The sequence below is a fragment of the Streptomyces sp. NPDC091281 genome (genome assembly GCF_044757425.1).
Classification (GTDB): Bacteria; Actinomycetota; Actinomycetes; order Streptomycetales; family Streptomycetaceae; genus Streptomyces.
This window is the reverse complement of sequence record NZ_JBIVUY010000002.1, coordinates 834842-891001: the sequence shown is the minus strand read 5'-3', so window position 1 is coordinate 891001 and position 56160 is coordinate 834842. Positions and strand designations below refer to the sequence as shown.

General features: G+C 72.3%; 53 protein-coding genes and 1 riboswitch (2 of these 54 only partly in view). Of the genes, 12 read left to right on the top strand and 41 right to left on the bottom strand.

Annotated elements, in window-relative coordinates; translation table 11 throughout:
• The 15 genes from ACIQPQ_RS08460 to ACIQPQ_RS08390 form a co-directional block, all read right to left on the bottom strand.
• Positions 1 to 2708, bottom strand: partial view of an AAA family ATPase gene (locus ACIQPQ_RS08460; RefSeq protein ID WP_401301298.1) — the 5' portion only. The gene continues 466 nt to the left of window position 1, outside the view; only the first 2708 of its 3174 coding nucleotides appear in the window; it begins with the start codon at positions 2706 to 2708; its stop codon lies off the left edge, out of view.
• 119 nt (positions 2709 to 2827) lie between these two features.
• Positions 2828 to 3028, bottom strand: a complete 201-nt coding sequence (locus tag ACIQPQ_RS08455; RefSeq protein ID WP_401301295.1) for a hypothetical protein — start codon at positions 3026 to 3028, stop codon at positions 2828 to 2830.
• A gap of 243 nt (positions 3029 to 3271) precedes the next feature.
• On the bottom strand, positions 3272 to 3982 hold the full coding sequence (locus tag ACIQPQ_RS08450; RefSeq protein ID WP_401301292.1) for a hypothetical protein: 711 nt from the start codon (positions 3980 to 3982) through the stop codon (positions 3272 to 3274).
• A 34-nt stretch (positions 3983 to 4016) separates the two neighbouring features.
• Positions 4017 to 4601, bottom strand: coding sequence for a GNAT family N-acetyltransferase (locus ACIQPQ_RS08445; RefSeq protein ID WP_401301290.1), 585 nt, complete (start codon positions 4599 to 4601; stop codon positions 4017 to 4019).
• On the bottom strand, positions 4579 to 6849 hold the full coding sequence (locus ACIQPQ_RS08440) for an MMPL family transporter (protein WP_401301288.1): 2271 nt from the start codon (positions 6847 to 6849) through the stop codon (positions 4579 to 4581). Before ACIQPQ_RS08440 ends, ACIQPQ_RS08445 begins: the two co-directional genes overlap by 23 nt.
• Positions 6850 to 7069: 220 nt before the next feature.
• A complete protein-coding gene (locus tag ACIQPQ_RS08435) occupies positions 7070 to 7492 on the bottom strand; it encodes a hypothetical protein (RefSeq protein WP_401301285.1) in 423 nt (140 codons plus the stop codon).
• A gap of 111 nt (positions 7493 to 7603) precedes the next feature.
• Positions 7604 to 9118, bottom strand: a complete 1515-nt coding sequence (gatB, locus tag ACIQPQ_RS08430; protein WP_383778263.1) for an Asp-tRNA(Asn)/Glu-tRNA(Gln) amidotransferase subunit GatB — start codon at positions 9116 to 9118, stop codon at positions 7604 to 7606.
• A gap of 15 nt (positions 9119 to 9133) precedes the next feature.
• Positions 9134 to 9373, bottom strand: coding sequence for a hypothetical protein (locus tag ACIQPQ_RS08425; RefSeq protein WP_383778262.1), 240 nt, complete (start codon positions 9371 to 9373; stop codon positions 9134 to 9136).
• On the bottom strand, positions 9370 to 10863 hold the full coding sequence (gene gatA, locus ACIQPQ_RS08420; RefSeq protein ID WP_401301280.1) for an Asp-tRNA(Asn)/Glu-tRNA(Gln) amidotransferase subunit GatA: 1494 nt from the start codon (positions 10861 to 10863) through the stop codon (positions 9370 to 9372). The genes ACIQPQ_RS08425 and gatA overlap by 4 nt, the downstream gene beginning before the upstream one ends.
• A 2-nt stretch (positions 10864 to 10865) precedes the next feature.
• Positions 10866 to 11162, bottom strand: coding sequence for an Asp-tRNA(Asn)/Glu-tRNA(Gln) amidotransferase subunit GatC (gatC, locus tag ACIQPQ_RS08415; protein WP_018531282.1), 297 nt, complete (start codon positions 11160 to 11162; stop codon positions 10866 to 10868).
• A gap of 441 nt (positions 11163 to 11603) precedes the next feature.
• Complete coding sequence (locus ACIQPQ_RS08410; RefSeq protein WP_401301277.1) at positions 11604 to 13883, bottom strand: EAL domain-containing protein; 2280 nt, start codon at positions 13881 to 13883, stop codon at positions 11604 to 11606.
• Positions 13884 to 14175: 292 nt separating this feature from the next.
• Positions 14176 to 16368, bottom strand: a complete 2193-nt coding sequence (ligA, locus tag ACIQPQ_RS08405) for an NAD-dependent DNA ligase LigA (RefSeq protein WP_383778259.1) — start codon at positions 16366 to 16368, stop codon at positions 14176 to 14178.
• A gap of 15 nt (positions 16369 to 16383) precedes the next feature.
• Positions 16384 to 17388: a methionine synthase gene (locus ACIQPQ_RS08400; RefSeq protein WP_401301274.1), complete on the bottom strand. Its 1005-nt coding sequence runs from the start codon at positions 17386 to 17388 to the stop codon at positions 16384 to 16386.
• 49 nt (positions 17389 to 17437) lie between these two features.
• Positions 17438 to 18136, bottom strand: a complete 699-nt coding sequence (locus tag ACIQPQ_RS08395) for an SDR family oxidoreductase (protein ID WP_401301271.1) — start codon at positions 18134 to 18136, stop codon at positions 17438 to 17440.
• 18 nt (positions 18137 to 18154) lie between these two features.
• Positions 18155 to 18694, bottom strand: a complete 540-nt coding sequence (locus ACIQPQ_RS08390) for a TIGR00730 family Rossman fold protein (protein ID WP_401301268.1) — start codon at positions 18692 to 18694, stop codon at positions 18155 to 18157.
• Positions 18695 to 18744: 50 nt separating this feature from the next.
• On the opposite strand from ACIQPQ_RS08390, the gene ACIQPQ_RS08385 reads away from it, so the two are divergent.
• Positions 18745 to 19068, top strand: coding sequence for a DUF427 domain-containing protein (locus ACIQPQ_RS08385; RefSeq protein ID WP_401301265.1), 324 nt, complete (start codon positions 18745 to 18747; stop codon positions 19066 to 19068).
• A 92-nt stretch (positions 19069 to 19160) separates the two neighbouring features.
• Complete coding sequence (locus ACIQPQ_RS08380) at positions 19161 to 19943, top strand: alpha/beta fold hydrolase (RefSeq protein ID WP_383778253.1); 783 nt, start codon at positions 19161 to 19163, stop codon at positions 19941 to 19943.
• Between the two features lie 24 nt (positions 19944 to 19967).
• On the opposite strand, the gene mnmA is transcribed toward ACIQPQ_RS08380, so the two are convergent.
• Positions 19968 to 21098, bottom strand: a complete 1131-nt coding sequence (mnmA, locus tag ACIQPQ_RS08375; RefSeq protein WP_401301262.1) for a tRNA 2-thiouridine(34) synthase MnmA — start codon at positions 21096 to 21098, stop codon at positions 19968 to 19970.
• 311 nt (positions 21099 to 21409) lie between these two features.
• On the opposite strand from mnmA, the gene ACIQPQ_RS08370 reads away from it, so the two are divergent.
• Positions 21410 to 22036 carry an N-acetylmuramoyl-L-alanine amidase gene (locus ACIQPQ_RS08370; RefSeq protein ID WP_401301580.1) on the top strand — a complete coding sequence of 209 codons (627 nt, stop codon included), beginning with the start codon at positions 21410 to 21412 and terminating at the stop codon, positions 22034 to 22036.
• Between the two features lie 41 nt (positions 22037 to 22077).
• Here the strand turns inward: ACIQPQ_RS08370 and ACIQPQ_RS08365 are convergent, their stop codons facing one another.
• From ACIQPQ_RS08365 to ACIQPQ_RS08355, 3 genes are all read right to left on the bottom strand, one after another.
• On the bottom strand, positions 22078 to 23247 hold the full coding sequence (locus tag ACIQPQ_RS08365) for a cysteine desulfurase family protein (protein WP_401301259.1): 1170 nt from the start codon (positions 23245 to 23247) through the stop codon (positions 22078 to 22080).
• 172 nt (positions 23248 to 23419) lie between these two features.
• Complete coding sequence (locus tag ACIQPQ_RS08360) at positions 23420 to 23686, bottom strand: DUF4190 domain-containing protein (protein WP_383778249.1); 267 nt, start codon at positions 23684 to 23686, stop codon at positions 23420 to 23422.
• 41 nt (positions 23687 to 23727) lie between these two features.
• Positions 23728 to 23898, bottom strand: coding sequence for a hypothetical protein (locus ACIQPQ_RS08355; protein WP_383778247.1), 171 nt, complete (start codon positions 23896 to 23898; stop codon positions 23728 to 23730).
• 176 nt (positions 23899 to 24074) lie between these two features.
• Here ACIQPQ_RS08355 and ACIQPQ_RS08350 point away from each other — a divergent pair, with 176 nt between their 5' ends.
• Positions 24075 to 24797, top strand: a complete 723-nt coding sequence (locus tag ACIQPQ_RS08350) for a TetR family transcriptional regulator (protein ID WP_401301255.1) — start codon at positions 24075 to 24077, stop codon at positions 24795 to 24797.
• A gap of 98 nt (positions 24798 to 24895) precedes the next feature.
• Here the strand turns inward: ACIQPQ_RS08350 and ACIQPQ_RS08345 are convergent, their stop codons facing one another.
• The 10 genes from ACIQPQ_RS08345 to ACIQPQ_RS08300 all read right to left on the bottom strand — a co-directional run bounded on the left by ACIQPQ_RS08345 (position 24896) and on the right by ACIQPQ_RS08300 (position 35813).
• A complete protein-coding gene (locus ACIQPQ_RS08345) occupies positions 24896 to 25756 on the bottom strand; it encodes a thioesterase family protein (protein ID WP_383778244.1) in 861 nt (286 codons plus the stop codon).
• A gap of 25 nt (positions 25757 to 25781) precedes the next feature.
• Entirely contained in the window at positions 25782 to 26459 is a 678-nt protein-coding gene (locus ACIQPQ_RS08340; protein ID WP_401301252.1) for a trimeric intracellular cation channel family protein, read from the bottom strand.
• A gap of 65 nt (positions 26460 to 26524) precedes the next feature.
• Positions 26525 to 27796, bottom strand: coding sequence for an ABC transporter ATP-binding protein (locus tag ACIQPQ_RS08335; RefSeq protein ID WP_401301249.1), 1272 nt, complete (start codon positions 27794 to 27796; stop codon positions 26525 to 26527).
• Positions 27793 to 28890: an ABC transporter ATP-binding protein gene (locus ACIQPQ_RS08330; RefSeq protein WP_401301246.1), complete on the bottom strand. Its 1098-nt coding sequence runs from the start codon at positions 28888 to 28890 to the stop codon at positions 27793 to 27795. The genes ACIQPQ_RS08335 and ACIQPQ_RS08330 overlap by 4 nt, the downstream gene beginning before the upstream one ends.
• Positions 28887 to 29885, bottom strand: a complete 999-nt coding sequence (locus ACIQPQ_RS08325) for an ABC transporter permease (protein ID WP_401301243.1) — start codon at positions 29883 to 29885, stop codon at positions 28887 to 28889. The genes ACIQPQ_RS08330 and ACIQPQ_RS08325 overlap by 4 nt, the downstream gene beginning before the upstream one ends.
• Before the next feature lie 110 nt (positions 29886 to 29995).
• Positions 29996 to 31798 (bottom strand): ABC transporter substrate-binding protein, encoded by a 1803-nt coding sequence (locus tag ACIQPQ_RS08320; RefSeq protein ID WP_401301240.1) that lies wholly within the window; start codon positions 31796 to 31798, stop codon positions 29996 to 29998.
• Positions 31799 to 31863: 65 nt separating this feature from the next.
• A complete protein-coding gene (locus ACIQPQ_RS08315; RefSeq protein WP_383778234.1) occupies positions 31864 to 32871 on the bottom strand; it encodes an ABC transporter permease in 1008 nt (335 codons plus the stop codon).
• A 403-nt stretch (positions 32872 to 33274) separates the two neighbouring features.
• Entirely contained in the window at positions 33275 to 34072 is a 798-nt protein-coding gene (locus ACIQPQ_RS08310; RefSeq protein ID WP_401301237.1) for an enhanced serine sensitivity protein SseB C-terminal domain-containing protein, read from the bottom strand.
• A 101-nt stretch (positions 34073 to 34173) separates the two neighbouring features.
• Positions 34174 to 34968, bottom strand: coding sequence for an enhanced serine sensitivity protein SseB (locus tag ACIQPQ_RS08305; protein WP_401301234.1), 795 nt, complete (start codon positions 34966 to 34968; stop codon positions 34174 to 34176).
• Positions 34969 to 35144: 176 nt separating this feature from the next.
• Positions 35145 to 35813, bottom strand: a complete 669-nt coding sequence (locus ACIQPQ_RS08300) for an AAA family ATPase (RefSeq protein WP_401301232.1) — start codon at positions 35811 to 35813, stop codon at positions 35145 to 35147.
• Positions 35814 to 35990: 177 nt separating this feature from the next.
• A riboswitch (glycine riboswitch) is annotated at positions 35991 to 36112 on the top strand.
• Positions 36113 to 36341: 229 nt separating this feature from the next.
• Here ACIQPQ_RS08300 and gcvT point away from each other — a divergent pair.
• The 5 genes from gcvT (at position 36342) to ACIQPQ_RS08275 (ending at position 41666) form a co-directional block, all read left to right on the top strand.
• Positions 36342 to 37460, top strand: coding sequence for a glycine cleavage system aminomethyltransferase GcvT (gene gcvT, locus ACIQPQ_RS08295; RefSeq protein WP_401301229.1), 1119 nt, complete (start codon positions 36342 to 36344; stop codon positions 37458 to 37460).
• 133 nt (positions 37461 to 37593) lie between these two features.
• Entirely contained in the window at positions 37594 to 37971 is a 378-nt protein-coding gene (gene gcvH / locus ACIQPQ_RS08290; RefSeq protein WP_383778226.1) for a glycine cleavage system protein GcvH, read from the top strand.
• Between the two features lie 14 nt (positions 37972 to 37985).
• A complete protein-coding gene (gene glyA, locus ACIQPQ_RS08285; protein ID WP_401301224.1) occupies positions 37986 to 39248 on the top strand; it encodes a serine hydroxymethyltransferase in 1263 nt (420 codons plus the stop codon).
• A 126-nt stretch (positions 39249 to 39374) separates the two neighbouring features.
• Positions 39375 to 40742 (top strand): L-serine ammonia-lyase, encoded by a 1368-nt coding sequence (locus ACIQPQ_RS08280; RefSeq protein ID WP_401301222.1) that lies wholly within the window; start codon positions 39375 to 39377, stop codon positions 40740 to 40742.
• A 129-nt stretch (positions 40743 to 40871) separates the two neighbouring features.
• Positions 40872 to 41666, top strand: a complete 795-nt coding sequence (locus ACIQPQ_RS08275) for a BTAD domain-containing putative transcriptional regulator (protein ID WP_401301220.1) — start codon at positions 40872 to 40874, stop codon at positions 41664 to 41666.
• Here the strand turns inward: ACIQPQ_RS08275 and ACIQPQ_RS08270 are convergent.
• From ACIQPQ_RS08270 to ACIQPQ_RS08230, 9 genes are all read right to left on the bottom strand, one after another.
• Positions 41661 to 45035: a BTAD domain-containing putative transcriptional regulator gene (locus ACIQPQ_RS08270; protein ID WP_401301218.1), complete on the bottom strand. Its 3375-nt coding sequence runs from the start codon at positions 45033 to 45035 to the stop codon at positions 41661 to 41663. The genes ACIQPQ_RS08275 and ACIQPQ_RS08270 overlap by 6 nt on opposite strands.
• 65 nt (positions 45036 to 45100) lie before the next feature.
• Positions 45101 to 46285: a hypothetical protein gene (locus ACIQPQ_RS08265; RefSeq protein WP_401301215.1), complete on the bottom strand. Its 1185-nt coding sequence runs from the start codon at positions 46283 to 46285 to the stop codon at positions 45101 to 45103.
• Positions 46286 to 46330: 45 nt separating this feature from the next.
• Positions 46331 to 47404 (bottom strand): HesA/MoeB/ThiF family protein, encoded by a 1074-nt coding sequence (locus ACIQPQ_RS08260; protein WP_401301213.1) that lies wholly within the window; start codon positions 47402 to 47404, stop codon positions 46331 to 46333.
• Positions 47405 to 47669: 265 nt separating this feature from the next.
• Entirely contained in the window at positions 47670 to 47810 is a 141-nt protein-coding gene (locus tag ACIQPQ_RS08255; protein WP_401301210.1) for a hypothetical protein, read from the bottom strand.
• Positions 47811 to 47884: 74 nt separating this feature from the next.
• The gene (locus ACIQPQ_RS08250; protein ID WP_401301207.1) at positions 47885 to 48343 is read right to left on the bottom strand and encodes a S26 family signal peptidase; all 459 of its coding nucleotides are present in this window, start codon (positions 48341 to 48343) and stop codon (positions 47885 to 47887) included.
• Positions 48340 to 50166: an ABC transporter ATP-binding protein gene (locus ACIQPQ_RS08245; RefSeq protein WP_401301204.1), complete on the bottom strand. Its 1827-nt coding sequence runs from the start codon at positions 50164 to 50166 to the stop codon at positions 48340 to 48342. The genes ACIQPQ_RS08250 and ACIQPQ_RS08245 overlap by 4 nt, the downstream gene beginning before the upstream one ends.
• An 80-nt stretch (positions 50167 to 50246) precedes the next feature.
• Positions 50247 to 50822: a TlpA family protein disulfide reductase gene (locus ACIQPQ_RS08240; RefSeq protein WP_401301201.1), complete on the bottom strand. Its 576-nt coding sequence runs from the start codon at positions 50820 to 50822 to the stop codon at positions 50247 to 50249.
• Between the two features lie 13 nt (positions 50823 to 50835).
• Positions 50836 to 51363, bottom strand: coding sequence for a MauE/DoxX family redox-associated membrane protein (locus ACIQPQ_RS08235; RefSeq protein WP_401301198.1), 528 nt, complete (start codon positions 51361 to 51363; stop codon positions 50836 to 50838).
• 63 nt (positions 51364 to 51426) lie between these two features.
• Positions 51427 to 51597, bottom strand: a complete 171-nt coding sequence (locus tag ACIQPQ_RS08230; RefSeq protein ID WP_401301196.1) for a hypothetical protein — start codon at positions 51595 to 51597, stop codon at positions 51427 to 51429.
• Positions 51598 to 52036: 439 nt separating this feature from the next.
• On the opposite strand from ACIQPQ_RS08230, the gene ACIQPQ_RS08225 reads away from it, so the two are divergent.
• On the top strand, positions 52037 to 52594 hold the full coding sequence (locus tag ACIQPQ_RS08225) for a GH25 family lysozyme (protein ID WP_401301193.1): 558 nt from the start codon (positions 52037 to 52039) through the stop codon (positions 52592 to 52594).
• A gap of 80 nt (positions 52595 to 52674) precedes the next feature.
• On the opposite strand, the gene ACIQPQ_RS08220 is transcribed toward ACIQPQ_RS08225, so the two are convergent.
• A complete protein-coding gene (locus ACIQPQ_RS08220) occupies positions 52675 to 53337 on the bottom strand; it encodes an NADPH-dependent F420 reductase (RefSeq protein ID WP_401301190.1) in 663 nt (220 codons plus the stop codon).
• A 136-nt stretch (positions 53338 to 53473) separates the two neighbouring features.
• Positions 53474 to 54193 carry a FadR/GntR family transcriptional regulator gene (locus ACIQPQ_RS08215; RefSeq protein WP_401301187.1) on the bottom strand — a complete coding sequence of 240 codons (720 nt, stop codon included), beginning with the start codon at positions 54191 to 54193 and terminating at the stop codon, positions 53474 to 53476.
• A 77-nt stretch (positions 54194 to 54270) separates the two neighbouring features.
• Between ACIQPQ_RS08215 and ACIQPQ_RS08210 the strand changes: the two genes are divergently transcribed.
• Entirely contained in the window at positions 54271 to 55065 is a 795-nt protein-coding gene (locus tag ACIQPQ_RS08210; protein WP_401301184.1) for an ABC transporter ATP-binding protein, read from the top strand.
• A gap of 88 nt (positions 55066 to 55153) precedes the next feature.
• On the opposite strand, the gene ACIQPQ_RS08205 is transcribed toward ACIQPQ_RS08210, so the two are convergent.
• Positions 55154 to 55366, bottom strand: coding sequence for an EF-hand domain-containing protein (locus ACIQPQ_RS08205; protein ID WP_383778216.1), 213 nt, complete (start codon positions 55364 to 55366; stop codon positions 55154 to 55156).
• A gap of 190 nt (positions 55367 to 55556) precedes the next feature.
• Here ACIQPQ_RS08205 and ACIQPQ_RS08200 point away from each other — a divergent pair, with 190 nt between their 5' ends.
• Positions 55557 to 56160, top strand: the 5' portion of a protein-coding gene (locus tag ACIQPQ_RS08200; RefSeq protein WP_401301180.1) for a GNAT family N-acetyltransferase. The gene runs 32 nt beyond the window's last position; only the first 604 of its 636 coding nucleotides appear in the window; it begins with the start codon at positions 55557 to 55559; its stop codon lies off the right edge, out of view.

Sequence of the window (56160 nt, the reverse complement as noted above, 5' to 3'; positions counted from 1 at the left end):
CGGGTGCGGGCGAGGTCGTAGGGGCGTTCCAGGGTCTCGAAGGCGGTGACGACCGCGCACCAGTCGTCGGGGCGGGCGCGGTCCTCGGCGCGCAGGAGTTCGGCGCGCAGCCAGTGCGCGTGGGCCTGCCAGACGGGGACGACCGCGGCGATCCGCCGGGCCGCGCCGCGGAGCCGGTCGAGGTGGGCGGTGCGGCCCTCGTCGGCGGCGGGCAGGGCGCGGGCGTCGCCCTCGACGGCGGCGGCGGTGATCAGCAGGGGCCAGGCGTAACGCTGGGCGCCGGGCGGGAAGCCCCGGTCGAGGACCCGCAGGAGGTGGTCGCGGGCCTCGGTGACGCGGCCCTCCCCCGCGGCGAGCGCGAGGGCCTGCCGGGCCAGCGGCAGATCGTGCTGGGGCGCGTGGTCCTGGGAGCCGAAGTGGGCGCGGGCCGCGGCGAGTCGGTCGGCGGCCTCGGGCAGATCGCCCCGGACGAGGGCGAGTTCGGCGCGGAGCGAGGCGTACACGCCCCGGATCGCGGCGCCTTGGGCGATGCGGTCCCCGGCGGCGCTCGCGCGGGCGGCCTCGTCCCAGCGGCCGAGGGTGAGCAGGGACTCGGTGAGGTTGCTCCGGACCCAGGACTCCGTCTCGGCGAGGCCGCGCCGTTCGGCGTAGGCGATGCCCTCCTCCAGGAGGGGCAGGGCGTCGCGGGAGCGGCCCACCGCCTCCAGTTCGGAGGGCAGGTTGACGTAGGCGTTGAGCGCGACGGACGGGATGTCCTCGGTGAGCGCCCGGGACTTGACCTCGCGCAGTTCGGCGAGTCCGGCCTCGATGTGACCGGCGTCGACCATGAGGACGCCGAGGATCTGGCGGGCGTTCAGCTCGATCTCGGGGGCGCCGACCATACGGGCGTACTCGACGGCGCGCTCGGCGGCGGCGTACGCCTCGGGGCCGGGCGCGTGGACCATGCACCAGTTGGCGACATGGGTGAGCACGTCGGCGTGCACCTCGCTGGGCGGCAGGCCGCGCACCAGGTCCTGCGCGGTGGCCAGTTCCTCCCGGCCGCTCCCCCGGCCGAGGGAGCGCACGAGACGGGAGCGCTGCACCCAGAACCAGGCGGCGCGCAGCGGGTCGGGCTCGTCGGCGAGGAGCCGCAGGGCCCGCCGGGTGATCTTCAGGGCGCGTTCGCGTTCCCCGGAGAGCCGTCCGGCGACCGCCGCCTCCGCCATCAGGTCGAGGTAGCGCAGCGGGGCACCGGGGCAGTGGTCGCGGCCGTCGGGCGAGGCACCCGGTCCGGCGGCCGGGGCGGACCTTTCGGCGGACGGGGCGGAGGGCCCGGCGGTCGGGGCGGAGGGCACGGTGGCCGGGACGGGTGGGTAGACCTCGGCGCGGTCGACGGGCCGCAGGTGCGCGCGGACGGTCTCGGGGGCGGTGTCCCACAGTTCCATCGCGCGTTCCAGGAGCCGCAGTTGCTCGCTGTAGGCGTGGCGGGAGCGGGCGGCGACGGAGGCGTCGAGGACGGCGGGGAGGGCTTTGGCGGGGTCGTGGGCGTGGTACCAGTAGCTGGCCAGGCGCATGACGCGTTCACCGGCGGGGACGAGCGCCGGATCGGCCTCCAGGGCCTCGGCGTAGCGGCGGCTGAGGCGGGAGCGTTCGCCGGGCAGCAGGTCGTCGGCGACGGCCTCGCGGACCAGGGAGTGGCGGAAGCGGTAGCCGTCGCCGAGGGGCGTGGCGAGCAGCAGGTTGGCGTTGACGGCGGCGCGCAGCGCCTCGATGAGGTCGTCCTCGCCGAGCCGGGCCACGGCGGCGAGGAGCCGGTACTCGACGGTGGAGCCGCCCTCGGCGACGATCCGGGCGACGCGCTGGGCGCTCTCGGGCAGCGCCTCGACCCGGACGAGCAGCAGGTCGCGCAGGGTGTTGGTGAGGCCGGTGCAGCAGCCCTCGTGGGCGGCGACGGCGAGTTCCTCGACGAAGAAGGCGTTGCCGTCGGAGCGTTCGAAGATGTCGTCGACCTGGGCGGGGTCGGGTTCGGCGGCGAGGATGCCGGCGATCTGGCGGCCGACCTCCTCGCGGGTGAAGCAGGAGAGGTCGATCCGGCGGACGGTGCGCAGCCGGTCGAGTTCGGCCAGCAGGGGGCGCAGCGGATGGCGGCGGTGGATGTCGTCGGAGCGGTAGGTGGCGAGGACGACCAGGCGGCCGGTGCGCAGGGTGCGCAGCAGGTAGGACAGGAGGTGGCGGGTGGAGGCGTCGGCCCAGTGCAGGTCCTCCAGGGCGAGGACGACGGTGCGGTCGGCGGCGACGCGTTCCAGGAGGCGGGCGGTGAGTTCGAAGAGGCGGGCCATGCTCTCCTCGTCGTGCCGTCCGGCGGCGGTCTCCCCCATCTCGGGCAGCAGCCGGGCGAGTTCGTCCTCCTGTCCGGCCGCGGCGGCGGCGAGTGCGTCGGGCAGGGCCCGGCGCAGGGCGCGCAGCGCGGTGGAGAACGGGGCGAAGGGCAGGCCGTCGGCGCCGATCTCGACGCAGCCGCCGAGGGCGACGACGGCGCCCCGGCGGTCGGCGGCGGCGGCGAACTCCTCGACCAGGCGGGTCTTGCCGACCCCGGCCTCGCCGCCGATCAGCAGGGCCTGCGGTTCCCCGGCGGCGGCGCGGGCCAGCGCGGCGGCGAGGACGCCGAGTTCGGTGCCGCGGCCGACGAACACGGGGCTGACGGACCTGGTCTCCATTGGGGCGAGCATCGCACGCGGGTACGGCGACGGCCCAGCCGATATCGCGGCCGGGCCGTGGGCCGCCGGGGCGGCGGCGGGCCGGGCGGGGCGGCCGTGCGGTCGCGGGCCGCCCGGCCCGGCGGGGGTGTTCACGCGGTCCGCGCGGACCGGTGCCTGCGGAGGAGGCGGGTATGGGACCCGCTCTCCGGGGCGGTGGCGCGGTCCGCGCGGGCGGCGGCCTCGCGGCGGGCCTCGCGCCGCAGCCGGACGGCCTCACGGGCGAGGCGCTCCTCGTCGGCGCGCCGGATCAGGTCGGCGGAACGGGCCTGCTGGATCTCGTACTCGTACATGCGGTGCCCCCTGTCGATGGCCCTGCGGCCGGTGGCCGGTGTCCGGTCCGGAGGTGCTCCGTGCCGTTCACCGCGATGTCTCCACCTTCGTCCGGCAGGGGGGTCCGCCACATCGGGAGACTGCCGCATCTTCGGGGCCCTCAGGGGGCCTCAGACGCGGCGGAGGGGCCTCAGGCGGTCCGTAAGTCCCCTTACGGACCGCCTGAGGCCCCTCCTGACCTGCGATGAGGCGGGCTGCGGCGGCTAAGGCGCCGAGGGCAGCCCGATCAGGGCGTCGGTGTACTTGAGGACGGCCAGCAGCAGTCCGATGACGCCGAGGACGACACCGGCCCAGGAGACCGACTTGATCCAGGGGGCCTGCGGGCGGGCGGGGTTGCCGAAGGCGGGGCGGGCGAGGACGACGACGCCGGTGACGAGGGCGGCCAGCGCGAACAGGCCGGCCCACAGGGCGGTGGTCTGCCAGGCGTCGCCGTAGACGGCCTGGATCTGCTGGGCGACGCTCGCCGAGGACGAGGTCTCCAGCTGGCCGACCAGGGTCTCGCGGGCGGCGGCGACGGTGCCGATCCAGCCGCCGGTCAGCGACACCAGGCCGAGCGCGGCGGAGACCACGGCGGCGGCGCCCTGGCCGACACCCGTCGGGCCCTCGGCGACGGTGCCGTCCTCGTCGGGCAGGCCCTCGGCGCCGTCGTCGTCGGCGGTGGCGCTGTCGTCGGTGCCGTCCGCCGCCTCCGGGGCGCCGTCGGTGACCTCGGTGGGCCCGCCGGCCGGGGCCGTGGGCGTCTCGGTCGGGTCGGTCGGGTCGGTCGGGGCGCTCGTCTGGGTCGCGTCCGGGGTGCCCGTCGCGTCCGTCTTCGTGGTGTCCACCGTCTCCTCGTCGCGCTTCGCCCCGGCGTCCGCGCCGGGGGTTCCGGCAGCCGTCCCGGCGCCGGAGTCGTCCACTGTCCTGGTTGCCATGCCCCGACCGTACGGACGCTCTCTGAGAGCTTCCTTAACGGCCGCTGTGGGCGTCGCGGGCCGCGTCGGCGCGGGCGGCGCGCCACTCGGGGGCGAGCACCGACCACACCTCGACGTCGTGCCGGACCCCACGATAGGGGTAGGCCTCGCGGTGGACGCCGTCGCGGGTGAACCCGAGCCTGCGGGCGACGTTCAGGCTGGGCACGTTGCCCGCCGAGGCGATCCACTCGACGCGGTGGATGCCGCGCCGCTCGACGGCGTGGTCGACCAGGACGCGGATGGCGCGGGTGACGAGCCCGTGGCCGGTCCCGGCGGGCTCCAGCCAGCAGCCGACCTCGCAGTTGGCCTGCGCGGCGTCGAAGTTGAGGAAGAGCACCCCGCCGAGGAGGGTGCCGTCCCGCCAGATGCCGTGCAGCGACCCGGTGTCGGCGGCGCGCATGTCGGCGTACCGCTGGAGGACCGCGCGGGCGCCGGCCGTGTCGGTGGCGGTGGCGCCGAAGGGCACGTACTGGTTGATGAAGTCCCGCCCGCGCTCCAGGTGGGCGAGGAACTCCTCGGCGTGCCAGGTCTCAAGCGGGCGCAGTTCGGCCCCGTCGTCACCCAGCGGTATCGCGTACATCCGGCTGCCGCCCCTTCTCCCGTTGTTCCTGCTGTTCCCGTTGCTCCAGCTCCGCGACGGCTTCGTCCGTCACGACCCCGGTGAGCCTCTCATGGGCGGCGCGGCACTCGGGCGGCTCGATGCTGATGCGGGGCAGGCGCCGGTCCAGCCAGCGGGGCAGCCACCAGTTGGCGCCGCCGAGCAGGTGCATCAGGGCGGGCACCAGCAGGGTGCGCAGGACGAACGCGTCGAGGGCTACGGCGGCGGCCAGCGCGATGCCGAACATGGCGATCACCCGGTCGCCGCTGAGGACGAACGCGAGGAACACCGAGATCATGATGACCGCCGCCGAGTTGATCACCCGGCTGGTCTCGGCGAGCCCCACGCGGACGGCCCGCCGGTTGTCGCCGGTCTCCAGCCACTCCTCGTACATCCGGCTGACCAGGAACACCTGGTAGTCCATGGAGAGCCCGAAGAGCACCGAGACCATGATCACCGGGAGGAAGGGTTCGATCGGCCCGGCCCGGCCGAGGCCGAGCAGCTCGCTGCCCCAGCCCCACTGGAAGATCGCCACGACCACGCCGAACGCGGCGGCGACGGCGGCCACGTTCATCACGGCGGCCTTGAGCGGGATGCCGACGGACCGGAAGGCGAGCAGGAGCAGCAGACAGCCGAGGCCCACGACGACGCCGACGAAGAGCGGCAGCTTGCCGACGATGACGTCGGCGAAGTCGTCGTACCCGGCCGTCACCCCGCCCACCCGGACGTCGAGGGAGGTCCCGGCCTCGGCCCGCGGCAGCACGTCGGCGCGCAGCCGGTCCACGAGGTCGCTGGTGCGCTGCGACTGCGGCGCCGACTCCGGTACGACGGTGAGGTACGCGATGTCGCCGCCCGCGTCGTAGCGCGCGGGCGTCACGGCGGCCACGCCCTCGGTGGCGCGCAGGGTGGCGTCCAGGTTGTCCAGGGCGAGCCGGTCCTCGCCGCCGCCGACCTCGGTGACCAGGGTGAGCGGGCCGTTGACGCCGGGGCCGAAGTGGTCGGCGAGGAGGTCGTAGGCCTGGCGGGTGGTGGCCGTCCGGGGGCCGTTGCCCTGGTCGGAGGTGCCGAGGCGGAGCCCGAGCGTGGGCAGGGCGAGGACGGTGATCACGGCGAGGGCGAGGGCGCCCAGCAGCTTGGGGCGGCGCTCGACGAACGCGGACCAGCGGGCGGCGAACCCGGTGGGCAGCTCCGGCCGGGGCCCGTGCTCGGCCAGGCGGCGGCGCTCGCGGCGGCTGAGGACGCGCGGCCCGATGAGGGAGAGCAGGGCGGGCAGCAGGGTCACGGAGGCGGCGACCGTGAGCAGCACGGTCAGCGAGGCGGCGACGGCCACACCGTTGAGGAAGTCCAGCCGCAGGATCAGCATGCCCAGCAGCGCTATGCAGACCGTCGCGCCCGCGAACACGACGGCGCGTCCCGTGGTGGCGACGGCGGCGGTGGCGGCCTCGTCGGCGGACAGGCCGCGTTTCATGCCGCGCCGGTGCCGGGTGACGACGAAGAGCGCGTAGTCGATGCCGACGCCGAGCCCGACGAGCATGCCGAGCATCGGCGCGAAGTCGGCGACGGTCATCGCGTGCCCGAGCAGCACGATCCCGGCGTAGGCGGTGCCGACGCTGACGAGGGCGGTGGCGATGGGCAGCAGGGAGGCGGCGAGGGAGCCGAAGGCGAGGAAGAGCACCACGGCGGCGACGGCGACCCCGACGACCTCGGCGAGGTGCCCGCCGGAGGGCTCGGTGAGGGCGACCGCGCTGCCGCCCAGCTCGACCTGGAGTCCGTCGCTCCGTGCCGCCCGGGCGGTCTCCACGACGGCGGCGGCCTCGCCCCGGTCGACGTCCTCGGCGCGGTCCTCGAAGGTGACGGTGGCGTACGCCGTCCGCCCGTCCCCGCTGATCCGTCCGGCGCCCTGCTCGCCGTAGGGGCCGGTCACCGAGGCCACGCCGGGCAGGGCGGCGACCTTGTCCAGGGTGCGGGTCATCGTCTGTTCGACGTCGGCGGCGCGCACGGACCCGGAGGCGGTGTGCCAGACGACGGTGTCGCTGTCCCCGGCGAGCCCGGGGAAGCCCTCGGTGAGCAGGCGGGTCGCGGCCGAGGACTCGGTGCCGGCGACGTCGTAGTCGTTGGAGTACGAGGAGCCGAGGACCGCGGCCGTGGTGGCGGTGGAGCCGAGCGCGAGCAGCCAGAGGAGGACCGCGACGAGACGGTTCCGTACACACCACCGTGCGAGGGCTGCCACGAACGTGCTCCCGGGGATCAATGGGGGATCTTTGACCGGGAACAGCCGTACATGAGCTGAACAGCCCGCAAAGAACGCATGAGCAATGCGGGGTCACTCTTGCAGGTGTACGTGATCGATTGCGCCCTTCGTGGGGTTGTTCACAGCGAGAGCGCGACGGGAACTCGGCGGGACAGACGAGGAACGGCTCAGGGGCCGGGCGCGTCCCCGCGGTGCGGGATCAGTCCGACTGGTCGCCGACCGCCATCACCATCACCCCGGCGATCAGAAGCCAGAGGGCCCGGCGGGTCCGGCCGCGCGAGCCGAGGAACGCGGCGAGCGCGCAGACGGCGGCGCCGAGGGCGTAGGCGGCGGGCACGAGGACCGGGGCGGGCCCGGTGAGCCGCAGGAGGGACGCGGCGAACCCGGCGAGGGTGAGGAGGGCACCGGTGCCGGTGGCGGCCCAGCGGGCACGGCGGGCGGCGCGGGCGGAGTCGCCGTGATCGTCGTCGTGGCCGTGGCGGTCGTACGCGTCCCCGTCCTCTGTGTCCTCTGTGTCCCCTATGCCCTCCGTGTTCTCTGTGCCTGCGTCTATCGCTACGTCTGCGTCTCTGTCCTCGTCCGCGCCCGGGTCCCGGACGTCCGTGTCGGTGCGTGCCCTCATGGCGGGCGAGCGTAGCGCCTCGGTGCGCGGCTCCCGGAGAGGGGGTCGGGGCACGGGGAAGGGGGACGCACCGGGTGTCGGTGCGTCCCCCTTCGAGGAGGTGACGGGGCCTCAGCCTTCGGTGACGCCCAGCTTCTCCAGGATCAGCTCCTTGACGCGGGCCGCGTCGGCCTGGCCGCGGGTGGCCTTCATGACCGCGCCGACCAGGGCACCGGCCGCGGCCACCTTGCCGCCGCGGATCTTGTCCGCGACGCCCGGGTTGGCGGCGATGGCCTCGTCGACGGCGGTGCCGAGCGCCGAGTCGTCGGAGACGACCTTGAGGCCGCGCTTGTCCACGACCTCGTCGGGGGTGCCCTCGCCCGCGAGGACGCCCTCGATGACCTGGCGGGCCAGCTTGTCGTTGAGGTCGCCGGAGGAGACCAGGGCGGTGACGCGGGCGACCTGCTCCGGCGTGATCGCCAGCTCGTCCAGGGCGGTGCCGGACTCGTTGGCGCTGCGGGCCAGCTCGCCCATCCACCACTTGCGGGCCGAGGCCGCGTCGGCCCCGGCGTCGGTGGTGGCGACGATCAGGTCCAGCGCGCCCGCGTTGAGGATGGCCTGCATCTCGACGGCCGTGATGCCCCAGTCCGCCAGGAGGCGGTTGCGGCGGGCCAGCGGCAGCTCGGGCAGCGAGGCGCGGATCTCCTCGACCCAGGTGCGCGCGGGCGCCACCGGGACGAGGTCGGGCTCCGGGAAGTACCGGTAGTCCTCGGCCTCCTCCTTCACGCGGCCCGAGGTCGTCGACCCGGTGTCCTCGTGGAAGTGGCGGGTCTCCTGGATGATCGTGCCGCCCGAGGAGAGCACGGCCGCGTGCCGCTGGATCTCGAAGCGCGCCGCCCGCTCCACGGAGCGCAGCGAGTTGACGTTCTTCGTCTCGGAGCGGGTGCCGAACTTCTCGGTGCCGTTCGGGCGCAGCGACAGGTTGACGTCGCAGCGCATCTGGCCCATCTCCATGCGGGCCTCGGAGACGCCGAGCGCCTTGATGACCTCGCGCAGTTCGCGGACGTACGCCTTGGCCACCTCGGGGGCGCGCTCGCCCGCGCCGACGATCGGCTTGGTGACGATCTCGATGAGCGGGATGCCGGCCCGGTTGTAGTCCAGCAGGGAGTGGGACGCGCCGTGGATTCGGCCGGTGGCGCCGCCGACGTGGGTCGACTTGCCGGTGTCCTCCTCCATGTGGGCGCGCTCGATCTCCACGCGGAAGACCTCGCCGTCCTCCAGCTGCACGTCGAGGTAGCCGTCGAAGGCGATGGGCTCGTCGTACTGGGAGGTCTGGAAGTTCTTCGGCATGTCCGGATAGAAGTAGTTCTTCCGGGCGAAGCGGCACCAGTCGGCGATCTGGCAGTTCAGCGCGAGGCCGATGCGGATCGCGGACTCGACGCCGGTCGCGTTGACGACCGGCAGCGCGCCGGGCAGGCCGAGGCAGACGGGGCAGGTCTGGGAGTTGGGCTCGGCGCCCAGCTCGGTCGAACAGCCGCAGAACATCTTGGTCCTGGTGCCGAGTTCGACATGGACCTCAAGGCCCATGACGGGGTCGTACGACGCGAGCGCGTCCTCGTACGACACCAGGTCGGTCGTGGTGGTCACGTTGGAACTTCCCTCTCAGCCCAGCAGGACGTCGTCGTCGCCCAGCCGCTTCAGCTCGCGGTACAGGACGGCCAGACCGGTGACGATGGCGACGGCGGACACGGCGGCGTCGACCAGGACCAGGGTGTCCTGGTCGGCGCGGGCCTTGCGCAGCCGTTTGGCGACGCCGATCGCGCCGAAGGCGGTGCTGGCCATGGTCAGGTACGTGCCGGACCGGGACTTGCGGAATCCCTTGGCCTTGTTCAGTGCGCTCACAGCGACGGAGCCTCCTCGAGCAGCGGGTGGCCCCACTTTTCCACGAAGGCCGCCTCGACCGCGGCGCCGACCTTGTAGAGACGGTCGTCCTTGAGGGCCGGGGCGATGATCTGGAGGCCGACGGGGAGGTTGTCCTCGGGGGCGAGACCGCAGGGCAGGGACATGGCGGCGTTGCCCGCCAGGTTGGTCGGGATGGTGCACAGGTCCGCGAGGTACATCGCCATCGGGTCGTCGGCGCGCTCGCCGATCGGGAAGGCGGTGGTGGGCGTGGTCGGCGAGACGATCACGTCGACCTGCTCGAAGGCCTTCTCGAAGTCGCGCGTGATGAGCGTGCGGACCTTCTGCGCGGAGCCGTAGTACGCGTCGTAGTAGCCGGAGCTGAGCGCGTACGTGCCGAGCATGATGCGGCGCTTGACCTCGGGGCCGAAGCCCGCCTCACGGGTGAGGGAGGTGACCTCCTCGGCGGAGTGCGTGCCGTCGTCGCCGGTACGGCGGCCGTAGCGCAGGCCGTCGAAGCGGGCGAGGTTGCTGGAGCACTCGCTGGGAGCGATCAGGTAGTACGCCGACAGGGCCAGGTCGAAGGACGGGCAGTCCAGCTCGACGATCTCGGCGCCCAGCTCCTCGAGGAGGGCGACGGACTCGTCGAAACGCTGGATGACACCGGCCTGGTAGCCCTCGCCGCGGAACTGCTTGACGACGCCGACGCGCATGCCCGCGACGCTGCCGTTGCGGGCGGCCTCGACGACCGGGGGCACCGGGGCGTCGATGGAGGTCGAGTCGAGCGGGTCGTGTCCGGCGATCACCTCGTGCAGCAGGGCCGCGTCCAGGACCGTACGGGCGCAGGGGCCGCCCTGGTCGAGGGAGGAGGAGAAGGCGACCATGCCGTACCGGGAGACCGCGCCGTACGTCGGCTTCACACCGACGGTGCCGGTGACGGAGGCGGGCTGGCGGATGGAGCCGCCGGTGTCGGTGCCGATGGCGAGGGGGGCCTCGTAGGAGGCGAGGGCGGCGGAGGAGCCGCCGCCGGAGCCGCCGGGGATGCGGGTGAGGTCCCACGGGTTGCCGGTCGGGCCGTAGGCGCTGTTCTCCGTCGACGACCCCATGGCGAACTCGTCCATGTTGGTCTTGCCGAGGATGACGACGTCGGCGGCCTTGAGCCGCTTGGTCAGCGTCGCGTCGTACGGCGGGATCCAGCCCTCCAGGATCTTCGAACCGACCGTCGTGGGCACGCCCTCGGTGGTGAAGATGTCCTTGAGCGCCAGGGGGACCCCGGCGAGCGGGCCGAGCTTCTCGCCGCGCTCGCGCTTGGCGTCCACGGCGCGGGCCTGCGCGAGGGCGCCCTCGCGGTCGACGTGCAGGAAGGCGTGCACCTTCTCGTCGATCGCATCGATGCGGGCCAGGTGGGCCTCGGTGACCTCGACGGCCGTGAGGTCGCCCGCGGCGATCCGCGCGGCGATCTCGGCGGCGGTGAGCTTGATGATGTCCGTCATGGTCAGTCCTCCCCCAGGATCTGCGGCACCTTGAAACGCTGCTGCTCCTGGGCCGGGGCGCCGGAGAGCGCCTGCTCGGGGGTGAGCGACGGACGGACCTCGTCCGCCCGCATGACGTTCGTCAGCGGGAGCGGGTGCGAGGTCGGCGGTACGTCTTGGTCGGCGACCTCGCTGACGCGGGCGACCGCGCCGATGATGTCGTCCAGCTGTCCCGCGAAGTGGTCTAGCTCTTCGGGCTTCAGCTCCAGACGCGCCAGCCGGGCGAGGTGGGCGACCTCCTCGCGCGTGATGCCAGGCATGCAGCGTTCCTCTGGGTGAGTGAGTGTGGTGTGCCCCAATCCTAGGGGGCGGGGCGGGGTAGCCGGTAAACGGTTCTTCGGGGGCGGGGGGTGCGGGGTGCTCCGCAGGTTTGGCTGGGGGCGTGGGGGGGGCGACGTTGCGGGGTGGATGGGCAGGCGGGCGGGTGGAAGGGGCGGACCGGTCCGGTCGGCAGCGGGCCCCGGTCGCTCCCGGGCCGGGAGCGGATCGGCGCGGAGGCCCGCCCCGTGGGGGCCGCGGGGGTCAGTCGGCCAGGGCCGCCCCCGGGGGCGGGAAGGCGCCGCGCAGAGTGAGGCAGGAAGCCGCCGCCCCGCCCGTCGGCCGACCGGATCAGGCCGGATCGGATCGGGTCGGGTCGGGTCGGGTCGGCTGGGGGTGCGGCGGGCCGGATGAAGGGCGCGCAGGCCGTCCCGGGCGGCCGGTCAGTCGTCCGAGGCTGCCGCAGGGAGGGCCGCCGCGGGGCGTTGCCAGCCTCGGGAGCCTCGGGCGCGGAGCCAGGCGGTGGTCTCCTCGGGGGGCATCGCGGCGGCGACCAGCCAGCCCTGGACGGCGTCGCAGCCGAGGTCGCGCAGACGTTCCCAGGTCTCGTCGTCCTCGACGCCCTCGGCGACGACGAGGAGGCCGAGGGAGTGGGCGAGGTCGACGGTGCAGCGGACGATCTCCGCGTCCTCGGTGTCGACGGCGAGCCGGGCGACGAAGGAGCGGTCGATCTTGAGTTCGCTGACGGGGAGGCGGCGCAGGTGGACGAGGGAGGAGTAGCCGGTGCCGAAGTCGTCGAGGGACATCTTCACGCCGTGGCCGGTGAGCGCGTTGAGGGTGTCGGCGGCGCGCTGGGGGTCCTCCAGCAGGACGTGCTCGGTGATCTCCAGCTGGAGCGATCCGGCGGGGACCGCGTGCCGGGCGAGGCGGGCGGCGACGGAACCGGCGAAGCCGGGGGTGTGGACGTCGCGCGGGGAGACGTTGACGGCGACGGGCACGTACAGGCCCTGGGCGCGCCAGCGGGCGACCTGGGCGAGAGCGGTGTCGAGGACGTACTCGGTGAGGTGGGGCATCAGCCCGGAGGACTCGGCGATCGCTATGAACTCGTCCGGCGGGACCTTGCCGCGCTCCGGGTGCACCCAGCGCACCAGCGCCTCCAGTCCGGCGACCTGCCCGTCGAACCGGACCTTGGGCTGGTAGTGGAGCTGCACCTCGTGCGCGTCGAGGGCGCGCCGCAGATCGCCCAGCAGGCCGAGCCGGTCGGGGGTGTTGGAGTCACGCTTGGACTCGTAGACCTCGACGCCCGTGCGGTCCCGTTTGGCCTGGTACATCGCGACGTCCGCCCGCCGCAGCAGCCCCTCCGCGTCGAGCGCGTGGTCGGGGTAGACGGCGACCCCGGCGCTGGCCTCCAGGACCAGGGTGAGGCCGTCGAGGTCGAGGGGGGAGCCGAGGGTGGCGACGAGGCCGCGGGCGACGCGGGTCGCGGAGGTCGTGGAGTCGGCGACGGGCAGTAAGACGGCGAACTCGTCCCCGCCGAGCCGGGCGACCTCGGCGCCGCGCGGCAGGGCGGCGCGCAGCCGGTCGGCGATCTGGAGGAGGAGCCGGTCCCCGGCGAGGTGGCCGAGGGTGTCGTTGACCGAGCGGAACCGGTCGAGGTCGATCAGCATGAGCGCGGAGCGCGCGCCGAGCCGTTCGGCGTCGTCGAGCGCGGTCCAGATCCGCTCGCCGAGCCACTGCCGGTTGGGCAGCCCGGTGAGCGGGTCGCGCAGCTGCTCCTCGGCGCGGGCGCGGGCCATCCACAGGGTGGAGTCGAGGGCGATGAGCGGGATGGCGAACAGCGGCAGCAGCACCGGCTTGGCGACGGCGACCACGCACACCAGGGGCGCGATGCCCAGCAGGGCGACGGCGACCAGGCCCTGCCGCACGAGCGCGGTGCGCACGACGGTGGGCAGGCTTCCGGCGCGGGGCGCGTGCAGGTACCAGAGGAGGACGCCGGTGACGGCGAGGTAGGAGACGGCGACCAGGACGACCTGGGGCGCGGTGTAGAGCGTCCAGGTGTCGGGGGTCCAGGGCCGTTCGACGGAGGGTACGGGCCCGCAGGCGGCGAGCAGCAGCGCGCTCGCGCCGATGCCGAGGATGTCGACCGCGCCGTGCAGGACGCCCTGGCGCCAGCGGTGGCGGCGGGCCACGCCGACGAGGACGACCACGGTGAGGCTGACCAGTCCGGCGGGCAGCCAGCCGTAGAGGAGGAGGACGGCGAGGGTGAGGGCGGCGCCGGAGCCGGTGCCGCCCCACCAGCGGGCGCGGCCGAGCATCACGAGGTAGCCGACGACGATGCCGGTCAGCACGGGCAGGGACCAGCCGACGGTGCCGGACGGGAAGAGGGCGTGGCTGCCGGTGAAGGCGCGGTAGAACCCGGCGCCGAGGGCGAACCCGGCGGCCGCGACGACCGCGGCGGGCAGCGCGGGCCGGGAGACGAGGCGTTCGGCGTCGCCGGCGGTGGGGTCGGCGCCGGGTGCGGTGGCAAGACCGGGACGGGCGGACCCGGCGGGGCCGGGGGCGGGGCGGGCGCCGCGCGGGTCGAGGGAGGCGAGCGGGGTGCCGGCGCGGACCCGCTCGGGGGGCCGTTCCGACCGGGGCGTGGACCGTGCGCCCCACCAGGCGCCGGTGGCCCGGCGTCGGCGCAGCCCGGAGTCCGGGGCGGCGCTCTCGGTCGGTTCCATTCCGTCCCTCTCACAGCCGGGGGTGCCCGCTCTCCCCGCGGTCCGCCGCCCGGATGTCCTGGGGTGGCGCCGTGCGGGAAAGCCCTTCCCGCCGCGCCTCGGCAGCAGGGGCGTGCACCGGCCGCGGCTGGGCACGGCAGGCGCACGGCTCAACAGTAGGCCGCGGAGGGCGCTCGCGGGCAGCGGTCGTCGACGGTTGCCCGAATGCACCCCTGCCACCCGCATGTGTCTGGTATGCGCCGATCGGGTGGCGTTCGCCCGCCGTCGGGGACGGCGGGCGGCCGGGCCGGTGCTACTCGGGGACGGGCAGCGCGGCTTCGGCGGCGGCCTCGGCGCCCTGGTCGAGGAGGACCTGGAAGCCGTTCTCGTCGAGCACGGGCACCTTCAGCTGCATCGCCTTGTCGTACTTCGAGCCGGGGCTCTCCCCCACCACGACGAACGACGTCTTCTTCGACACCGAGCCGGTCACCTTGGCCCCTCTGCTCTGGAGGGCCTCCTTGGCGCCGTCCCTGGTGAAGCGCTCCAAGGTGCCGGTGACGACGACGGTGAGCCCTTCGAGGGGGCGCGGGCCCTCGTCCTCGCCGGAGCCCTCCTCCTCCATGCGGACCCCGGCCGCCCGCCACTTGCGGATGATCTCGCGGTGCCAGTCCTCGGCGAACCACTCCTTGAGGGAGGCGGCGATGATCCCGCCGACGCCGTCGGTGGCCGCCAGTTCCTCCTCCGTCGCCTGTTCGATGCGGTCGATGGAGCGGAACTCGCGCGCCAGGGCCTCGGCCGCGACGGGGCCGACGTGCCGGATGGACAGGCCGGTGAGGAGGCGGGCGAGAGGGCGCTCCTTGGCGGCGGCGATGTTCTCCAGCATGGCGAGCGCGTTCTTCCGGGGCTCGCCCTGCTGGTTGGCGAAGATCGTGACGATTTTCTCCTCGCCGGTCTTCGGGTCCCGCTTGGGCAGCCCGCTGTCCTGGTCGAGGACGTACGCCTTGATGGGCAGCAGCCGTTCGATGGTGAGGTCGAACAGGTCGCCCTCGTCGACGAGCGGGGGCTCCTGCGGCTCCAGGGGCTTGGTGAGGGCGGTGGCGGCGACGTAGCCGAAGTGCTCGATGTCGAGCGCCTTGCGGCCCGCGAGGTAGAAGAGACGCTCGCGCAACTGGGCCGGGCAGGTGCGGGCGTTGGGGCAGCGGACGTCGATGTCGGCCTCTTTCATGGGCCGCAGCGCGGTGCCGCACTCGGGGCACTCGGCGGGCATCACGAACTCCCGCTCGCTGCCGTCGCGGAGGTCGGCGACGGGGCCGAGGATCTCCGGGATGACGTCACCGGCCTTGCGCAGCACCACCGTGTCGCCGATGAGGACGCCCTTGGCCTTGACGACCTCCTGGTTGTGCAGGGTGGCGAACTCGACCTCGGACCCGGCGACGAGCACCGGCTCGACCTGCGCGTACGGCGTGACACGGCCGGTGCGGCCGACGCCGACGCGGATGTTGACGAGCTTGGTGTTGACCTCCTCCGGCGCGTACTTGTACGCGATGGCCCAGCGGGGGGCGCGAGCGGTGGAGCCGAGGCGGCCCTGGAGGCGGATCTCGTCGAGCTTGACGACGACGCCGTCGATCTCGTGCTCCACGGAGTGGCGGTTCTCGCCGTAGTACGCGATGAAGGCGCGGACGGCGTCCAGGTCGTCGACGACCCGGTTGTGCGGGGAGGTGGGCAGGCCCCAGGACTTGAGCAGGTCATAGGCCTCGGAGAGGCGGGTCAGGCCCTCGTACCCCTCCAGGGCGCCGATGCCGTGGACGACCATGTGCAGGGGGCGGGTGGCGGTGACGCGGGGGTCCTTCTGGCGGAGCGAACCGGCCGCCGCGTTGCGCGGGTTGGCGAACGGCTTGTCGCCCGCCTCGACCAGACGGGCGTTCAGGTCCTGGAACGCCTCCATCGGGAAGTAGACCTCGCCGCGGATCTCCACCAGCGCGGGCACGTCGTCCCCGGCGAGCCGGTCCGGGATCTCGGCGATGGTGCGGACGTTGGGCGTGATGTCCTCGCCGGTGCGGCCGTCACCGCGGGTCGCGGCGCGCGTGAGCCGCCCGTGCTCGTACGTCAGGTTGACGGCGAGGCCGTCGACCTTCAGCTCGCACAGGAAGTGGAAGACGGAGGCGCCGACGTCCTTGTGGACGCGCTCGGCCCACGCGGCCAGCTCCAGGTCGTCGAAGGCGTTGTCCAGGGAGAGCATCCGCTCGCGGTGCTGGACGGCCGTGAACTCCGTCTCGTACGCCCCCGCGACCTTCTGGGTCGGGGAGTCGGGGGTGCGCAGCCCCGGATGCTCGTCCTCCAGCGCCTCCAGGGCGCGCAGCAGCCGGTCGAACTCGGCGTCGCTGACGACGGGAGCGTCCTTCACGTAGTACCGGAAGCGGTGCTCCTCGATCTGCTCAGCGAGCTGCGCGTGCTGCTCCCGTGCCTGCGCGGGCACCGTCGTCTCCGCTTGCTTGTCGCCCGCCACCGTGTGGTCCTCCCGTTACTCAGGGTTGTCCGCGAGGGATCTCGCCGCCCGGACGCAGTGGGTGAGCGCCTGGCGCGCGTACCCGGGGGAGGCACCCGCGAGGCCGCAGGCCGGGGTGAGCGTGACGGCCTCCGCGAGAAGGTCCGGTCGCAGCCCCAGCCTGCGCCACAACGTCCTGACACCCCCGACGCTACCGGCAGGGTCTGACAATGCGCTGTCCGTGCCGGGCACGACACCGGCGAAGAGACGCGTGCCCGCCTCCACCGCCTCACCGATCACGTCGTCGTCACGTTCGGTGAGCAGCGAGAAGTCGAACGACACGGCGGTCGCACCGGCCCGGCGCAGCAGCGCGAACGGCACGTCCGGGGCGCAGGAGTGCACCACCGTCGGCCCGTCCTCCCCCTGGACGTCGAGGACGTCGCGCAGCGTGGACTCCACGACCTGGCGGTCGACGGCGCGGTGGGTGCGGTAGCCGCTGGCGCTGCGGACGTGGCCGCGCAGGACGGCGGTCAGGGACGGTTCGTCGAGCTGGAGCACGGGGGTGGCGCCCGGTACGCGGCGGCGGATCTCCGCGAGGTGCAGCCGCAGCCCCTCGGCGAGGGAGGCGGCGAGGTCGCGGACGGCGCCGGGGTCGGAGAGGGCGGCCTCGCCGTTGCGCAGTTCCAGCCCGGCGGCGAGCGTCCACGGCCCCACGGCCTGCACCTTCAGCGGGCCCTCGTGTCCCTGCGTGAACTCCTCCAGGGCGTCCAGGTCCTCCCCCAGCCAGGACCGGGCCCGCCGGGTGTCCCGCCCCGGCCGGTCCCCGACGCGCCACCCGCTGGGCTCCACGCGCGCGTAGACGTCCACCAGGAGCCCCGCGGTCCGTCCCAGCATGTCCGCGCCGGGCCCCCTGGCGGGCAGCTCGGCGAGGAACGGAAACCCCTCGGTGGCCCCCACAGCCGTCCGCGCCGCCTCCCTGGCGTCTCCCCCGGGCAACGAACCGACACCGGTCGCGGGACCGAACCTGAATTCTGCGTTCACGGAGCGAAGCCTACGGTGCGCGATCTCGCGGTCGGCCGGGCGTCGCGGGCTACCGGCCCGGCTTCACCGTCAGGTCGTGGATCTCCGCGTCGCGGGGGAGGTCCAGGGCGGTGAGGAGGGTGGTGGCGACCGATTCGGGGTCGATCCAGGCGGACGCGTCGTAGGGGCGGCCCTCCTGCTGGTGGACCTTGGCCTGCATGGGGCTGGCAGTGCGGCCGGGGTAGACCGAGGTGACGCGGACGCCGTTGCCGTGTTCCTCGTGGCGGAGGGAGTCGGCGAGGGCCTTGAGGCCGTGCTTGGAGGCCGCGTACGCGGACCACTCGGCGCTCGCGCGCAGTCCGGCGCCGGAGTTGACGAAGACGACGTGCCCGCGCGCGGCCCGCAGTTGGGGCAGGAAGTGGCGGGTGAGTTCGGCGGGGGCGACGAGGTTGACGTTGAGCTGGTGGTGCCAGGCCTTCGGGGTGAGCTCCCCGACCGGTCCGAGGTCGACGACGCCGGCGACGTGCAGCAGTGAGTCGACCCGGTCGGGCAGCGTCTGGTGGGAGAAGGCCCAGCTCAGCCGGTCGGGGTCGGCGAGGTCGCCGACGAGGGTGCGGGCGCCGGGGAACCGCGCCGCCAGTTCCTTCGCCCGGCCCGCGTCGCGCGCGTGGAGGACGAGTTCGTCGCCGCGCGCGTGGAGGCGGCGGGCGACGGCCGCGCCGATGCCGGAGCCCGCTCCGGTGATCACATGAAGAGCCATGTCCGCCATGCTCGCATCACCGGTGGTTCAGCCGGTGCCGAGGCTCTTCTCCAGGTGGGCCAGGGCGCCCGCCGGGTCGGCGGCGAAGAGGACCAGCTCGGTCAGGGGCAGCGGCAGGAAGCCGTCCGCGTCCATGCGGTCCAGCTGGAGCCGCAGGCCGTCGTAGAAGCCCGCGGTGTTGAGCACGACGACCGGCTTGGTGGTGCGGCCGTGCTTCCGGAGTTCGAGGATGTCGGTCGTCTCGTCGAGGGTGCCGATCCCGCCGACGAGGACGACGACCGCGTCCGCCTTCTCCACGAGGAGCCGTTTGCGTTCGGCGAGGTCGCGCGCGATGACCATCTCGTCGGCGCCCGCGCGCGCCTTGGCCGCGAGGAAGTCGACGGAGACCCCGCACAGCCGCCCGCCCGCCTCCTGCACGCCGTCCGCGACGACCTTCATGAGGCCGGTGTCGGAGCCGCCCCAGACGAGGGTGTGGCCGCCCGCGCCGAGCAGGGTGGCGAACTCGCGGGCGGGGCCGGTGTAGCGGGCGTCGAGGTCGGCGGCGGAGAGGAAGACACAGATGCGCATCCCGTCACCGTACGCGGGAAGAACCGGGCGCCTTTGGGCGCTGTCCCGGTATGGCCCAAGGACACACGATCACGATCGAAGAGACCGACGCCCACGTCCGCGTGGTGCACGGCGACCAGGTGCTCGCGGAGACCGACCGCGCCCTCCTCCTGCGGGAGACGGGCTGTCCGCCCCGCTACTACCTCCCCCCGGAGGACGTCCGGCTGGACCTCCTCACGGCGTCCGACACGAGCACGCACTGCCCCTTCAAGGGCGACGCCACCTACTGGTCGCTCCCCGACGCGCCCGACCTGGTGTGGGCGTACCCCGACCCCAAGCCCGACGTCCGGCAGATCAAGGACCGCCTCTGCTTCTACGCCCCGCAGGTGTCTTAGAAGCAGAGCAGGCGTCCCGCAAGCGCAGGAGTCCTGGAAGCGCAGGTGTCGTAGAACGATGAATCCCGTGCCCTGGGGCAGTCTCCTCAGGCATGGACAAGAAGACGCTTTCACGCGACGGCACCGCCCTCGCGTACGCGCACGCCGGGCAGGGCCCCGCGGTCATCCTCGTCAGCGGGGCCATGTCGACCGGCGGCACGGTGGCACCGCTCGCCGGTCTGCTGGCCGAGCGGTGCACGGTGTTCTGGTACGACCGCCGGGGCCGCGGCGAGAGCGCCGACACGGCCCCCTACGCGGTCGCGCGCGAGGTGGAGGACCTGGCGGCGCTGATCGACGCGGCGGGCGGCGAGGCGGCGCTGTACGGCGTCTCCTCGGGCGGCGCGCTGGCCCTGGAGGCGGCGGCGAGCGGCCTGCCGGTGACGCGGGTGGCGCTGTACGAGACGCCGTACGCCGACTTCTCCGACGGCGGCGCCGAGGAGCGGGCCGCGTACACCGCGGACCTCGCCGCGGCGCTCGCGCGCGGTGCGCGCGGCGACGCCGTGGAGCTGTTCCTGCGGCTGACGGGGATGGCGGAGGAGATGATCGCGGGCGCCCGCCAGGCCCCGATGTGGGCCGCCATGGAGGCGGTCGCCCCCACCCTGGCCTACGACGACGCCGTGATGGGCGACGGGCTCGTGCCGCGCGCGCGGCTCGCCTCGGTGGCCGTGCCGGTACTGGCGCTGGCGGGCGGCGCGAGCCCCGGCTGGCTGCGGGAGGCGGTGCGGGCGGTCGCGGAGGCGGTACCCGACGGGACGTACCGGACGCTGGAGGACCAGACCCACATGGTCGACCCGAACGTCCTGGCACCGGTCCTCGCCGGGTTCCTCGCCCCGTAGCGGCGGCCCGCCGGCCGCGGCGGGTCAGACGGCGGCGGTGCGCGCGCGCGTGGTCGACGCGATCGTCGCCGAGCCCACCACGCGTGTGCCGTCGTACAGGACGATCGCCTGGCCGGGCGCCACGCCGCGGACCGGCTCGGTGAAGGTGACCTCCAGGCGGTCGTCGACGAGGGCCGCGGTGACCCCGGTCTCGCCGCCGTGCGCCCGCAGCTGGGCGGTGTAGGTGCCGGGGCCCGCGGGCGCGCTGCCGCACCAGCGGGGCCGGACGGCGGTCAGGCCGGTGACGTCCAGGCCCGCCGCCGGGCCGACCGTCACGGTGTTGTCGACCGGGGAGATGTCGAGGACGTAGCGGGGCTTGCCGTCGGCGGCCGGGGTGCCGATGCGCAGGCCCTTGCGCTGGCCGATGGTGAAGCCGTAGGCGCCGTCGTGGGTGCCGAGCTTGGCGCCGGACTCGTCGAGGATGTCGCCCTCGGCGCGGCCGAGGCGCTGCGCGAGGAAGCCCTGGGTGTCTCCGTCGGCGATGAAGCAGATGTCGTGGGAGTCGGGCTTCTTGGCGACGGCGAGGCCGCGCCGCTCGGCCTCCGCGCGGATCTCGTCCTTGGTGGTGACGGTGTCGCCGAGCGGGAACAGGGCGTGCGCGAGCTGCCGGTCGTCGAGGACGCCCAGGACGTAGCTCTGGTCCTTGGCCATGTCGGACGCGCGGTGCAGCTCCCGGCCGCCGTCCTCGCGGACGATCACCTGCGCGTAGTGGCCGGTGCAGACGGCGTCGAAGCCGAGGGCGAGCGCCTTGTCGAGGAGCGCGGCGAACTTGATCTTCTCGTTGCAGCGCAGGCACGGGTTGGGGGTGCGGCCCGCCTCGTACTCGGCGACGAAGTCCTCGACGACGTCCTCGCGGAAGCGGTCGGCGAGGTCCCAGACGTAGAACGGGATGCCGATGACGTCGGCGGCGCGGCGGGCGTCGCGGGAGTCCTCGATGGTGCAACAGCCGCGCGCGCCCGTGCGGAAGGACTGCGGGTTCGCGGAGAGCGCGAGGTGGACGCCGGTGACGTCGTGGCCGGCTTCCGCGGCGCGGGCGGCGGCGACGGCGGAGTCGACCCCGCCGGACATGGCGGCGAGTACGCGGAGGGGGCGGGGGCGCTGCGAGGTCTCAGTCATAACCCCTCAAGGGTAAGGGGCGGCGGGAACCGGAGCCCGCGAGTATCCGTTGGGGAACGCGAGAGCGCTGTGCGAGGACCGTGAGGACCGTGAGGGGGGCTCACTGTCGAGGAAGGACGTGGGCCGTGGTGGAGCGGGGAGCCGGGGTGGACGCGGGATCGGGCACGGGCCCTGACCCGGACGACGAGGGCGGCAGGAGGGGCGACGACGGCACGGGCGGCGAGGGCGGCGAGGGGCGCGTCGGCGGCCGGGACGGCAGGCCCGGCGGGAAGGGCGGGAAGGGCGGGAAGGGCAGAGACGCCGACCGGCGGATCGGGCGGCGGGCGTTGCTGATCGGCGGGGCGGCGGCGGCCGTCGGGACGGGCGTGCTGGCCCGCGACGAGCTGGCGAAGCTGTGGTGGCGGACGCCCGGGGTGGAGAAGCCGCGGGTGTCGGGGGCGGTGGACTACCGGGGCGCGCGCTGGGTGTCGGCGTCCTCGGCCAACTACCGGGGCGCGGACCGCCCCGACGACTACACGGTGGACATGGTCGTCGTCCATGCCACCCAGGGCGATCTGTCGAGCGCGGTGAAGGCGTTCCAGGACCCGGGTCACCGGGCGGCGACGCACTACATCGTGAGCCAGGACGGCCGGGTGACGCAGATGATCCGCGAGCTGGACGTGGCGTTCCACGCGGGGAACCGGTCGTACAACGAGCGGAGCGTCGGCATCGAGCACGAGGGTTTCGTGGACCGGCCCGAGGACTTCACCGACGCGATGTACGCGGCCTCGGCCCGGCTGACGGCCGGGATCTGCCGCCGGTACGGGATACCCGTCGACCGGGAGCACATCATCGGGCACGTCGAGGTGCCGGGCACCGATCACACGGACCCCGGCGAGCACTGGGACTGGGACCGGTACATGCGGCTGGTGCGGGAGGCGCACGCCGTCACGGTGTGACGCGGTGACGGCCGCCCGGCCGCGCCCCCGGAGCGGCGGCGCTACATGAGTCCCGCCGCGCGGGCCCGTTCCACCGCCGGGCCGATGGCCTTGGCGACGGCGTCGACGTCGTCCGGGGTGGAGGTGTGGCCGAGGGAGAAGCGGAGGGTGCCGCGGGCGAGGTCGGGGTCGGTGCCGGTGGCGAGGAGGACGTGGCTGGGCTGGGCGACGCCCGCGGTGCAGGCGGAGCCGGTGGAGCACTCGATGCCCTGGGCGTCCAGGAGCAGCAGCAGGGAGTCGCCCTCGCAGCCGGGGAAGGTGAAGTGGGCGTTGGCGGGGAGACGGCCGCCGGGGGCCGGGTCGCCGCCGAGGATCGCGTCGGGGACGGCCGAGCGGACGGCGTCGACCAGGGTGTCGCGCAGGGCGCCGATCTCGCGGGCGAACCGTTCCTGGTGGGCGGCGGCGAGGCCGCCGGCGACCGCGAAGGAGGCGATGGCGGGCACGTCGAGGGTGCCGGAGCGCACGTGCCGTTCCTGTCCGCCGCCGTGCAGCACGGGCACCGGGGTGTGCTCCCGGCCGAGCAGCAGGGCGCCGATGCCGTAGGGGCCGCCGACCTTGTGGCCGGAGACGGTCATCGCGGCGAGCCCGGAGGCGGCGAAGTCGACCGGTACCTGGCCGAAGGCCTGGACGGCGTCGGCGTGCAGCGGGATGCCGGACTCGGCGGCGACGGCGGCGAGTTCGGCGACCGGCATCAGGGTGCCGATCTCGTTGTTGGCCCACATCACGGTGGCGAGGGCCACGTCGTCGGGGTCGCGGGCGATCGCCTCGCGCAGCGCGTCCGGGTGGACACGGCCGTGGGCGTCGACGGGAAGGTACTCGACGGTGGCGCCCTCGTGCTCGGCGAGCCAGTGCACGGCGTCGAGGACGGCGTGGTGCTCGACGGGGCTGGCGAGGACGCGGGTGCGGGCGGGGTCGGTGTCGCGGCGGGACCAGTACAGGCCCTTCACGGCGAGGTTGTCGGCCTCGGTGCCGCCGGAGGTGAACACGACCTCGCTGGGGCGGGCGCCGAGCGCGTCCGCGAGGCTCTCGCGGGACTCCTCGACCGTGCGGCGGGCCCGGCGGCCGGCCGCGTGCAGGGAGGAGGCGTTGCCGGTGACGCCCAGCTGGGCGGTGAGCGCCTCTGCCGCCTCCGGAAGCATGGGAGTGGTCGCGGCGTGGTCCAGGTAAGCCATGGTGTGCCGATTCTACGGCGCGCCGCGCACGGGTCCGCAGGCGCGTCCGGGGCCGGTGCGGGTGCCTGCCCGGACGGGATTCCGGCGGGGCGCTGACGGCGTCGTCGGCGGGTCCCCGGCGGGGATGCGCGGTGGGGGCCCGGCGGGATGCCTCCTGGGGTCCCGGTCCGGGTCAGAAGCTCCAGGAGATCGTGGAGTCCGCGTGCATGAACGCGGCCAGGACGACGAGGTCGGCGACGCCCAGGGTGAGGCCGAGCCAGGCGCGGCCGCGGCGCTGGGTGCCGCGCAGCAGGGCGACGCTCGCCAGGATGATGGCGACGGGGCCGAGGAAGACGTTCAGCACGAGCAGGCCGACGAGGCCGAGGACGAAGGACGCGACGGCCATGCCGTCGGTGTCCCGGATGCCGGTGCGGCGCGAGGCCGGTGCGGTGAGCTGCATGGTCGTTCGTTCCTTCCGAGGGGTGCGGCGGGGCGGCGGGGTCAGTGGGCCGACGAGGAGCGGTGACGGCGGCCGTGGCGCTCGCGGAGCGCGAAGACGGCCAGCCATACGGCGATCACGGCGGCGACGGCGAGGCTGACGCCGAGCGGCGCGTGCGCCACGGTGCCCATCACCAGGCCGAGCAGCAGCAGGGCGACGACGAGGAACAGCATGGGACGGAACCCCCTCCGGGACGGCTCTCGGTCCGCCCCTCCGATATGTTCCGGCCGTCACGGGTCCGGCCGGTCACGTTCTGGTGAACAGTTGTAGTAACACTTGTTCACTGACTACCCAGTCTAGCGCGCCCCATGGGTTTGCAATTCCGGAGAACAGTTGTTAACTGGATGACATGAGTCACACCCTCGGCATCCGGCAGGCCCAGAAGCAGAAGACCCGGCAGTCCCTCCTGGACGCGGCCCTCGGCCTGCTGGAGGAGCAGAGCCTGAGCAGCCTCGGACTGCGCGAGGTGACCCGCGCGGTGGGCGTCGCCCCGACCGCCTTCTACCGGCACTTCCGCTCCATCGCGGATCTCGGGGTGGCCCTGGTCGAGGAGGCCCTGGGGAGCCTGCACGCGATGATCCGGAGCACCGTGACGAACGCCGAGTCCCCCGACGAACGCATCGCGCGCGCCGTCGAGCTGATCGCCCGTCACGTCGACGCCTACCCCGCGCACGTCCGGTTCATCGCCCGCGAGCGGCACGGCGGGGTCCAGCCGGTCCGGGAGGCGATCCGGGAGCAGCTGGGGCGGTTCGCCGAGGAGGTGCGGACGGAGCTGGCCCGGGACCCGCAGTCGGCGGGCTGGAGCGAGGCGGACCTGCGCATGCTCGCGCAGCTCTACGTCGACCAGATGCTCATCACGGGCTCGCTCTTCCTGGAAGCCCAGGAAGCGCAGGAGGCCCAGGAGGCACAGAAGGGCGGGGAGGCGGAGGGCGCCAGGGAGGCCGAGGAGGCGAGCCCGGACTCCGGCCGGGACGCGGGCCGGAACGCGGGCCGCGACGAAGTCACCCGCCGGGCGACGCGCCAGTTGCGGCTGATCAGCATCGGCCGCAGACACTGGCTGGACGAGGCCTGAGCCGCCGCACGGCGGAGGAGGCGCACGGCTGACGTACACGCCGGAGGGGCCCGCTCCCCGAGCGGGCCCCTCCGGACGGACGGGAGATCAGGTGCGGCTCAGAACAGCCGCACCCGCGCCAGTTGCCGTGACTGGGCCACCAGCCGGTCCTCGCTGTCCCAGACCTCGGCGTCCTCCTCCAGGTAGCCGCCCGCGTAGTTGCGGGTGGTGAGGGAGACGCGGACCGGGCCGGGGGCGGGGCGGCGGCGGACGTGGACGGTCAGTTCGACCGTCGGGACCCAGCCCGCGACGCCCAGGTCGAAGGCGGTCGGCGGCAGCGCGTCCACCGCGAGCAGCAGGGAGAGCGGGTCGGCGGGGCGGCCGTCGGCCAGGCCGAACCAGGCGCGCATCTCGCCCTTGCCGGAGGGCTCGCCCACGGCCCAGCCCGCCGTGGCGGGGTCCAGCCGGAGCGTCAGGCGGTGCGTGATGGGCTGCTGCTCGGAGACGGAGGCGGGGCCGTCCTCGGCGCCGACGCACCGCTCCGGCGGCGGGAAGGCCGGGGGCACGGCGGAGGTGCGGACGTCGTCGGGGAGGGCGTCGAGGTCGCCGTAGGAGGCGAGGACGCGGATGCGTTCGACCTCGCGGCCCTCGTCGTCGTGCTGGAAGAGGGAGGCCTGCCCGGTGGAGAGGGTGCGGCCCGCGCGGACCGTCTCGGCGCGGATCACGGCGGGGCCGGGGCGGGAGGCGCTGAGGTAGTGCGCGGTGACGGTCAGCGGGTCGCCGTGCGGCAGGGCGTCGGCCAGGGCGCGGCCCACGACGGCGAGGAGGTAGCCGCCGTTGACGGCGCCGAAGATGGTCCAGCCGGCCGAGAGGTCGGCGTCGTACACCCCGGGCGCCGCGGCGGTGCGCGGGGTGACGGCGGTGTCGCGGTCGAACTCGCTGTCGCCGAGGGCGGCGGGGGCGATGGCGGCTTCAGGCATGAGGGAACGCTACAACACAGGCATACTAAGCGGTAGCTTTTCCGGGTTCCTCCTCGCGCACGGTGGAGCGGCGGTTCCAGGCGCGGGGCGCCCGCCAGTGGTAACGCATCGCGAGCAGCCGCAGCACGAACGCGGTGAGCGCCGCCGCGCCGCCCGCGAACGGGGTCAGCACGTCGTAGCGGATGCAGAGGACGACCATGACGGCGCCCACCATCGCGGGCACGGCGTAGAGGTCGCGGTCCCAGCGCAGCAGGGAGGGCGTCTCGTTGGCGAGGACGTCGCGCAGGACACCGCCGCCGACGGCGGTGGCGAGACCGAGCGCCGCCGACGCGGTGAGGCCGAGGCCGTAGTCGTACGCCTTGATGGTGCCGGTGACGCAGAACAGGCCGAGACCGGCGGCGTCGAAGACGTTGACTCCGGTCTGGATGCGTTCGACGTGCGGGTGGAGGAAGACCACCAGCAGGGCGGCGAGCAGCGGGGTGAGGAAGTACCCCAGGTCGGTGAAGGCGGCGGGCGGGACGGCGCCGATGACGATGTCCCGGAACAGCCCGCCGCCGAGCGCCGTGACCTCGGCGAGGACGGCGATCCCGAAGACGTCGAAGTTCTTCCGGACGGCCAGCAGGGCGCCGGAGATGGCGAAGACGAAGATGCCGACCAGGTCGAGGGTGTGCTGGACGGACGGACTGAAGATTTGCTGGAGCACCCTACTATTCTCACCCAACAACGAGCCCCCGCCTTACATTGCAAGGCGGGGGCTCAGGGTGATGCTTACTTCTCCTTGGCGGGAGACTCCTTCTCGACGACCGGCTCAGCGGCCTCGGCGGGCGCCTCGGCCTTCTCCGCCTCGACCTCGGCCGCGACCGCCGCCGACGTCTGCGCCGACTCCGCGAGCACCTCGTCGGCCACCAGCTCGGCGGCCTCCTTCGCGGCGGTCAGCAGGACGGTGTCCTGCGGGGCCTGGTCCGCGAAGTTCTCCGGGTGGTGGCAGGCGACCTGCTGGCCGGGACGCAGCTCGACGAGCTTCGGCTCGGTCGTGGTGCAGATCTGCGTGGCCTTCCAGCACCGGGTGTGGAAGCGGCAGCCGGTGGGCGGCGAGATCGGCGAGGGCACGTCGCCCTTGAGCAGGATGCGCTCGCTCTTGGCGTGCTTGCGCGACGGGTCCGGGATGGGGACCGCCGACATCAGCGCCTTGGTGTACGGGTGCATCGGCGTCTTGTAGAGCAGGTCGCGGTCGGCCAGCTCGACGATCTTGCCGAGGTACATCACCGCGATCCGGTCCGAGACGTGCCGGACGACCGAGAGGTCGTGCGCGATGATCACGTACGTCAGGCCCAGCTCCTGCTGGAGGTCGTCCAGCAGGTTCACGACCTGGGCCTGGATCGACACGTCCAGCGCGGAGACCGGCTCGTCCGCCACCACGAGCTTCGGCTTGAGCGCGAGCGCGCGGGCGATGCCGATGCGCTGGCGCTGACCGCCGGAGAACTCGTGCGGGTAGCGGTTGTAGTGCTCGGGGTTGAGGCCCACGACCGACAGGAGGCGCTGGACCTCCTTCTTGATGCCGCCCTCGGGCGTGACGCCCTGGAGCTTGAAGGGGGCGCCGATGATCGTGCCGATGGTGTGGCGCGGGTTCAGCGACGAGTACGGGTCCTGGAAGATCATCTGCACGTCGCGGCGGAGCGGGCGCATGCCGCCGACGCCGAGGTGCGTGATGTCCTTGCCCTGGAACTCGACCGAGCCGCCGGACGGCTCCAGCAGGCGGGTGATGAGCCGGCCCATCGTCGACTTGCCGCAGCCGGACTCGCCGACCACGCCGAGCGTCTCGCCGGAACGGACCTCGAAGTCGAGGCCGTCCACCGCGTGCACGGCGCCGACCTGCCGCTGGAGCAGGCCCTTCTTGATCGGGAAGTGCTTCTGGAGCCCCGACACCTTCAGCAGGACCTCGCCGGGGGCGGCGTCCTTGCTCAGGGTGGCGGTGCCGGTCCCGACGGTGGGGTCGGCGTCGGTCTGCGCGGGGATCTTCACCGCTTCGTCGTCACTCACAGCTTCGGCGCAATCTCTTCGGTCCAGATACGCTCCCGCTGCTCGGTGCCCATGTGGCAGGCGGCCCAGTGCCGGCTGCCCACCTCGGCCAGCTCGGGGCGGACCGTGCGGGTGACGTTGTCCTTCGGGACGTCCGCGTACGGGCAGCGCGGGTTGAAGGCGCAGCCGGACGGGATGTTGATCAGGGAGGGCGGAGAGCCCTTGACCGGGATCAGACGCTCCTGCTGCTCGCGGTCGAGGCGCGGCATCGACCCGAGCAGGCCCCAGGTGTAGGGGTGGCGCGGCTCGTAGAACACCTTCTCGGCCGGACCGCGCTCGACGCAGCGACCGCCGTACATCACCAGGAGGTCGTCGGCGAGTTCGGCGACGACGCCCAGGTCGTGGGTGATGACGATGACCGCGGAGCCGAACTCCTTCTGGAGGTCGCGGATGAGGTCGAGGATCTGCGCCTGGACGGTGACGTCCAGGGCGGTGGTCGGCTCGTCCGCGATGAGCAGCTCGGGGTTGTTCACCAGCGACATCGCGATCATCGCGCGCTGGCGCATACCGCCGGAGAACTCGTGCGGGTAGCTGTCGACCCGCTTGTCCGGCTGCGGGATGCCGACCCGGTCGAGCATCTCGACCGCGCGGCGCTTGGCGGTCTTCTTGTCGACGTCGTGGTGGATGCGGTACGCCTCCACGATCTGCTGGCCGATCGTGTAGTACGGGTGCAGCGCCGACAGCGGGTCCTGGAAGATCATCGCCATCTGGCGGCCGCGCAGCTTGCGTACGTGGTCCGGGTCGGCGGAGAGCAGCTCGGTGCCGTCCAGCCAGATCTCGCCGGAGATCTGGGCCTTGCGCTTGCCGTACTGGCCGGCGGTGTGCAGGCCCATGATGCCGAGCGAGGTGACGGACTTGCCGGAGCCGGACTCGCCCACGATGCCGAGGGTCTTGCCCTTCTCCAGCGAGAAGCTGAGTCCGTCGACGGACTTCACGAGGCCGTCGTCGGTGGGGAAGTGCACCTTCAGGTCGCGCACTTCCAGGAACGAGGTCGGCGCGGGCGAGGTGGCGGTGGGTTCCCCCACGGCCGCCCCGCTCTTGCTGAGTTCGGTCACGTGAGCCTCACTCGGGGGTCGATCACGGCGTACAGGATGTCGACCAGGAGGTTGGCGACGAGCACGGCCACGGAGGTCACCAGGGTGACGCCCAGGATGATGGGCAGGTCCTGGTTCTTGATGGCGTTGAGGACGGCCTGGCCGAGGCCCGGCAGGCTGAACGCCGTCTCGGTCAGGATCGCGCCGCCGATCAGGGCGCCGAGGTCCATGCCGAGCATGGTCAGGATGGGGGTCATCGTCGAGCGCATGGCGTGCTTGCCGATGACGGTGCGCTCCTTGAGTCCCTTGGCGCGGGCGGTGCGGATGTAGTCCTCGCCGAGGATCTCCATCATGGTCGCCCGGGTGATGCGGGCGTACATCGCCGCGTACAGGAACGCGAGGGTGACCCAGGGCAGGATCATGCCGCCGAACCAGCCGGTGAAGCTGTCCTCCAGCGGCACGAACTGACCGTTGAACAGGTCGAGTCCGAAGACGAAGATCGACAGCGCGACCATGCCGGTGAAGTAGATCGGCAGGGAGACACCGGAGAGCGCCACGAGCATCGCGCCCCGGTCCCAGATGCTGCCCCGCTTGAGCGCGGAGAGGACACCGGCGGCGACACCGAAGAGCAGCCACAGCACGGCGGCACCGAGCGCGAGCGCCAGGGTGACCGGGAAGCGGTCGGTCAGCACCGGCCAGACGGCCTGCTCGCTGCGGAAGGAGTAGCCGAAGCACGGGGCGGCGCAGTGGATCGTGTCCCCGCCGCCCGTGTAGGTCCGGCCGGCGAAGATGCCCTTGAAGAACTCCCAGACCTGGGAGTAGATCGGGTCACCCAGGCCCAGCTTCTCTCGCACGCCCTCGACGGCGGCAGGGTCGGCCTGCTTGCCCACGAAGCTCAGGGCGATGTCGACGCCCGCCCACTTGGGGATGAGGAAGAAGATGCCGAAGACCACCATGACGATGACCACGAGCATCACTGCGGCGGCGAACAACCGCCTGATGAGGTAAGCGAGCACAGCTCTCGGCCCGCCGCGGACCGCGGGCCACCGGAGGTCGTCCGATGGCCCGCGGTCACGCTGCGCCGGCCTTCACCTGCCTTTCGTGCCGTTCGGCGGGTGTGCCGGGTTTACTTCGGGTTCTTCAGGCCGAGGTTGACGAAGTCGTACATCCCGCTGTAGCCGTCGGAGGTGTACACGTTCGCCAGGTTGTCCGAGCGCCAGTTGATGAACTTCTCGAACACGAAGGGCAGGTAGTACGCGCCCTCCATGACCTTGTGGTTGATCTCGGTCGAGATCTTGGTCTTGCCCGCGTCGTCCAGCGTCGTGACGTACTGGTCGAAGAGACCGTCGATCGTCTTGTCGTTGATCAGCGCGTAGTTGTTGTTGCCGCTCTCGGCGATGTACTTGCTGTTCCACAGCGGCAGACCGAAGCCCTGCACGGACGGGAAGTCCGGGCCCCAGCCCATGATGATGATGCCGTAGCCCTTCTTCTTCACGTTCGAGGGGCTACCGATGATGCCGGCGGTCTGCGAGCCGTCGTACTGGTCGATCTCGGCGGTGATGCCGATCTTCTTCAGCGACGCCTGGAGCGACTGGGCCGTGGCGACCTCGACCGGCTTGTTGTTGCGGACCGCGATCGTGGTCTTGAAGCCGTTCGGCTGGCCGCAGGCCTTGAGGGCCTCCTTGGCCTTCGCGACGTTGCCGCTCTTGTTGGCGCCGTTCAGCTCGTACGGGTCGTACTTCTGGCCCTCGGCGCCCGGGACGGACGGCGGGAGCATGTTGGTGCCGATGTCGCCACCGGCGATCGGGCCACCGCGGGCGGTCTGGAGCGACTCGTGGTCGGCGCCCAGGATGACGGCCTTGCGGCACTCGATGTTGTCGAACGGCTTGACGCTCTGCGGGAAGACCGCGTAGCGGATGTAGCCGGAGACCGGGTTGTCCAGGTTGGCCTTGTGCTGCTTGAGGGCGGTGGTGCGGCCCTGCGGCGACATGCCGGTCTGGTTCAGGTCGACGTCCAGGTCACCGTTGAGCAGACGCTGGTCGAGCTGGTTGGCGTCCGAGAAGAACTGGACGGTGATCTTGTCCGGGTAGGCCTTGCGGACCGGGTCCGAGGCCTGCTTCCACTGGTCGTTGCGGACCAGCGTCAGGTCCTTGCCCGGGCTGTAGGACTCGAACTTGTACGGGCCGGAGGAGAAGGGCTTCAGGCCGTACTTGGCCTTGGTGTCCTTGTCCTGGCGGACCGGGGAGGCCGAGACGAGCGCCAGCATCTCCTCGAAGTCCGAGTTGGCCTGCGGGAGCTTGAAGACGATGGTCTTGTCGTCCGGGGTCTCGATGGACTTCAGACCGAGCTTGTCGGCGGAGGTGTCCTTGTAGGGGCCCTTGTACTCGCCCTTGGGGTCCAGCACCTCCTTGAGGTACGTCGGACCGCCGGACAGCACGTCCTGCGCCCACACGCGCTCGATGCCGTACTTCACGTCCTTGGACGTGATCGCCTTGCCGTCCTCCCACGTGACGCCGTCACGCAGCGTGTACGTGTAGGTCTTGCCGTCGTCGGTGACCTTGGCGACGTCCGTGGCGAGGTCCGGGGCGATCTCGGCACCGGCGGCGCCGGCCTCGGCCTTGTTCGTGACCAGCTGGCGGGCGTAGTAGCGGGAGAAGTTCCACATGAAGCCGTAGTAGCCGCGCGTGGTGTCCCACGAGTCGGCGTCCTGGGCGCCACCGAACTTCAGCGTGCCGCCCTTCTTGGCCAGCGAGGCCTGGGCGACCTTGTTGTTCGCGGCGTCGAAGCCGGCGGCACCGGTCTTCGAGCCACCGCCGTTGTCGCCGTCGTCCGAACCGCCGCCGCACGCCGCCGTGGTCAGCAGCGCGGCGACCGCGGCAGCAGCGGCAAACGCCTGCTTCCGCCGCCCTGAGGTGCGTTGGGTAGTCACGATCTCGGTTCCTCCGGAATTGATGAGAGACCCCGTGCAGGTGCCACGGGAGGCTTGGGTACGGCTCAGCGGGAGCCCTTCGGGTCCAGCGCGTCCCGCACGCCGTCGCCGAAGAGGTTGAAGGCCAGAACGGTGATGAAGATCGCCACACCCGGGACCACCATGTACATGGGGTCGGACTCGTAGTAGTCGATCGCGCTGGAGAGCATCTGGCCCCACGAGGCGGTGGGCGGCTTGACGCCGACGCCCAGGAAGCTCAGCGCCGCCTCGGTGAGGATGTTGGTGGGGATCATCATCGTGGTGTAGACGACGATCGGCGCCACCAGGTTGGGCAGCAGCTCCTTGAAGAGGATGTACAGCTGCCCGGCGCCCAGGGACCGGGCGGCCTCGACGTACTCGCGCTCGCGGAGCGAGAGGGTCTGGCCGCGCACCACGCGTCCGATGTAGGGCCAGCCGAAGAAGCCGATGACCACGATCATCAGGAAGACCCGCACGCTCGAACCGGTGAGGCCCAGCATGTGGTTCGGCATGACCGAGACCAGGGCGATGATGAAGAGCAGCTGCGGGAAGGCGAGCAGACCGTCCATCACGCGGCTGATGAGGGAGTCGACCCAGCCGCCGAAGAATCCGGCGAGGACGCCCAGGACCGTGCCGAGGATCACGGCGACGACGGCCGACAGGAAGCCGACCAGCAGGGAGATGCGGGCGCCGTAGAGGATGCGGGCGAGGATGTCGCGGCCGTTGACCGGCTCGACACCGAGCAGGTGCTCACCGCTGATGCCGCCCAGCGAGCCCGTGGGCGTGCCGAACAGCGGATCGATGAGGTTCTCGTGGTACTCGTTCGGGTCCTGGCCGAGCAGGCCGGTGATCACCGGGGCCAGCAGGGCGATCAGGACGAGGAAGAGCACCACGACGCCGCCGGTCAGGGCGAGCTTGTCCCGCTTGAGGCGTTCCCAGGCGATCCGACCCAGGGAACGGCCCTGTACGGCCTTCGCGTCGGCGGTGGCCACCGCCGCTTCCTGGGCCGGGCTCGGGGCCGCTTCCGCGGTCGGCTCGTGCAATGGTGCCGTCATCTGGCAGGGACCCCTCTCAACCGGCGGTAGCCGGCCCACACTTGCCGCTGTAGCGGCGTGATCAGTCCGTCGTACACAGGGGCGAAAACACCCCCGATGCGGGAGTCTTCAACGCTTCGGCGATCTGTTGCCAGACTTGACGGTGAATGGATGCGCAAACGTGATGCGCTCAGGAGGATTCCGTTATCCGGACGGTGGGTAACGGGGGGCGGACGCGGACGAGTTGGGACAGAGTCCGGCAAATTCGGACGTAACGCCCTCATCTACGCGCGAAGATCAGTGCCTTCTCCTGCGGTGCGGAGACGTCGCGGACGGTTCGGCGTCTTTGCGGAACGGTCGCGCGACAGCACCGGGACGGTACCGGGGACGGTCGGGCGGAGCGTCCGAGTCGTCCGGTGGAGCGTCAGTAGCGTCCGGCCGGAGGGTATCCGTAGCCGGAGGCGGGGGCGCGGTCGGGGGTGGCCGGAGCGTGCGCCTCGCGGTCGTAGAAGGGGCGGGCGTGGGCCCGCATCCACATCACGACGGGGTCGTAGTCGTCGCTCATCGCGACCGTCGACACCGGCAGGCCCTCCGGGACCGCCCCGATCGACTGCTGCATCATCGCCCGCACCGCGTCCACCGCCGGGGGCGAGGTGTCGTACACGTCGAGGCCGAGGGCGAGGTAGGGGGCGCCGAGCGCGGGCTGCACCCAGGCCCGGCGCAGGGAGCGCAGGGCCGGGGTGCGGTGGGCGTTCTGGGCGAGGAGGGCGTAGAACTGCGCGATGTCGATCGCCGGTTCGGAGAGTCTGAGCGGGCCCGCGGGCTGCCGGTCCAGGCCCGTCGCGATCCGGCGCAGGTCCAGCCACGGGATGCCGACACCGCCGCCCGGGGCGTGCGGGTTCAGCCAGAGGCCGTGGTGGTCGGGGTAGAGGGTGCGGGCCACGTCCAGGCCGTCGGCCACCTCGTACGAGCGGTTCCAGCCGCTGGCGGACAGCTCCTGGGCGGAGGTGACGCAGGGCGCGTACCCGTGGCCGTCGACCTCCATCGTGCCGTACTGGGCGTCGGGGGAACCGGCGTGGCCGTGCCAGAGCAGCATCCAGACGCGCCCGCCGGCCGGGGTCGCGAGGGCGCGCAGGAGTGCCTCGTAGGCGTCGTAGCGCCCGGGGGTCACCTGGCGCAGCATGTGCTCGACCTGCCCGGCCGCGATGCCGCTGGCGCTCACCTGTACCGCCCCTTCGATGGAGTTGCCGCGCGTTCGGGAGACCAGCTTAGGTGGCTCCGCCGTCAACGGTGCCCCCGGAGGTGCGGGGTTGCGGGCCGGTGTCAGGGGGCGCGCGTGTAGAAGGGGCGGACGTGCTCCTTCAGCCAGCGGGCGACGGGGTCCTCCGTGACGTCGAGGAGGACCAGGTTGACCGGCCACGGGGCCGGGACCACGCCGAGCGCGCGGCCGAGCGCCTCCATCGGCAGGGCCCGCAGGTCGCCCTCCCACGAGGCGAGTTCGACGCCCACGAACATCACGGGGTCGGCCGTCTCGACGACGGCGAGGCAGCGCCGGGCGGTCCGCACGACGCCGGTCGCGTCGAACTCCGCGGCGGCGGCGGACAGCAGGTCGACCGGGTCGTCCTGCCAGTCCGGCTCGTACAGCCGGACCCGGCCGCCGCTCGCGGGGCCGTCCAGCGGGGTGCGGCCGGTGCGGCACAGCTCGGCGACGGCGGGCGGGGGCAGCGGTATCCCGACCGTCCCGTCCGGGTTCACCGCGAGGCCCACCTGCGGGGGCAGCCCGCGCGCGAACTCGACGGCCGGGGCGATCGTGTACGCCATGTGCGGCCCGGCGACCTGGCGGAGCTGCTCCTCGGAGCTGAACACCGGCACGTACGCCTGGCCGTCCAGCTCGACGGTCGGCAGGTCCAGCGGGCCGCTGCGCGGGCCGCCGCCGCTGGGCAGCGGCACCCACAGGAAGCTCCGGCCGAGCACCTCGACGATCCGGCCGCCGGACCCCGGCACGTTGAAGGAAGCGGAGAGCACCTCCTCCAGCTCGTTGCCGGGCCACCCGCCGTGCGAGTGGGGGTGCGCCTGCGCCGGAAACTCCGCGGGAAAGTCCGCCGGGGGGAAGTCCATCTGCCTACCGCCTGCTGGAAACCACTGGATCACTGGATCACCGGCAAGGCTAGCGGCTCCGCCGGTGGGGCCGGGGTGCGTGGCAGGGCGGGGGCGCGGCTGCCGGACCTCGGCGGGCCGCCGGGACGTACCTCGGAGGCCCCCTCCCCCAGGACCCGCCACCCCCGGAGGCCCCGTCACCCCGTGAACGCGATCCGCTTCAACGTGTCCGCCGCCGCGCGGTCCAGGAGGAGGGCGGAGTCGCAGCCCTGGGGGAGGCGGCCCTTCTGGACGGCGTGGAGGAGGCGGGCGGCGGCGCGGCGGTGGCGGAGGAAGGCGTAGCGGGAGACGCCGCGGCCGCGTTCGCGCTGGCCTTCCAGGGCGGTGCCCGCGGTGACGTCGAGGAGGACGAGGTGCAGGGTGCCGCCGCGGCGGCGGGCCTCGCGGGCCAGCCAGTCGCGGACCCAGGCCTGGGTGCCGCAGTCGTGCACGACGACGCCCTCGCCGGAGCGCAGCGCGCGCCGCAGACCGGCGTAGTGGGCGAGCCGGACGAGGGGCCGGTAGAGGGCGTAGGGCAGGGCGCGCGGCATGCGGGCGTCCCAGCGGTCGCGGGTGTCCTGGGAGTCGACGCGCGTCCCGGTGACCGCGCGCTTCATGAGGGTGGACTTGCCGCTGCCGGGCAGTCCGGTGACGACCACCAGGTCCCGGGGTCCGAAGAGCAGGGCGTGCGGGCTGTGTCCGGCGCGCTCGCGCAGGTCCCGGACGACGGGAGCGGGCCGCTCACCGCACGCCTCCCGGGCCGGGGCCTGCGGCTGGGCGGGCAGTGCGAGGGCCGAGCCGGTCGCGAGTGCCGTGGTCCTGTTCACCGTGTGCGTCCTCCCCTGGGGTCAGACAAGTCTTGTCCCCGTCGAGCGTAAAGAGAAGGTAATGCGCGCTGTCTACCGTTTTTGTTCGCGTACCGCCACAGGCCGGTTACAGATGGCGCCCTGCCGCGATCGGTCGTGGCGTGCAATGATGTCGGCGCCAACTGCATACCGGCCGTTTGAATCCGCGCGGGAGAGTTCCCGGCAGCGCACCCAGGGCAACCGGGGCGGCGCCGAGCCGGGGCGCCGAAGGAGCAAGTCCCTCCCTTGAATCTCTCAGGCCCCGTTACCGCGCGGGCGAGGCACATCTGAAAAGCGGACCGCTCCCGTCTCCGGGCGGCGGTCCCACCCAAGGTGCAAGCCACGATCACCAGCCCGGCCGTCTCCGGACGGTCCGCGCCGCGCGCCTGCGTGATCGGGGCGAACCTCTCAGGTTCCGATGACAGATGGGGAGGAACGACCTCGCCGTCCCCCGCGCCCGGTTCCCGGTGCGGGGTGGGACACCCCCGTCGCCTGGGAGACGAACGCCCGATGAGCAGCACCGCACTCCGTCACACCGCCCTCGACGCCCTGCACCGCTCGCTGGGCGCGACGATGACCGACTTCGCCGGCTGGGACATGCCCCTGCGCTACGGCTCCGAGCGGGACGAGCACGTCGCGGTCCGTACCCGGGCCGGTCTGTTCGACCTGTCGCACATGGGTGAGATCACGGTGACCGGCCCCGACGCCGGGGCCCTGCTGAACTTCGCGCTGGTCGGCAACATCGCCGCCGTCGGTGTCGGCCGCGCCCGCTACACGATGATCTGCGCCGAGAACGGCGGCATCCTCGACGACCTGATCGTGTACCGCCTCGCGGACGCCGAGTTCATGGTCGTCGCGAACGCCTCGAACGCGCAGGTCGTGCTGGACGCGCTCACCGCGCGCGCGGCCGGTTTCGACGCCGAGGTCCGCGACGACCGGGACGCGTACGCGCTGCTCGCCGTCCAGGGCCCCGAGTCCCCCGGCATCCTGAAGTCGCTGACCGACGCCGACCTCGACGGCCTCAAGTACTACGCCGGACTGCCCGGCACCGTCGCGGGCGTCCCGGCGCTCATCGCGCGCACCGGCTACACCGGCGAGGACGGCTTCGAGCTGTTCGTGAAGCCCGAGCACGCGGTGGCGCTGTGGACGGCGCTGACCGAGGCGGGCGCGGGCGTCGGCATCACCCCCTGCGGCCTGTCCTGCCGGGACACGCTCCGCCTGGAGGCGGGCATGCCGCTGTACGGGCACGAGCTGACCACCGACCTCACCCCCTTCGACGCCGGTCTCGGCCGCGTGGTCAAGTTCGAGAAGGAGGGCGACTTCGTCGGCCGTACGGCGCTGGAGGCGGCGGCGGCCCGCTCGGCGGAGAACCCGCCGCGCGTGCTGGTCGGCCTGATCGCCGAGGGCCGCCGCGTGCCGCGCGCCGGGTTCGCGGTGGTCGCGGGCGGCGAGACCGTCGGCGAGGTCACCTCGGGCGCCCCCTCCCCCACCCTGGGCAAGCCGATCGCGATCGCGTACGTCGACGCGGCCCACGCGGCGCCGGGCACGGCGGGCGTCGGCGTGGACATCCGGGGCACCCACGAGCCGTACGAGGTCGTGGCGCTGCCCTTCTACAAGCGGCAGAAGTAGCGGCGGGTCCCGTAGGCCGCCGCCACCCCCGGCGGCCCAGCGGCGTGAGCCTGCCCACATCCCCGCAGGTCAGCCCGTCCACCGGCAGCATCCCCTTCACCAGCACTCCCCCGCGTACAGGAGAATTCGAGCCATGAGCAACCCCCAGCAGCTGCGGTACAGCAAGGAGCACGAGTGGCTGTCGGGCGCCGAGGACGGCGTCGCGACGGTCGGGATCACGGAGCACGCGGCGAACGCGCTCGGCGACGTGGTGTTCGTCCAGCTCCCCGAGGTCGGCGACACCCTGACCTCGGGCGAGACCTGTGGCGAGCTGGAGTCGACCAAGTCGGTCAGCGAGCTGTACTCGCCGGTCGACGGCGAGGTCGTCGCCATCAACCAGGACGTCGTCGACGACCCGTCGCTGGCGAACTCCGCCCCCTTCGAGGGCGGATGGCTGTTCAAGGTGCGCGTCACGGGCGAGCAGGACGACCTGCTCTCCGCCGACGAGTACTCCGCTTTCACCGCCGGCTGAGGAGACGTAGACCCATGTCTGTCCTGAACACGCCCCTGCACGAGCTGGACCCGGAGATCGCCGCGGCGGTCGACGCGGAGCTGCGCCGCCAGCAGTCCACGCTGGAGATGATCGCCTCGGAGAACTTCGCTCCGCTCGCGGTCATGGAGGCGCAGGGTTCGGTCCTGACCAACAAGTACGCCGAGGGCTACCCGGGCCGCCGCTACTACGGCGGCTGCGAGCACGTCGACGTGTCCGAGCAGATCGCCATCGACCGGGTGAAGACCCTGTTCGGCGCCGAGTACGCCAACGTGCAGCCGCACTCGGGCGCCTCCGCCAACCAGGCCGCCCTGTTCGCGCTGGCCCAGCCCGGCGACACCATCCTCGGCCTGGACCTGGCGCACGGCGGCCACCTCACCCACGGGATGCGGCTGAACTTCTCCGGCAAGCAGTTCGACGTGGTCGCCTACCACGTGGACGCGGCCGGGCTGGTCGACATGGCCGAGGTCGAGCGGCTGGCCAAGGAGCACCGCCCGAAGGTGATCATCGCGGGCTGGTCGGCGTACCCGCGGCAGCTGGACTTCGCCGAGTTCCGCCGGATCGCCGACGAGGTCGAGGCGTACCTGTGGGTGGACATGGCGCACTTCGCCGGTCTGGTCGCGGCGGGCCTGCACCCGAACCCGGTCGAGCACGCGCACGTGGTCACCTCCACCACGCACAAGACGCTCGGCGGGCCGCGCGGCGGCATCATCCTGGCCAAGCAGGAGTTCGCGAAGAAGCTGAACTCGTCCGTCTTCCCGGGCTTCCAGGGCGGCCCCCTGGAGCACGTGATCGCGGCGAAGGCGGTCTCCTTCAAGGTGGCGGCCTCCGAGGACTTCGCCGAGCGGCAGCGCCGTACGGTCGAGGGCGCGCGCATCCTCGCCGAGCGGCTGACCGCCGACGACGCGCGGGCGGCCGGGGTGAACGTCCTGTCGGGCGGCACCGACGTGCACCTGCTCCTGGTCGACCTGCGGGAGTCCGCGCTGGACGGGCAGCAGGCCGAGGACCGCCTCCACGAGGTCGGCATCACCGTCAACCGCAACGCCGTCCCGAACGACCCGCGGCCCCCGATGGTCACCTCGGGCCTGCGGATCGGCACCCCGGCACTGGCCACCCGCGGCTTCACCGCGGAGGACTTCGCCGAGGTCGCGGACGTGATCGCCGAGACGCTGAAGCCGTCGTACGACGTCGAGGCGCTCAAGGCCCGTGTGACGGCCCTGGCCGAGAAGCACCCGCTGTACCCCGCGCTGGGCCGATAGGCCCCCGTACGGCCCGCGACACCCGCCGTACCCCTTTTCGCCGGGTCGTCCCGCACACTCGTGAGAGTGGGCGGGGCGGCCCCGGCGGGAGACCCCCGCACCACCCCGCACCCCCCAGGAGTTCCCGTGGCCATCTCGGTCTTCGACCTGTTCTCGATCGGTATCGGCCCGTCCAGCTCCCACACCGTGGGGCCGATGCGGGCGGCCCGTATGTTCGCCCGGCGGCTGCGCAACGAGGAGCTGCTCGACTCGGTCGCGGCCGTCCGCACCGAGCTGTACGGCTCCCTCGGCGCCACCGGCCACGGGCACGGCACCCCCAAGGCGGTGCTGCTCGGCCTGGAGGGCGACTCCCCGCGCACGGTCGACGTCGAGTCCGCGGACGAGCGCGTCGAGCGGATCAAGGAGTCGGGGCGGATCAGCCTGCTCGGCACGCACGAGATCCCGTTCTCCTTCGACGACGACATGGTGCTGCACCGCCGCAAGGCGCTGCCGTACCACGCCAACGGCATGACGATCTGGGCGTACGACGCCGCGGGCGCCGAGGTGCTGGCGAAGACGTACTACTCGGTCGGCGGCGGGTTCGTCGTCGACGAGGACGCGGTCGGCGCGGACCGGATCAAGCTGGACGACACCCCGCTGAAGTACCCGTTCCGCACCGGCGACGAACTGCTGCGGCTGACGAAGGAGACCGGCCTGTCGATCTCCTCGCTGATGCTGGAGAACGAGCGGGCCTGGCGCACCGAGGACGAGATCCGTGACGGCCTGCTGGAGATCTGGCGGGTGATGCAGGCGTGCGTGACGCGCGGCATGTCCCGCGAGGGCATCCTGCCGGGCGGCCTGCGGGTCCGCCGCCGCGCCGCCATGACGGCCCGTCAACTGCGGGCGGAGGGCAACCCGTTGGCCCTCTCCATGGAGTGGATCACCCTCTACGCGATGGCCGTCAACGAGGAGAACGCGGCCGGCGGCCGGGTCGTCACCGCCCCCACCAACGGCGCCGCCGGCATCATCCCCGCCGTCCTGCACTACTACGTCAACTTCGTCCCCGGCGCCGACGAGGAGGGCGTGGTCCGCTTCCTGCTCGCCGCGGGCGCCATCGGCATGCTCTTCAAGGAGAACGCCTCCATCTCCGGCGCGGAGGTCGGCTGCCAGGGCGAGGTCGGCTCGGCCTGCTCGATGGCCGCGGGCGCCCTCGCCGAAGTCCTCGGCGGCTCCCCCGAACAGGTCGAGAACGCGGCCGAGATCGGCATGGAACACAACCTCGGCCTCACCTGCGACCCCGTCGGCGGCCTCGTCCAGATCCCCTGCATCGAACGCAACGGCATGGCCGCGGTCAAGGCCGTCACCGCCGCCCGCATGGCCATGCGCGGCGACGGCTCCCACAAGGTCTCCCTCGACAAGGTCATCAAGACGATGAAGGACACGGGGGCGGACATGTCGGTCAAGTACAAGGAGACGGCTCGGGGTGGGTTGGCTGTGAACATCATCGAGTGCTGAGGCTGCCGCCGCCGCGTGCACGACACGTGGCGGCCCGCTGATCGACGCCCATGCGTGATCCATGCAGTTTCCGAACAGGTCGACTGCACCGTGGAAGGAGCACGGGCAGAAGATCAACGGGGAAGTGGCATGAACATTCAGTTGCTGGGCTACATCGAGGTACACACTGCTTCCGGAAGCAGGGTTTCCATGTCCAACGGAGTCGGGTTGCTGCTGGCTGCCACGGCCTGGACACCCAGCGCATTCACCGCCGACGCGGAGGTGATCGAGCGCCTCTGGGAGACGCAGTTGCCGGAGCATCCGCGCAATGCGCTCTACACGCTGGCCACCCGGCTCAGAAAGGCACTGCGCTGCGTCACGGACAGCGGAGGGCCCGGAGGCGAACTGATCAGACGACACGGAGGGTACGTACTGGCTGTCGACGAGGACGTCGTCGACACCTCACGGTTCCGGCACCTGGTCACACAGGCCAAGGTCGCCCGACGCCGCAACGAGGCGGAGCGGGCCCTGGCGCTCTACGGCGAGGCACTCGCGCTGTGGCGCGGAGAGCCGCTGTCCAACATGACGACGGCGTGGGCTGCGGCGGCCCGCCTGACGCTCCACCACGAGCATCGGGACGCGGTGGTCGGCCGAGCCGAGCTGATCCTGCAACTTGGCCGCTCCGACGAGTGCGTCGCGCCGCTCCACGCACTGGCCGCACATCACCCTCTCGACGAACACGTCGTCGGCCTGCTCATGCTCGCCCTTCATCGCAGCGGACGACAGGAAGAGGCCCTGCGGTGCTATCAGGCGACCCGGGCACTGATGATCGATCTGCTCGGCGACGAGCCGGGTCCTCAACTCCGGAGCCTGCACGAGCGCATCCTGTGCAGGAGCGAGAGCCTGCGACCCGATCGCGGGGTGCTCGATCTCATGAGCTCATGAGCTTGTCCGGTTGCCCACCTCGAAGCCCTCGAAATAGGTGACCAGGTACAGGTCGCAGCGCGAGTCGGCGTCGGAGGGCAGCGTCGGGTAGCGCCGCCGTCGCCGCTGCACGTGGCGTTCGGACTCCCATGGAAGGTCTGTCCGAAAAGGACCGTCCGGGACGTGAATCTCCTCGAACAAGATATGGGCCCTCTCCCGATCGGCCATGGCGGGGCGAACGTCACCGGCCCTGTCTCCGGCGTCCGCTCTCGCCATCAACGCCCTGGCCAGAGCGAGTCGTTGACCCGAGTCATCGGCCTGGGCCACCGCCTTGTCCGCCTCCCGAAGAGCATCAGTCACCGCACCGGCCTCCAGCAGGGCCAACGCGGTGAGCGTACGAATGTGCGGCAGGGCGAGGGGGGTGCCTTCGACCGCCAACTGTGCGGCATGCTCCAGGTGCCGGATCGCGTCCGCGTACGCGCCCCGTGTGCAGCACACCGTGGCCTGCGCGAGCAGCATCTCCACGAGCCCCGTCCGATGGCCCGTCCGCTCCGCGATGTCGCGGGCGTCGTCGAGGTGCCGGTCGGCGTCGTCCGGTCGGCTGATACGGACCTTCACCACGGCCAGGCCGACCAGCGAGTCCACCTCGCAGTTGCGGTTGCCCACCCGCCGGGACAGTTCGAGCGCATCCTCGTACGCCTGGATCGCGCGGTCGCTGTGACCGGCATCGGTGAACACCCGCCCCAGGGTTTCCAGCGCCACCGCCTCCCCGTAGACCGATCCGGAGTCGCGCGAGACGAGGAAGCACTTCCACAGCGCGTCCAGCGCCTCGGCGAAGCGCGCCTGCTGCTGCAGGACGAGCGCGAGGTTCACCAGGGCCATCGAGTGCGTGTGACGTCCGCTCTCACCGACCAGCGACAACAGCGCCTCGGTGACCGCGTGCTCCGCCTCGGGCAGACGCCCCAGGCAGTGGTAGAGGGAGGCCAGATTGATGAGCATGATCTCCGTGCTCTTGGTCACGCCGAGCTGCCGGTAGATGTCGAGGCACCGGCGGTAGAGCGGTGGTACCTCCTGGGGTTTGCCGAGGATCTTGAGGGTGACTCCCCGTCCCTGGAGGGCGGCGGCCTCTCCGAACAGCCACCCGGCCCGCCGTGCCAGGATCTCCGCCTCCTCGTACTCCGACAGAGCCCCCTTCAGGTCCCCGTTCCGCCATCTGGCGTTCCCTGTGGAGCACTTCATCGCGGACTGGCCCTGGAGGTCTCCGCTCCGTTCGGCGGCCTCCCGTGCGACCGTGGCCAAGCGTATCCAGTCCGACATCGGGCGGCGATGATGGAACAGATCCAACAGGGCGTCCACGAGTTGCCACGCGAAACGTGAGGGACCATGTTCCGCCGCGTGCGTGATCGCGGCGGCGATGTCCTCCCATTCGGATGCGAACCAGGCGTAGGCGTCCTCCTGCGTACCGAACTCCCGTGGCACCGACCGCTCGACGGGAGGGGGGCACGCCCACGGAACATGGAAGCCGCACACACGCGCCACGTTGACGACACTCTGCAAGTAGTGGTCCAGGACGCGCAGGACCGCGGCTCGCCGCTCGAGCTCCGCATCCTCCGCGACCGCACGGTCCCTGGCGTACTCGTGCACCAGGTCGTGCCAGGTCGAGCGCCCGCCCCCGGCGTCCCGCAGCAGGTGCACACGGTGCGCCAGGCGCAGCAGGTCGGACATGCGCGGCTCGTCGATCCCGGCAGCGGCGGCGGCAGCGGCGGACGAGCGCCCTGTTCCAGCGACCAGGCCGAGGAGACGGAACGCGCGCTTCGCCTCGGCAGGCAGCCCGGTGTACGAGAGGTCCAGCGCGGCTCGGACCGCCACGCTCTCCTCGCCCTCCACATGGAGTCGCGCCAGGCGCCCGCGTTCGGCGAGATCGCTCACGTAGTCCCGGATGCTGCCCGGCCGGTCACCGATCCAGGAACTGGCGACGCAGAGCGCGAGCGGCAGTCGGTCGCAGAGTTCCACCAGCCGGGTCGCGGATTCCTGGTCGGCCTCGACCGCGTCGGCGCCCACCGCGGAGCTGATCAGCTCCAGGGCCTCCCCGCTGTCGAGGACATCGCAGGAGACCCGGAACGCCCCGTCCAGAGTGACGAGTCCATTGAGTCGGTGACGGCTGGTCACCAGCGTGAGCGAACCGTTCGAAGCGGGAAGCAGATCCCGGACGTACGACGCGTCGGCCACGTCGTCGAGGACGACCAGGATGCGGCGCTCCGCCAGGACCGTGCGGTACAGCGCCGCCTGGGCCTCCCATCGGAGCGGGATGTCACGGGAGGCACATCCCAGGCCCTGCAACAGGAGAGGGAGCGCCTCCTGCGGTGTCATCGGCTCGGCGTCGTCGAACCCCCGCATGTCCAGGAAGAGCTGACCGTCCGGGAAGTCGCCCGCGATCCGGTGGGCCCAGTGCAGGGCCAGCGCCGTCTTCCCCACCCCGGCCGGCCCCACCACCAAGGTGAGTTCCTCGCCTTGGCGTCGGCCGGCGTCAAGCAGGCGTAGCTGCGCGTTGCGGCCGACGAAGCGCCGGGGCCCGCGGGGGAGCTGCCGGGGAACCTGTAGGTGTTCCGGAGGCAGACCTCGTCCGGGCCCTGGTGACGGCTGCGGACCGACGTCACCGCGCAGCAGCCTCTGGTGCAGGGAGGCGATCTCGTCCGACGGTTCCACTCCGAGTTCGTCGACCATGCGCCGCCGCAACTCGGTGTACACAGCGAGCGCGTCCGCTGTCCGTCCGTCCCGTTGCAGCACGTGCATCAGCAACGCGTGCGGTCGCTCACGCAGCGGATGGTCCGACGTGAGCCGGATCAGTTCGGCGACCGCCGGGCGGTACCGACCGAGTTCCATGTCGGCCTCCGCCCTGCCTTCCCGGGCCGCGACGTACAGCTCGGTCAGACGGCGGCGCTCCGCCTCCATCGCAGGCAGGTCCGGGAGGGGATCGCCTCGCCACAGTGTGAGTGCCGCGTCGTGACAGCGATACGCCTCCGCCCAGTCTCCGTGGGCCGCGGACCGGGCAGCGTCCCCGAGTCTCTGCTCGAAGAGATGGACGTCGACTTCGGCGGGTGCCACGCGTAGCACGTAGCCCGGCCGCTGTGTCACCAGCAGTCCGCTTCCCGCGGCTCCGAAGGCTCGGCGTACCTCGGCGACCAGGGCTCGGACCCGTGCCTCGGACGCGCCGGGCCGTTGCTCACCCCACATGCTCCGGATCATGCGGTCGACAGACACCACATGGTCCGCGTGGAGCAACAGCACCGCGCAGAGGGCGCGTTGGCGTCCCGTGAGAGCCGTCTTACGCCTGTCGATCTCGATCTCCAGAGGTCCGAGCAGGCGAAATCGAGGAAGGGGGCTGGGCATTCGAAGAACGTAGACCACCGTCGGCAGGCGGGCAATCTTGGTCTTCCGACGGCGGGAACAGTGGCTCAGTCCGTCCGGAAGCGCCGCCGCCCTGCGTGCCACGCTCGTCGCGCCCGTCCCGCGTGGCGACGCCACCACAGACACACCCACGTTCCTTGCAGACCGGCCAGGACGAGAACGGTCACTACAGCGTCCAGGCGGCCCCACGGATCGGCGCCACGCACGATCTGCTCGAGGGAGCGCGTGATCAGCGGCAAGGTGACCTCGGTGAGGAGGCGAAGGCCGATGAACACGCAGATGACGGTTCCCGCGAGCGTGCCCAGCGCGTAGGCCTGGAGGAAACGCCGTTCGGCGGGCCGGAGAGAACGTAGGGGGTTCGGCCCACGTCGTCCGCGCAGTCTCGCCGCGAGGTGACGCAGGTAGCGGCCCGTGTCCGCGTAGAGGTTCCGGCAGCCTGTCAGGTCCTGGACGACGAAGTAGAGGTCCGTCCGCATGAACACGAAGCACTGATGCGCGAGTGCGGCCACCAAGGTCATCGCGATCACGGGCAGCAGAGCGACGTCGGAGCCCAGGAAGCGGGCCACGATGCAGCACCCCCAGATCGCCGCGTCGAGGGCGATCCCTGACAGGTACACCGTGAGTCGCTCTCTGCGGCTCTTGAGCCAGATGCCCGACACCTCCGTCTGCGCCACGAGGAACTGCAGGCGCGTTCCGAGAGTGATCCGTCCCGGCACACCTGCTGCGCGGGCCGTGACCAGGTGAGTCATCTCGTGCAGGGCTATCAGGCACACGGACACCGAGGCCTGTGCAAGCAAGGTGAAGGTGCCGTATTCGGTCCACAGCAGGTCGTCCCAGGACGGCAGGATGGCCGGCTCCCGCAGGACGAGCAGAACGGCGACCACCGGGACTGCCAGGACGAGCACGTGCAGGATCGGGCTCATGGCCCAGCGGACGTGACCCGCTCGCAGCCGGGGAAGCGAGACCGTCTGAGGTGTGGGTTCGATACGCCGGTCACCGATGGACGCCACCAGTCCGGCGTCTGCGAGTTTCTCCACGAACGCGCCGACGTCCAGGTCGCGCCCGGTGGTGACGCGCAGGGTGTTCCTTGCCTCCTCGACGGTGCTGCCGGCGGTCAGCAGTCGGAGGGCGGCCAGTCCGATCTCGGGCACGGCGACGATCTGGTCGTTGCCTTGTCGGCCCACGAACCATTCGCCCCTGTCCGGTCGGACGTCCAGCGGGTGCAGGCCCACGCGGATGCCGCTCCTGTTCGTCACGGGATCACCTCAGCCGCCGGGTCACGGGTTGCACAGCGGGCAGTCGGGCCGGGCGGGATGCCGCACGTCGACCAGCTGGTCGGGGGCGATCAGGTTGAGACCGCGTACGTACCCTGGCGCCGACCGGTTGGTCCCGGTGAGCAGGGCGACGATCTCGTGGGCGACGAGTTGTCCGGAGATCCCGGCGGCCGGGGCCAGGACCCCCACTCCCCCCAGGTCCGGGTACCAGCCCGGCTTGAGTTTCGCCTCCTCCCCCGCCCCGACGCATTCGAAGCACGGGCCGTGCGGGCCGTAGACGCCCACGGTCACCAGGGGGCCGTTGTATCCGGCACTCGCCCACGGAACACCGAGTGAGGCACACACCCGGCTGGTCATCTTCGCGATGAGGTCGTTACGGGGTTCGTCAGCGCAGAGGGCGAAGGCATCACACCCCGAGACCAGGTTCCTCAACCCGTCCTCGGTGTCGACCTTGCCGACGTCGTACGTGAACGTTCCCGCGGAGTCGAGCGACGTGAGGCGTTCGGCGGCGGCCTCCGCCTTGGGGCGCCCCAGGTCGGCTTCCCCGTACAGCACCTGCCGGGTGAGGTTGGACACCTCGACGGAGTCCGGGTCGACGAGGTGCAGGCTGCCGACACCGGCGGCCGCCAGCGCCCATGCCGCATGGCTGCCCGCGCCGCCGACGCCGAGGACCGCCACGCGCGCGCAGGTGAGCCGCTGCTGTGTCTTCCACGGGTTGCTGTCCGGCCTGAGGTCCACCCGTCGGAAGTAGGCGCGGTTGCGGCTGTACCGCTCGATCTCGGTGTCGGTGAGGCCGTCCGGGGGGCCGACGGCGGCATCCTCGACGTAGCCGGAGTCCAACAGGTCCCGGAGCAGTCTGCGGACGCCTTCGGGGCCCAGTCGCGGGTGCTCGGCGACCAGTTGCTCCTCGATGGCCTCGGGCGAGGTGGTGCCGTCCATCCTGGTCAGGGCATCCCACACCCAGCCGTCACGGTCGGTGATCTCCGCCGCGATTCCGTAGATCTCGCCACCGATCCGGACGGTTCCGTCGTCGAACCGGTGGGGGGTGTGTTCGGGTTTCACCCGTGGACGTCTCAAGGCCAACTCCTCGGAAGATGGGCCTGCCGGCGGAATTGCTTCCGCCGGCAGGACGGGTACTGGGGCCTTTCTTTCGGATCTGGTCGGCCGCCAGGTGCGGTGCGTCCTGGCCTGAGCTGAGCGGGGTCTGGTGCGTGCAGCTGCGAGGCGGAGGAGGGCGGCGACGCGGAGCGTCGGCAACCGACGACAACGCGGCTGGGGGTGCCCCCTCCGGGGGAGGGCGTGCCAGACCCCGCGACCGACGGCAAGATCCGGAAGAGGGGCCCTAGCTGTCGATCGCCTTGCTCTCGATGGTCTCGATCTTGTCGAGAAGCCGGATCTCGATGGGCTCGGGCTGCCCCGTCGGCCCGGTCTCACCGAGCGCGGCCAGTTCCTCGTTCTGCACGAGGTGGGTGGTGTCCTGCATGGAATGTCTCCTTCATCTCTGTACCTCTCCCGCTCCTGCGGAAGTTCATGGACGACCGGCGCCGATCCCGTACGTCACAGTCGTCGCCATACGGCGCCGAGGACCCTGTCCACCGGGAAGGGACCCATCTGACGCGAGTCGAAGCTGACGGCGGCGTTGTCACCGAGCAGCAGCAGATGGCCCGGGGGAACCCGCTCGGTCAGGCCCGCCTCCGTGGACCACGTGTCCCCCGGCGTCGCGGCGACCCGCTTGACGAGCCACTCGCGCTCGGTGACGGGCCGGCGGGCGCTGCCGAGTCCGGCCGGGGGGAGGTCCCAGGCCCGGCGTTCCGTGCTGGGCTGTTCCACGACGACCACGCCCCCGCGTTCCGGTACCGTTCCGCGCAGGATCAGGACACGATCGCCGGGCCGGTAGGCGGGCAGCATGCTGTGTCCCACGACCGTGACCGACACGAGCCGTCTGCGCAGGACCGCAAGCGCCACACCGGCAAGACCGGCAAGGGTCGTGGCGGCCAGGAGGCCGGGGCCGATCACCGAGCAGCCCCTTCCGCCGTGGGCGGCACCAACTCGCCGGTGTAGCCGGATGCCTGAAGAGTGAACAGCCGCGCGTACTCGCCGCCCCGAGCCATGAGCGTGCCGTGATCCCCCTCTTCGACGATCCGCCCCTCGGACAGCACGACGATCCGGTCCGCGTCCCGCAGGGATCCGAGTCGGTGGGAGATGAGCAGGCTGGTCCTCCCGTGCTGGAACTCCCTGATCCGGGTGTGGATCTCGTACTCGGCCTCGGCGTCGAGTCCGGAACTGGGTTCGTCCAGAATCAGGAGATCGCGGCGTTCGCGCACCAGGGCGCGTGCCAGGGCCAGCCGTTGTGCCTGGCCGCCGGAGAACAGGACGCCCGACTCCGCGGAGTCCTCGCCGGTACCGCCGAAGAAGGTGCGGGTGACGAGCGTGTCGTATCCCTGAGGGAGGCCGGTGATCTTGTCGTGCACTCCCGCCCGTCGGGCGGCTGCGGTCACCCGGGGGTGGTCGTCCAACGCCGTCAGGTCGCCGAGGGCGATGTTCTCGCGTGCGGTGAGGTCATAGTGCATGAAGTCCTGGAACACCGCGCTTGTTCTGAGGCGGAGTTCGTCCGGGTCCACGTCCCGGATGTCGACGCCGTCCCAGAGAATCGCGCCGCGGGTCGGGTCGTAGAAGCGGCAGAGCAGTTTGACGAGGGTCGACTTGCCCGCTCCGTTCAGCCCGACCAGGGCCAGGCTCTGGCCCCGGGGGATCGTCAGGTCGACGCCCCGGAGAATCCACGGCTCGTCCTCGCCGTAGCGGAACCAGACGTCGCGGAGTTCGATGCCCTCGCGCAGGGCTGACAGGATGCGCGGCTGCTCGGCGCGCTCCGTGTCCGGGCCCGCGGTGCTCACCTGTTGGTAGTGCCCGAACAGGACCAGTGCCTGGTGTGCCTGGGCAAGGTTGCTCGCCAATTGGGCGACCGACGACTGGACCCCGGCGACGGCCACGATGAAGATGGCGATGTCGCCCACGGTCAGGGTTCCGGACCGGGCGGCGTGGACGGCCCAGACCAGGCCGGCTCCGGAGACCAGCGCCGCGAGCAGGGACAGGACCGACTGTGCGGTGAGTTCGCGACGGTCGACGCGGCGTCGTGCGGCGTCTGTCGCCCGGCGTTCGCCCTGCATGCGCCCGAGCAGAAAGCCGCCGGTCCCGAACAGGCGTACTTCCTTGGCCGCGTCGACGTCCGAGAGCAGGTGGTCGAAGAACATCTCGCGGCGTTCCCTGGGGCTGATGCGCCAGAGCATGCGCGCCCGTCCCCGGGACAGGATGATCTCCGCGGCGAGCACGGGTAGGGCGAAGGCGAGGACGAAGACGGCCATCAGCGGGGCGAGCGCAACGAGCGAGACCAGGAAGCCCGAGATGGTGATACCCGCCCGGACGACTCCCAGCGATCCTTTGACGACCGTGCCCGGCGCCGTCCTGCCCGACTGCTTGGCCATCCGCAGTCTGTCGAGCTGGGTCGGGTCCTCGAAGAAGCCCAGCCCCACGAACCGGGTCACGGCGGCGAAGAGCCGCCCCTGGGCGAGTGTCCCGGTGGCACGGTCGACCTCGGCCTGGAAGTAGGTGAGCAGGTGCGGGACGACGCCTTGGACGACGCCGACGGCGGCGAGTCCGACAGCCACCGCGATCAAGGTGTGCGTCGTCTCCTGGCCGCTGAGTCGGTCGAGGGCCATCTTGGTGAGCCAGCCGACAGCGACCGGCAGGACGCCGCTGACCAGGTCCAGTACGGCGTAGGCGATCAGGTGCGGGGCGGCCGACTCATAGGCGAGGGAGAGGGCGCCCCTCAGCCGGGACACACGGCGCTCCGGCGGGGCGGGGGGCGTCTCTTGAGTCGGCTTGCCGCGCCGCGGCCTCGATGCGTGTGAGGACATGACGATCAGGCGCTCACTGCTGTCGGTGTGAGGAGCCCGGCTCCGGTCTCCGCCAGTCGGGCCGAGCTCTGGGGAGACGCCAGCACCCGTCCGTTCCCGTCGACGACGAGGTATGTCGGGAACATCGAGACACCCAGCTCTTCCACGAGCCGCAGCGCGTTGTCCGCCCCGTGGACGACATGGGCGTACGCTCCGAGTTCCTCTCTGTAGAAGGATGCTCCTTCGTGGTCGCCGACGACGACGGCGACCACCCGGCCCCGGTCCAACGCCATCTTCTGCAAGAACTTCTTGTACGCGGGAAGCTGCTGCTTGCAGCCGGTGCAGCCGACTGCCTGGAACGTCAGGACCCAGGGTCCCGAACCGTCGGCGGGCCATGCCACATCCGCCCCGTCCATGTCGACGAGAGCGCCGGGCAGGGGAACCAGCGTTCCCGGCGCGGGGCCCGCAACGCGTCGGCCGCTCAGCGCCCCCTCCTCGGTCAGCGGGTCGAGGAGCTTCTTGACCCGCAGTGCCACGGCCACGGACAGACCGCATGCGACGGACGCCAGCAGCAGGCCGAGGGCGGACAGCGCGATGCCCATGGGGACTCCCTTCTCATGTCACATATGTCGTACGGACGAGCGAGACCAGCTCCGCGAGGTGGAGCAGGACGACGCCGGTGACCGCCGCGGGCGCGGCGGCGAGCGCGTAGTGGGCCGGACTCGGTCCGTCCGTGAGGGCCGCCGCCCACCAGGTGGCCACGGTGAGGACCAGCAGGAGCGCGTTGCGGAGCAGGTGTGCGCCCGAAACCGGGGTGCGGCTCGTTCCCGCACAGCCGCAGGACGCGTCCGGCCGGGTCCGCAGAAGGCGGAGCAGATAGGCGGTGAACGCTGTCAGGAGGAGCAGCGCCACGGTCAGTCCGGCGCGTTCCAGGGGGCGGAGCACAAGGGATGCGACGATCCCCAGCTCTATCAGGACAACGGCAGCAGCCAGCACGTCTGAAGGGAGTCCGCCGAGCCTCGGGACCGTGGCTGCCACGTGGCCGCGGAAGACACGGAACCCGTGCACCTTCTGCACTCCTGACCAGGCGAACACCGTGATCAGACACAGTCGGCCGAAGGCCTCGACCAGGTGCGCGGCCACCTCAGGGCAGGTCTGACGTGGTGAGGGGAACCGCCGCCGCGCCGAGCGCGGCGGCGACACACCTCAGGGGCACCGCAGCACGCAGCTGCTGGTCCAGCAGCACTTGTAGGTGTAGGCCTGTCCCTTGTCGATGTCGACGAAGGTCTCGCATCCTCCGCAGCCCGCGGCGGCGGACGTCTGGGGAAGCAGCCTGTCGGCGATCCGCCCCACCATGCCACTGAGCATCCTGGACATCAGCACTCTCCTCGTTCGGTGTTCATCTGCCGGGCTTCCTGTCCGCCCGGCGTCTGCACCTACTCTCGGTGGCCGTCCTTTCCAGGTTCTTTCAGCTGTCTTTCACGGTTCCGGTTGTGGCGGTCCTGACCGCCCGGGGCGAACGGTGGTTGACGGGCTGGGGGGCGACGTCCGCAGTCATCGCAGGTCTGACGGCCCACAGCTCAGCGTGCTCCGGCGCGGCCTTTACGCAGCGGTCCCTGGCTGCCACCATCCCGGCGGCTCCCGAGTCAAGAGCCGGGCAGCGGCGTGCGGAAGCGCAAGGGTGGGCAGTCCGGCGGCCTCGCCCCTCCCGGCCACGGTGATACCGGAGGCCAAGGTTCCGCAGAGGTGCCGGCCGGGCATAAGCAGACTCCAGCAAGGCCGCACAAGGCACCCAGCGCCACCGGGAGTTGCCCCTATGCTCCGAGGCATCGACGTCAGCGCCTATCAATCGGCGTCCTACTCCACCGACGGACTCGCCTTCGTCTTCGTCAAGGCGACCGAGGGCCGTACCTACGTCAATCCGAAACTCGCCGCCCAGACGAAACGGGCTCGGGACGCCGGACTGGTCGTCGGGTTCTATCACTTCCTCTGGCCGGGCAATCTCGCCGCCCAGGCCGAGTACTTCGTGAGCCGGGCGCCCGAGCGGGCCGGTGACATTCTCGCCGTCGACTGGGAGGCGACCGGCGAGGGGAGTTTCGCCAGTACCGCCGAGAAGGACGCATTCCTGCGCAAGGTCAAGCAGTTACGGCCCAAGCAGCGGGTGATCCTGTACTGCAACCGGAACTTCTGGCTGAACGTGGACGACACGTCGTACGCCGGGGACGGGCTCTGGATCGCCGACTACGTCACCGCGGGCCGGCCGCGCATCAAAGCCGCCTGGCGCTTCCACCAGTTCACGGACGACCCCGTGGACACCAACGTCGCCGACTTCGACAGCCCGGCCGCTCTGAGAGCCTGGGCGAGACCCAAGTAGGGGGCGTGGAAGCCCCGTTCGGCCGTCCGGGCGGGAGCGGACGGCCGAACGAGGGTGCCGGCCCGTGCGGGAGGGAGGGGTCAGCCCCGGAAGGCCGCCGGGCGGTCCGGGCTCGCGTCCGCCAGGGCCTTCGTGACCTCGGCGACGTCGCCGCGGAGGCCGTAGACGGGGGTGTCGGGCTGCTGGCGCCACGAGTCGTCGATGCCGCCCGAGTCGACCGTGTCGAAGCCGAGTTCCTCGATCAGGGCCCGCACCTTCACCTTGGCCGCCGCGTCGTCACCGGCCACCGGCAGCGCGATGCGGCCGGGGTCTCCCGCGGGGCGGTGGCGGTCCAGGATGTCCTGGGCGTAGGTGCCGTTGAAGGCCTTGATCACGGGGTGGCCGAGCTGGCGCTCGATCCAGCGGCTCTCCGTGATCCCCTCGTCCTCGACGGCGTCGATGCGGCCGTCCCGCTCCCGCGGGTAGTAGTTGTTGGTGTCGATGACGGCCGCGCCCTCGGCGGCGCCGTCCAGGATGCCGTCGGGCAGACCGGGCACCGCCTTGAACGGGACCGTGACCACCACGACCTCCGCGCCCTTCGCGGCCTCGGTCGCCTCGACCGGGGTCGCGCCCGTCTCCGCCGCCAGCTCGGCCAGGGTCTGCGGGCCGCGCGAGTTGGCGACCGCGACCTCGTGGCCGAGGGCGGCGAGCCGCCGGGTGAGGTTGCCGCCGATGTTGCCCGCCCCGATGATGCCGATCTTCATGACCAGACCTTTCCCGTCCCGTGACGTCCACGAAGGACGCGATGTATGCGCATGCATGCATGCCTCGGGGGCGACAACCGGCGAGGGCGACGGGCTATTCCGCCCCTCCTCCGGAAGAGTGAGCGGGCGGCGTGGATCAGTCGGGGGCTGAGTCGCCTGACTCCCGCGCGGGCTCCGGGAACGGGTCGGCCAGCTCCTCCGCCGGGATCTCCGCCGCCGCCTCCGCGTCCCCGTCGGCCACCGCGCGCAGCAGGGCCGCGTGGGCGGCGTCGGCCGTGTTGGGGTCCTCGGTGCGCCGGCCGGTCAGGGCGAGCAGGTCGACCAGGCCCGCGCGAAGTACGGGCACGAACTCGGTGAACAGGTCGGCCAGGACGGGGTTGTGCGCGGCGGCGACCACCGCCGCGTGGAAGGCGATGTCGGCGTCGACGAAGGCCCGGTCGTCGTGGGCCGCGGCGGCCCGGCGGCCGTCCAGCGCACGCGTGATCGCCGCGACGTCCTCGGGCGTACGACGGCGCGCCGCCAGCCGGGCCGCGTGCACCTCCACGGCCGTACGGACCTCGTAGACATCGGTCACCGCGGCCCGCCGCAGCCGGGTCGGCCAGTCCTCGGCGGGCTCGGTGGCGATCACGAAGACGCCCGCGCCCTGCCGCGGCCGCAGCAGCCCGGCGCCGGTGAGCGCGCGCAGCGCCTCGCGGACGGTGGAGCGGCCCACCCCGAGGTCGCGCGCGAGGGTGGTCTCGCCGGGCAGACGGGTGCCTACGGGCCAGTGGCCGCCGGTGATCTGCGCGCGCAGCCGGTCGACGACCTGCTCCACGAGCGGGCTGGGGCGGACGGGGTGGAGCGGCGCGGGGGGCATCGGGTCACCAGCCTGCGGGAGGAGCGGGGACGGCCCTCACTTGTCTGAGGACCTGAGGAGTGGCTAGCGTACCGTCCATGACGAGTGAGGTGCTGCGGGCGGACGCGGTGGATGTCGTACGGGACGGGCGGCCGATCCTGCGGGACGTGTCGCTGACCGTGCGGGCCGGGGAGCACTGGGCGCTGCTCGGGGCGAACGGCGCGGGCAAGTCGACACTGCTCGGGCTGCTCGGCGCGGTCGTCCACCCGACGCGCGGCACGGTCGAGGTCCTCGGCCGCCGCCTGGGCCGGGTGGACCTGCGCGAGCTGCGCGCGTACGTCGGGCACGTCGACCCCCGCCATCCGCTGACGGCGCCGCTGCGGGTCCGGGACGTCGTCCTGACGGGGCTGACCAACTCGGTTGCCCCGCTCCCCCGTTGGCGGCCCACCGCGGAGCAGGAGGCGCGCGCCGACCGGCTGATGGAGACCCTCGGTCTCGGCGGGCTGCGCGCGGCGCGCTGGCCGACCCTGTCGCAGGGGCAGCGCGGGCGGACGCTGATCGCCCGCGCGCTGATGCCCGAGCCGCGGCTGCTGCTCCTGGACGAACCGGCGACCGGGCTGGACCTGCCGGGCCGCGAACACCTCCTGGACGCGCTGGACGGGCTGCGCCGGGACCATCCGGAGCTGGCGACCGTCCTGGTCACGCATCATCTGGAGGAGCTGCCCGCCGGTACGACGCACGCGCTGCTGCTGCGCGACGGGCGGGCGCTGGCGCGGGGGCCGGTCGGGGAGGTCCTCACCGGGGCGCTGGTCGGGCGGTGCTTCGGGCTGCCGCTGGCGCTGGAGCGCAACCGCGGCGGGCGCTGGAACGTACGGATCGAGCACGCCGCCTGAGCGTCCCCGGGAAGGGGCGGCGGGGCTCTCGGGGTGGCCGCAGGGGTGTGCGGCCGGGGCCGCCCGGTCGACGGGCGGCCCCCGGACGTCACTTGTTCAGGTAGCCCCAGAACTCGTCGAACGACAGGACCTTGTCGCCGTTGACGTCGCGGACCTTGATGACGGCCTCGGCGACCGACTCCGTGGCGTTCCAGTCGCCCTGCTGGGCCAGGGCGGTCTTGAACTCGGCCGCGGTGATGAAGCCGTCGCCGTCGCTGTCGATCCGCTGGAACTGCTTGCGTGCTTCCTCGATGTCCGCCACCGATCCGCCCCTCTTCCCTCTGTACGTCATACCTTGCGCGTCGTACCTCGCGGTACCGCGTTGCCGTCCTGCTGACGCAGGTCAGGTTAACGGGTGCCGTGCTCGGCCGAGCGGGTGAGGGGCACCCGTTCCCACGTGCGGGTACCGTGCGGGGACCGGCGGCGGGGCCGGGTGCGGTGAGGGGGCGGGTGTGGAGACGTTGCGGGACATTCTCGACGCGGCGGCGCGCGGGGTCTACCCGCCCGACGACGGCGGTACGACCGTGGTGCCGCAGGCCGACGCGCGGGACGCGGGGGTGCTGTCCTTCACGGCGCACTCCGTCGTCTTCACGGACGAGGACCCGCGGTGGGTGCGGGAGGTGCTGCGGTCCGTCGGGGGCGATCCGCTCGCCGCGACGATGAGCCCCCGGTTCCTGGCGGCCTTCATGGACCGTACGGGGCGGCTCTGCGAGACGATCGACGCGCTGCTGGTGGGGGCGCCGCTGCCGGGGCCGCCGACGGTGCGGCTGGTCGAGGTCGACGATCCGGGGCATCCGCGGGTGCGGAGTGCGCGGGGGCGGCGGGACGGGGTGCGGGTGTGGGCGGCCGAGGGCGGGGTGGTCACGCTGGGGCGGGGAGTGGGCGGGCGGTTGGAGTGCTCGGTCGAGGTCGAGGCGGGGGTGCGGCGGAGGGGGGTCGGGCGGGCGTTGGTGGGGGCGGCTCGTCATCTGGCCGCCGGGGAGGCGGTGTGGGCGCAGGTCTCGCCCGGTAACGCGCGCAGTGTGCGGGCGTTCTTGGCGGCGGGGTATGTGGTGG

What these genes read in the sequence shown, in the direction of transcription:
- ACIQPQ_RS08390 (WP_401301268.1), bottom strand. Translation starts at nt 18,694, where the DNA reads ATGCGCATCTGTGTCTTCCTCTCCGCCGCCGACCTCGACGCCCGCTAC.
- ACIQPQ_RS08230 (WP_401301196.1), bottom strand. Translation starts at nt 51,597, where the DNA reads ATGTCCAGGATGCTCAGTGGCATGGTGGGGCGGATCGCCGACAGGCTG.
- ACIQPQ_RS08275 (WP_401301220.1), top strand. Translation starts at nt 40,872, where the DNA reads ATGAACATTCAGTTGCTGGGCTACATCGAGGTACACACTGCTTCCGGA.
- ACIQPQ_RS08255 (WP_401301210.1), bottom strand. Translation starts at nt 47,810, where the DNA reads ATGCAGGACACCACCCACCTCGTGCAGAACGAGGAACTGGCCGCGCTC.
- ACIQPQ_RS08380 (WP_383778253.1), top strand. Translation starts at nt 19,161, where the DNA reads ATGGACAAGAAGACGCTTTCACGCGACGGCACCGCCCTCGCGTACGCG.
- ACIQPQ_RS08355 (WP_383778247.1), bottom strand. Translation starts at nt 23,898, where the DNA reads ATGCTGTTCCTCGTCGTCGCCCTGCTGCTGCTCGGCCTGGTGATGGGC.
- ACIQPQ_RS08270 (WP_401301218.1), bottom strand. Translation starts at nt 45,035, where the DNA reads ATGCCCAGCCCCCTTCCTCGATTTCGCCTGCTCGGACCTCTGGAGATC.
- ACIQPQ_RS08350 (WP_401301255.1), top strand. Translation starts at nt 24,075, where the DNA reads ATGAGTCACACCCTCGGCATCCGGCAGGCCCAGAAGCAGAAGACCCGG.
- ACIQPQ_RS08360 (WP_383778249.1), bottom strand. Translation starts at nt 23,686, where the DNA reads ATGCAGCTCACCGCACCGGCCTCGCGCCGCACCGGCATCCGGGACACC.
- ACIQPQ_RS08220 (WP_401301190.1), bottom strand. Translation starts at nt 53,337, where the DNA reads ATGAAGATCGGCATCATCGGGGCGGGCAACATCGGCGGCAACCTCACC.
- ACIQPQ_RS08215 (WP_401301187.1), bottom strand. Translation starts at nt 54,193, where the DNA reads ATGCCCCCCGCGCCGCTCCACCCCGTCCGCCCCAGCCCGCTCGTGGAG.
- glyA (WP_401301224.1), top strand. Translation starts at nt 37,986, where the DNA reads ATGTCTGTCCTGAACACGCCCCTGCACGAGCTGGACCCGGAGATCGCC.
- gcvT (WP_401301229.1), top strand. Translation starts at nt 36,342, where the DNA reads ATGAGCAGCACCGCACTCCGTCACACCGCCCTCGACGCCCTGCACCGC.
- ACIQPQ_RS08395 (WP_401301271.1), bottom strand. Translation starts at nt 18,136, where the DNA reads ATGGCGGACATGGCTCTTCATGTGATCACCGGAGCGGGCTCCGGCATC.
- ACIQPQ_RS08365 (WP_401301259.1), bottom strand. Translation starts at nt 23,247, where the DNA reads ATGGCTTACCTGGACCACGCCGCGACCACTCCCATGCTTCCGGAGGCG.
- ACIQPQ_RS08210 (WP_401301184.1), top strand. Translation starts at nt 54,271, where the DNA reads ATGACGAGTGAGGTGCTGCGGGCGGACGCGGTGGATGTCGTACGGGAC.
- ACIQPQ_RS08435 (WP_401301285.1), bottom strand. Translation starts at nt 7,492, where the DNA reads ATGAGGGCACGCACCGACACGGACGTCCGGGACCCGGGCGCGGACGAG.
- gatA (WP_401301280.1), bottom strand. Translation starts at nt 10,863, where the DNA reads ATGACGGACATCATCAAGCTCACCGCCGCCGAGATCGCCGCGCGGATC.
- ACIQPQ_RS08305 (WP_401301234.1), bottom strand. Translation starts at nt 34,968, where the DNA reads ATGGACTTCCCCCCGGCGGACTTTCCCGCGGAGTTTCCGGCGCAGGCG.
- ACIQPQ_RS08445 (WP_401301290.1), bottom strand. Translation starts at nt 4,601, where the DNA reads ATGTACGCGATACCGCTGGGTGACGACGGGGCCGAACTGCGCCCGCTT.
- ACIQPQ_RS08315 (WP_383778234.1), bottom strand. Translation starts at nt 32,871, where the DNA reads ATGACGGCACCATTGCACGAGCCGACCGCGGAAGCGGCCCCGAGCCCG.
- ACIQPQ_RS08455 (WP_401301295.1), bottom strand. Translation starts at nt 3,028, where the DNA reads ATGTACGAGTACGAGATCCAGCAGGCCCGTTCCGCCGACCTGATCCGG.
- ACIQPQ_RS08450 (WP_401301292.1), bottom strand. Translation starts at nt 3,982, where the DNA reads ATGGCAACCAGGACAGTGGACGACTCCGGCGCCGGGACGGCTGCCGGA.
- mnmA (WP_401301262.1), bottom strand. Translation starts at nt 21,098, where the DNA reads ATGACTGAGACCTCGCAGCGCCCCCGCCCCCTCCGCGTACTCGCCGCC.
- ACIQPQ_RS08385 (WP_401301265.1), top strand. Translation starts at nt 18,745, where the DNA reads ATGGCCCAAGGACACACGATCACGATCGAAGAGACCGACGCCCACGTC.
- ACIQPQ_RS08225 (WP_401301193.1), top strand. Translation starts at nt 52,037, where the DNA reads ATGCTCCGAGGCATCGACGTCAGCGCCTATCAATCGGCGTCCTACTCC.
- gatC (WP_018531282.1), bottom strand. Translation starts at nt 11,162, where the DNA reads ATGCCTGGCATCACGCGCGAGGAGGTCGCCCACCTCGCCCGGCTGGCG.
- ACIQPQ_RS08410 (WP_401301277.1), bottom strand. Translation starts at nt 13,883, where the DNA reads ATGGAACCGACCGAGAGCGCCGCCCCGGACTCCGGGCTGCGCCGACGC.
- gcvH (WP_383778226.1), top strand. Translation starts at nt 37,594, where the DNA reads ATGAGCAACCCCCAGCAGCTGCGGTACAGCAAGGAGCACGAGTGGCTG.
- ACIQPQ_RS08240 (WP_401301201.1), bottom strand. Translation starts at nt 50,822, where the DNA reads ATGGGCATCGCGCTGTCCGCCCTCGGCCTGCTGCTGGCGTCCGTCGCA.
- ACIQPQ_RS08345 (WP_383778244.1), bottom strand. Translation starts at nt 25,756, where the DNA reads ATGCCTGAAGCCGCCATCGCCCCCGCCGCCCTCGGCGACAGCGAGTTC.